General features: G+C 68.8%; 40 protein-coding genes and 1 tRNA gene. 18 read left to right on the plus strand and 23 right to left on the minus strand.

Translation table 11 applies throughout. The annotated features are described in order from the left end of the window. Window positions 1–77: 77 nt before the first annotated feature. Complete coding sequence (locus ASE78_RS08945) at window positions 78–1,655, minus strand: GMC family oxidoreductase (RefSeq protein ID WP_056495881.1); 1,578 nt, start codon at window positions 1,653–1,655, stop codon at window positions 78–80. Between the two features lie 204 nt (window positions 1,656–1,859). Then, entirely contained in the window at window positions 1,860–2,699 is an 840-nt protein-coding gene (gene panC, locus ASE78_RS08950; protein ID WP_056495883.1) for a pantoate--beta-alanine ligase, read from the minus strand. Between the two features lie 68 nt (window positions 2,700–2,767). On the opposite strand from panC, the gene ASE78_RS08955 reads away from it, so the two are divergent. The 5 genes from ASE78_RS08955 (at window position 2,768) to ASE78_RS08975 (ending at window position 6,723) form a co-directional block, all read left to right on the plus strand. Continuing rightward, window positions 2,768–3,580, plus strand: coding sequence for a division plane positioning ATPase MipZ (locus ASE78_RS08955; RefSeq protein ID WP_055760870.1), 813 nt, complete (start codon window positions 2,768–2,770; stop codon window positions 3,578–3,580). A 7-nt stretch (window positions 3,581–3,587) separates the two neighbouring features. Then, window positions 3,588–3,842, plus strand: coding sequence for a J domain-containing protein (locus tag ASE78_RS08960; RefSeq protein WP_056495886.1), 255 nt, complete (start codon window positions 3,588–3,590; stop codon window positions 3,840–3,842). Window positions 3,843–4,149: 307 nt separating this feature from the next. Next, the gene (pgmG, locus tag ASE78_RS08965) at window positions 4,150–5,517 is read left to right on the plus strand and encodes a phosphoglucomutase/phosphomannomutase PgmG (RefSeq protein WP_056495889.1); all 1,368 of its coding nucleotides are present in this window, start codon (window positions 4,150–4,152) and stop codon (window positions 5,515–5,517) included. 64 nt (window positions 5,518–5,581) lie between these two features. Next, window positions 5,582–6,337, plus strand: coding sequence for an exonuclease domain-containing protein (locus tag ASE78_RS08970; RefSeq protein ID WP_055760862.1), 756 nt, complete (start codon window positions 5,582–5,584; stop codon window positions 6,335–6,337). Further along, complete coding sequence (locus ASE78_RS08975; protein ID WP_156351376.1) at window positions 6,334–6,723, plus strand: hypothetical protein; 390 nt, start codon at window positions 6,334–6,336, stop codon at window positions 6,721–6,723. Before ASE78_RS08970 ends, ASE78_RS08975 begins: the two co-directional genes overlap by 4 nt. A gap of 62 nt (window positions 6,724–6,785) precedes the next feature. Here ASE78_RS08975 and ASE78_RS08980 read toward each other — a convergent pair whose 3' ends face one another. The 3 genes from ASE78_RS08980 to ASE78_RS08990 are packed head-to-tail and all read right to left on the minus strand — an operon-like array spanning window position 6,786 to window position 9,861. Next, window positions 6,786–7,424 (minus strand): 2-dehydro-3-deoxy-6-phosphogalactonate aldolase, encoded by a 639-nt coding sequence (locus ASE78_RS08980; RefSeq protein ID WP_056495894.1) that lies wholly within the window; start codon window positions 7,422–7,424, stop codon window positions 6,786–6,788. Continuing rightward, window positions 7,421–8,290, minus strand: a complete 870-nt coding sequence (locus tag ASE78_RS08985; protein WP_056495898.1) for a 2-dehydro-3-deoxygalactonokinase — start codon at window positions 8,288–8,290, stop codon at window positions 7,421–7,423. Before ASE78_RS08985 ends, ASE78_RS08980 begins: the two co-directional genes overlap by 4 nt. After that, entirely contained in the window at window positions 8,281–9,861 is a 1,581-nt protein-coding gene (locus ASE78_RS08990; protein WP_056495901.1) for a sodium/sugar symporter, read from the minus strand. Before ASE78_RS08990 ends, ASE78_RS08985 begins: the two co-directional genes overlap by 10 nt. A gap of 107 nt (window positions 9,862–9,968) precedes the next feature. Here ASE78_RS08990 and ASE78_RS08995 point away from each other — a divergent pair, with 107 nt between their 5' ends. Further along, window positions 9,969–10,679, plus strand: a complete 711-nt coding sequence (locus ASE78_RS08995; protein WP_056495904.1) for a FadR/GntR family transcriptional regulator — start codon at window positions 9,969–9,971, stop codon at window positions 10,677–10,679. Window positions 10,680–10,769: 90 nt separating this feature from the next. Here ASE78_RS08995 and ASE78_RS18660 read toward each other — a convergent pair whose 3' ends face one another. The 7 genes from ASE78_RS18660 to ASE78_RS09025 all read right to left on the minus strand — a co-directional run bounded on the left by ASE78_RS18660 (window position 10,770) and on the right by ASE78_RS09025 (window position 16,333). Next, window positions 10,770–11,036: a hypothetical protein gene (locus ASE78_RS18660; protein WP_156351377.1), complete on the minus strand. Its 267-nt coding sequence runs from the start codon at window positions 11,034–11,036 to the stop codon at window positions 10,770–10,772. A 65-nt stretch (window positions 11,037–11,101) separates the two neighbouring features. Beyond that, window positions 11,102–11,398, minus strand: a complete 297-nt coding sequence (locus tag ASE78_RS09000; protein ID WP_156351379.1) for a hypothetical protein — start codon at window positions 11,396–11,398, stop codon at window positions 11,102–11,104. An 85-nt stretch (window positions 11,399–11,483) separates the two neighbouring features. Next, complete coding sequence (gene fghA / locus ASE78_RS09005) at window positions 11,484–12,323, minus strand: S-formylglutathione hydrolase (RefSeq protein ID WP_056495910.1); 840 nt, start codon at window positions 12,321–12,323, stop codon at window positions 11,484–11,486. Then, window positions 12,323–14,524 (minus strand): aldehyde oxidoreductase molybdenum-binding subunit PaoC, encoded by a 2,202-nt coding sequence (gene paoC, locus ASE78_RS09010; protein ID WP_056495914.1) that lies wholly within the window; start codon window positions 14,522–14,524, stop codon window positions 12,323–12,325. The genes fghA and paoC overlap by 1 nt, the downstream gene beginning before the upstream one ends. Further along, window positions 14,521–15,480, minus strand: coding sequence for an FAD binding domain-containing protein (locus ASE78_RS09015; RefSeq protein WP_056495917.1), 960 nt, complete (start codon window positions 15,478–15,480; stop codon window positions 14,521–14,523). The genes paoC and ASE78_RS09015 overlap by 4 nt, the downstream gene beginning before the upstream one ends. Beyond that, window positions 15,477–16,109 carry an aldehyde dehydrogenase iron-sulfur subunit PaoA gene (gene paoA, locus ASE78_RS09020; RefSeq protein WP_055760835.1) on the minus strand — a complete coding sequence of 211 codons (633 nt, stop codon included), beginning with the start codon at window positions 16,107–16,109 and terminating at the stop codon, window positions 15,477–15,479. Before paoA ends, ASE78_RS09015 begins: the two co-directional genes overlap by 4 nt. Window positions 16,110–16,258: 149 nt before the next feature. Further along, window positions 16,259–16,333 (minus strand) — tRNA-Thr (locus ASE78_RS09025). Window positions 16,334–16,446: 113 nt separating this feature from the next. On the opposite strand from ASE78_RS09025, the gene ASE78_RS19770 reads away from it, so the two are divergent. Beyond that, entirely contained in the window at window positions 16,447–16,575 is a 129-nt protein-coding gene (locus tag ASE78_RS19770) for a hypothetical protein (RefSeq protein ID WP_268795705.1), read from the plus strand. 78 nt (window positions 16,576–16,653) lie between these two features. Further along, the gene (locus ASE78_RS09030; protein WP_200911019.1) at window positions 16,654–17,628 is read left to right on the plus strand and encodes a glycoside hydrolase family 5 protein; all 975 of its coding nucleotides are present in this window, start codon (window positions 16,654–16,656) and stop codon (window positions 17,626–17,628) included. Window positions 17,629–17,811: 183 nt separating this feature from the next. On the opposite strand, the gene ASE78_RS09035 is transcribed toward ASE78_RS09030, so the two are convergent. From ASE78_RS09035 to ASE78_RS09055, 5 genes are all read right to left on the minus strand, one after another. Continuing rightward, the gene (locus ASE78_RS09035) at window positions 17,812–20,859 is read right to left on the minus strand and encodes a TonB-dependent receptor plug domain-containing protein (protein WP_082467094.1); all 3,048 of its coding nucleotides are present in this window, start codon (window positions 20,857–20,859) and stop codon (window positions 17,812–17,814) included. A gap of 164 nt (window positions 20,860–21,023) precedes the next feature. Continuing rightward, on the minus strand, window positions 21,024–21,779 hold the full coding sequence (locus ASE78_RS09040; RefSeq protein ID WP_056495920.1) for an AcvB/VirJ family lysyl-phosphatidylglycerol hydrolase: 756 nt from the start codon (window positions 21,777–21,779) through the stop codon (window positions 21,024–21,026). Beyond that, a complete protein-coding gene (gene mprF, locus ASE78_RS09045) occupies window positions 21,776–24,379 on the minus strand; it encodes a bifunctional lysylphosphatidylglycerol flippase/synthetase MprF (RefSeq protein WP_056495923.1) in 2,604 nt (867 codons plus the stop codon). Before mprF ends, ASE78_RS09040 begins: the two co-directional genes overlap by 4 nt. Further along, window positions 24,372–24,791 carry a DUF2147 domain-containing protein gene (locus tag ASE78_RS09050; RefSeq protein ID WP_055761534.1) on the minus strand — a complete coding sequence of 140 codons (420 nt, stop codon included), beginning with the start codon at window positions 24,789–24,791 and terminating at the stop codon, window positions 24,372–24,374. The genes mprF and ASE78_RS09050 overlap by 8 nt, the downstream gene beginning before the upstream one ends. Before the next feature lie 255 nt (window positions 24,792–25,046). Further along, window positions 25,047–26,678 carry a peptide MFS transporter gene (locus ASE78_RS09055; RefSeq protein ID WP_056495926.1) on the minus strand — a complete coding sequence of 544 codons (1,632 nt, stop codon included), beginning with the start codon at window positions 26,676–26,678 and terminating at the stop codon, window positions 25,047–25,049. A 141-nt stretch (window positions 26,679–26,819) separates the two neighbouring features. Between ASE78_RS09055 and ASE78_RS09060 the strand changes: the two genes are divergently transcribed. The 3 genes from ASE78_RS09060 (at window position 26,820) to ASE78_RS09070 (ending at window position 28,146) form a co-directional block, all read left to right on the plus strand. Continuing rightward, entirely contained in the window at window positions 26,820–27,401 is a 582-nt protein-coding gene (locus tag ASE78_RS09060; RefSeq protein ID WP_056495929.1) for a nitroreductase, read from the plus strand. A 38-nt stretch (window positions 27,402–27,439) separates the two neighbouring features. Further along, complete coding sequence (locus ASE78_RS09065) at window positions 27,440–27,799, plus strand: GntR family transcriptional regulator (RefSeq protein ID WP_055760816.1); 360 nt, start codon at window positions 27,440–27,442, stop codon at window positions 27,797–27,799. A 149-nt stretch (window positions 27,800–27,948) separates the two neighbouring features. Continuing rightward, entirely contained in the window at window positions 27,949–28,146 is a 198-nt protein-coding gene (locus ASE78_RS09070; protein WP_055760813.1) for a hypothetical protein, read from the plus strand. 15 nt (window positions 28,147–28,161) lie between these two features. Here the strand turns inward: ASE78_RS09070 and ASE78_RS09075 are convergent, their stop codons facing one another. Further along, window positions 28,162–29,883, minus strand: a complete 1,722-nt coding sequence (locus ASE78_RS09075; RefSeq protein WP_056495932.1) for an acyl-CoA dehydrogenase — start codon at window positions 29,881–29,883, stop codon at window positions 28,162–28,164. A 68-nt stretch (window positions 29,884–29,951) separates the two neighbouring features. Here ASE78_RS09075 and ASE78_RS09080 point away from each other — a divergent pair, with 68 nt between their 5' ends. Then, window positions 29,952–30,881 carry an L-threonylcarbamoyladenylate synthase gene (locus ASE78_RS09080; protein WP_056496429.1) on the plus strand — a complete coding sequence of 310 codons (930 nt, stop codon included), beginning with the start codon at window positions 29,952–29,954 and terminating at the stop codon, window positions 30,879–30,881. 22 nt (window positions 30,882–30,903) lie between these two features. Here the strand turns inward: ASE78_RS09080 and ASE78_RS09085 are convergent, their stop codons facing one another. Continuing rightward, window positions 30,904–31,416 carry a hypothetical protein gene (locus ASE78_RS09085; protein ID WP_056495934.1) on the minus strand — a complete coding sequence of 171 codons (513 nt, stop codon included), beginning with the start codon at window positions 31,414–31,416 and terminating at the stop codon, window positions 30,904–30,906. Window positions 31,417–31,631: 215 nt separating this feature from the next. Between ASE78_RS09085 and ASE78_RS09090 the strand changes: the two genes are divergently transcribed. The 5 genes from ASE78_RS09090 (at window position 31,632) to ASE78_RS09110 (ending at window position 41,054) form a co-directional block, all read left to right on the plus strand. Next, the gene (locus ASE78_RS09090) at window positions 31,632–34,118 is read left to right on the plus strand and encodes a circularly permuted type 2 ATP-grasp protein (protein ID WP_056495937.1); all 2,487 of its coding nucleotides are present in this window, start codon (window positions 31,632–31,634) and stop codon (window positions 34,116–34,118) included. Then, window positions 34,118–35,002 carry a transglutaminase family protein gene (locus ASE78_RS09095; protein WP_056496443.1) on the plus strand — a complete coding sequence of 295 codons (885 nt, stop codon included), beginning with the start codon at window positions 34,118–34,120 and terminating at the stop codon, window positions 35,000–35,002. The genes ASE78_RS09090 and ASE78_RS09095 overlap by 1 nt, the downstream gene beginning before the upstream one ends. 372 nt (window positions 35,003–35,374) lie before the next feature. Then, a complete protein-coding gene (locus tag ASE78_RS18940) occupies window positions 35,375–36,154 on the plus strand; it encodes an ImuA family protein (RefSeq protein ID WP_056495940.1) in 780 nt (259 codons plus the stop codon). After that, window positions 36,048–37,598: a Y-family DNA polymerase gene (locus tag ASE78_RS09105; protein WP_056495943.1), complete on the plus strand. Its 1,551-nt coding sequence runs from the start codon at window positions 36,048–36,050 to the stop codon at window positions 37,596–37,598. The genes ASE78_RS18940 and ASE78_RS09105 overlap by 107 nt, the downstream gene beginning before the upstream one ends. A 240-nt stretch (window positions 37,599–37,838) precedes the next feature. After that, window positions 37,839–41,054, plus strand: a complete 3,216-nt coding sequence (locus tag ASE78_RS09110; RefSeq protein WP_056495945.1) for an error-prone DNA polymerase — start codon at window positions 37,839–37,841, stop codon at window positions 41,052–41,054. A 10-nt stretch (window positions 41,055–41,064) separates the two neighbouring features. Here ASE78_RS09110 and ASE78_RS09115 read toward each other — a convergent pair whose 3' ends face one another. The 3 genes from ASE78_RS09115 to ASE78_RS09125 form a co-directional block, all read right to left on the minus strand. Continuing rightward, complete coding sequence (locus ASE78_RS09115) at window positions 41,065–43,287, minus strand: GumC family protein (protein WP_082467095.1); 2,223 nt, start codon at window positions 43,285–43,287, stop codon at window positions 41,065–41,067. A gap of 23 nt (window positions 43,288–43,310) precedes the next feature. Next, window positions 43,311–44,021, minus strand: coding sequence for a polysaccharide biosynthesis/export family protein (locus tag ASE78_RS09120; RefSeq protein ID WP_162233472.1), 711 nt, complete (start codon window positions 44,019–44,021; stop codon window positions 43,311–43,313). A 105-nt stretch (window positions 44,022–44,126) separates the two neighbouring features. Further along, window positions 44,127–46,739, minus strand: a complete 2,613-nt coding sequence (locus tag ASE78_RS09125; protein ID WP_082467097.1) for an O-antigen ligase family protein — start codon at window positions 46,737–46,739, stop codon at window positions 44,127–44,129. Between ASE78_RS09125 and ASE78_RS09130 the strand changes: the two genes are divergently transcribed. Continuing rightward, complete coding sequence (locus tag ASE78_RS09130; protein WP_082467098.1) at window positions 46,738–47,697, plus strand: M48 family metalloprotease; 960 nt, start codon at window positions 46,738–46,740, stop codon at window positions 47,695–47,697. The two genes, ASE78_RS09125 and ASE78_RS09130, sit on opposite strands and share 2 nt — an antisense overlap. On the opposite strand, the gene ASE78_RS09135 is transcribed toward ASE78_RS09130, so the two are convergent. After that, window positions 47,650–47,990, minus strand: a 341-nt coding sequence (locus tag ASE78_RS09135) for a hypothetical protein (RefSeq protein ID WP_235514959.1), incomplete at its 5' end; no start/stop codon positions are given. The two genes, ASE78_RS09130 and ASE78_RS09135, sit on opposite strands and share 48 nt — an antisense overlap.

Here is a 47,990-nt window from a genome sequence, read left to right on the forward strand (position 1 = left end):
CAGGGAGGGGAGATGCAGGAGTCGCCGTCTGGCTGAATGTCGATCCGGCACCATACCCGCGTTGGCAAATCCAACCCCTACCGCAGAGCGCGCGCGATCCAGTCGGCGGCGCGTTCGCCGATCATGATCGTCGCGGCGTTGGTGTTGCCGCCGATGATGCGCGGCATGACCGAGGCGTCGGCGATCCACAGCCGCTCGACGCCGCGCACCGCAAGCTGCGGATTGCAGACGGCGGCGGCGTCCTCCCCCATGCGGGCGGTGCCGATCGGGTGATAGAGGGTGTCGGCGCGGGCGCGGATCAGCGCTTCGAGCGTCATGGCATCGTCGAACGGCCAGCGATCCTGCCCGCCCAGCGCGGCCAGCGCCGGGGCATGGAGGATGCGGTACATCGCGCGGACGCCGGCCATCAGCCGGGGGAGATCGGCCGGGGCGGAGAGATAGGCGGGATCGATCAGCGGCATCGTCGCCGCGTCGCGCGTCGCCAGCCGCACCGTGCCGCGACTGTCGGGACGCAGCAGGCAGGCACGACAGGCGAAGCCGTGCGAAGCGATCCGGGTACGGCCGTGATCCTCGACGGGCGCGACGACGAAATGGAGCTGGATGTCGGGGACGGCCGCGTCGGGGGCGGTGCGCAGGAATGCGCCGGCCTCGGCATAAGGGGTGGTGCCCGGACCGCGCCCGGTGGTCGCCCAGCGCAGCAGCGCATGGGCGGCGGCGATCCGGCCGGGCGGGGTGCCCCGGCGGAAATGCGGCGCGGCGGTGGTGAAGCAGGCGCTGTAGTCGAGATGGTCCTGAAGATCGCTGCCGATCGCGGGCCGGTCGCGCAGCAACGGGATGCCATGATCGGCGAGGTGCCGTGCCGGCCCCAGCCCGGAGAGCATCAGCAGTTGCGGCGTGGCGAAGGCCCCGCCGGCCAGCACCACCCCGCCGCGCGCGCGCAGGATCCGCCGCCGCCCGGCGTGGCGATAGGCGACACCCCATGCGCGACCGTCTTCGAACAGGATGCGTTCGACCAGTGCATCGGTGCCGATCGACAGGTTGGCGCGCGGCGTCAGATACGCGCGGGCGGCGGACCAGCGCTCGCCGCGCGCCTGCGTCACCTGATACAGACCGGCGCCGTCCTGATGCGGGCCGTTGAAGTCGGGGTTGGCGGGGAGGCCGGCCTGCGTAGCGGCGGCAAGGAAGGCGGCGGTGCCGCGGTCGGGGTCGCGCTGGTCGGCGACCGGCAGCGGGCCGGCGTCGCCGTGCCATGCGTCGCTCCCGCGCGTGTTGGCTTCGCCGGCGCGAAACCATGGCAGGACATCGTCATGGCTCCAGCCGGGGCAGCCGAGCGCGGCCCAGCCGTCGTAATCGCCGGCGTGGCCGCGGACATAGAGCATGGCGTTGACCGCCGACGATCCGCCGAGGCCCTTGCCCCGCGGCTGATAGCTGCGGCGGCCGTTCAGTCCGGGCTGTGGCACGCTGCGCCACGAATAGCGCGCGGCGCGCGGCGGGGCCGCGACCATCGATGGCATCCGCGTGCGCCAGTCGTCGTTGCGGCCCCCCGCTTCGAGCAGCGCGACGGTGAGGTCGGTGCGCTCGCTTAAGCGACCGGCGACGGCCGATCCGCCCGATCCCGCGCCGATGACCACAATGTCTGCTTCGTCGGGGATCATGGGGCTGCGGTGTAGGCGGTGGGGGACGGCCGGGCCAAGGGGGTGGGTACGCCGTGGGCGTCCCGCTTTTGGAATGTAGGCTTCCCCCGTCATTCCCGCGAAGGCGGGAATCCATAGACGCTGACGCTGCGATTCTGATCCGATCAGTGCGTTTATGGATTCCCGCCTGCGCGGGAATGACGATGAGGGTTTTCCGCTTCTCCCTCAGTCGAAATCCACCGCGATATTGTCGATCAGGCGGGTGGTGCCGAGCCGCGCTGCCGCCAGCAGCCGGGCGGGGCGGCCGCGCACCGGATCGCGCAAGGTTTCGGCATCGACCAGCGCGACGTAATCGGGATCGAAGCCCGCGCGGGTGAGCGCGGCGAGCGCGCCGGCCACCGCGCTGGCGGGATCGTCGCCGCGCGAGAGCGCGCGTTCGGCGACGCCCAGCGCGCGGGGGAGGGCGACGGCGCGGGCGCGCTCGGCGTCGTCGAGGTAGATGTTGCGCGAGGACAGGGCGAGGCCGTCGTCCTCGCGCTGGGTCGGCACGCCGACGACCTCGACGGGCAGGCTCAGGTCGGCGACCATGCGGCGGACCACCGCCAGTTGCTGGAAATCCTTTTCGCCGAAGAAGGCGGCGACCGGGCGCACCTGCCCGAACAGCCGGGCGACGACGGTGGCGACCCCGTCGAAATGGCCGGGGCGGTGTGCGCCGTCGAGGACCTCGCTCACCCCCGATACCGAAACGGTGGTGGCGAACCCGGCCGGGTACATCTCGTCCACCTCGGGCGCCCACAGGATGTCGACGCCGTGGTCGGCCAGCATCTGCGCATCGGCCGCCTCGCGCCGCGGATAGCGGGCGAGGTCCTCGCCCGGGCCGAACTGTTTGGGGTTCACGAAGATCGAGACGACGGTGCGCGGCGCGCGGCGGCGCGCGGCATCGACCAGCGCCATGTGCCCGGCATGGAGCGCGCCCATGGTGGGGACCAGCGCGACGCCCTCGCCGGCATGGGCATAAAGATCGAGGGCTTGGCGAAGCGCCTCCAACCGACGGATAATTTGCACGGCCGATGGCCCTTCGATATGGACGGGGGAGCGGCTTCTATGGGGCAAGTCGCCGGGTTTCAACAAGGATGGGCGTAAAGTTGGACGAGGGCACGGATCGGTTGCACGTCATCGTGTTCGCCAACGAGAAGGGCGGCACCGGCAAGTCGACGACGGCGGTCCATGTCGCGATCGCGCTGGCGGCGCGCGGCGCGCGGGTCGCGTGTTTCGATCTCGACCATCGCCAGCGCACGCTGGGGCGCTATCTCGACAACCGGCGCGACACGATGAAGCGCACCGGCCGCAACCTGCCGATGCCGGTGTACGAGACGCATGACGGCGAGAGTCTCGACAGGTTCAACGACGCGCTGGGACGGTTGACCGAACATGCCGATTTCCTGGTGATCGACACGCCGGGGCGCGACGACCGCTTCGCGCGGATCGCCGTCACCAACGCCGACACGCTGGTCACGCCGATGAACGACAGCTTCGTCGACTTCGACCTGATCGGCCATGTCGACCCCGACACGTTCAAGGTGACGCGGCCAAGCTTCTATTCCGAACTGATCTGGGAGACGCGCAAGCATCGCGCGCGGGCCGATGGATCGACGATCGACTGGATCGTGCTGCGCAACCGCCTGCAGCATATCGAGGCGCGCAACATGCGCCGCGTGTCGGAGGCGATCACGCAATTGTCGAAGCGGGTCGGCTTTCGCACCGTGCCGGGGCTGTCCGAACGGGTGGTCTATCGCGAGCTGTTTCCCTCGGGGCTCACCATGCTCGATCGCGGCGAATTCGGCGAGATGGGGCTGGCGCATGTCGCGGCACGGCAGGAACTGCGCGAGATGATGGGCGGGCTGCAACTGCCCGAAACCACCGCCTCGGCTCCGGCGGCGGCCTGAACCGCCCATGCTGAAACTGGTCCTGATCGTCGCGGCGATCCTCGCCTTCTGGCTGTGGCTGCGCGCCAAGCCCAAAAAGGTCGGCGGCGAGGCGGAGGCGCGGGCGATTCTCGGGCTCGGCAAGGACGCGAGCGTCGCCGACATCCGCGCGGCGCACCGGCGATTGATGCAGGCGGTCCATCCCGATCGCGGCGGATCGGCCGATCTGGCGCGGCGGATCAATGCGGCGCGCGATGTGCTGTTGGGACGGTTGCGGCACTAGATCGGTTTCGGGAAGTCGGGTTCACGCGGAGGCGCGGAGGAAGGAAGAACAGAAGATCTTTTCGCGCAGAGGCGCAGAGGCGCGGAGAGGTTGCGGGCGTGACGGCTGCACCGATCCGGCGAAGCCTCTCTTTCGCGGTGGTCGAAGATGGAGAGCCGCTATCGCGGCAGATGCAACGCCTCTCTGCGCCTCTGCGCCTCTGCGCGAAGAACCCTTCTCCTTCTTCCTCCGCGTCTCCGCGCCTCCGCGTGAACCAGACTTTCTTCTTACGGCTCGTCGATGAGCCGCCACTGCCGGGGAAACCAGCATGCGCCACCACTTCCACCCGACGTCGCTGCGCGAGTACGACATTCGCGGAGTCGTGGGAAAGACGCTGGGGACGGCGGATGCCCATGCGCTCGGGCGGAGTTTCGCGACGGTGGTACGCCGCGCCGGCGGCACGCGAGTCGTGGTAGGGCGCGACGGGCGGCTTTCCTCGCCCGATCTGGAGACGGCGCTGGTCGCGGGGCTGATCGCGAGCGGGGTCGATGTGGTGCGCATCGGACTGGGGCCGACGCCGATGCTATATTATGCCGAGGCAGTGCTGGAGGTGGATGGCGGCATCCAGATAACCGGCAGCCACAATCCCGCCGACCACAACGGCTTCAAGATGGTGGTGCAGCATCGCCCGTTCTTCGGCGAGAACATCCAGACGCTGGGCCGGATGGCGGCGGCGGGCAACTGGGAGGTAGGCGACGGCGCCGTTTCGGACCATGTCGTCGAGGACGACTATGTCGGTCGGTTGATGGCCGGCTATGCCGGGGGCAGTTACCGTATCGGCTGGGACGCGGGCAATGGTGCCGCCGGCCCGGTGATCGAGAAGCTGGTGCAGATCCTGCCGGGTGAGCATCATCTGTTGTTCACCCAGGTGGACGGCAATTTTCCCAACCATCATCCTGATCCTTCCGAAGAAGCGAACCTTGCCGATCTCCGGCAGCTTGTCGCCGACAAGCGGCTCGATTTCGGACTGGCGTTCGATGGCGATGGCGACCGGATCGGCGCGGTCGACGGGCTGGGCCGGGTGGTGTGGGCCGACCAGTTGCTCGCGATCCTCGCCGAACCGCTGCTGAAGGAATTGCCCGGTGCCACGATCATCGCCGATGTGAAGGCGGGGCAGGGGCTGTTCGACCGTATCGCCGAGCTGGGCGGGACCCCCTGCATGTGGAAGACCGGCCACAGCCATATCAAGCGCCGGATGCAGGAGACGAACTCGCCCTTGTCGGGCGAGATGTCGGGGCATCTCTTCTTCGGTCAGGACTATTACGGGTTCGACGATGCGCTCTATGCCGCGGTGCGGCTGATCCGCGCGATCCATCTGTCGGGCCGTTCGCTGACCGAGTTGCGCGGGGCGATGCCGGTGATGGTCGATACCCCCGACCTCCGCTTTCAGGTCGACGAGGCGCGCAAGTTCGCGGTGATCGATGAGGTGCTGGGCAGGCTGGATGCGGCGGGGGTCGCGGTGAACCGCACCGATGGCGCGCGGGTGACGACACCCGACGGCTGGTGGCTGCTGCGCGCGTCGAACACGCAGGACGTGCTGACCGCGCGCGCCGAGTCCGCCACGCCCGAGGGGTTGGCGCGGTTGCTGGCGCAGATCGACGGGCAACTGGCGCTGTCCGGCGTGACGCGGGGATAGCGGGCGGCGCACCGATCCGCCGCGCAGGCTGGCTTTTCGTGGCGGTAGTTGCCATCTGGGCGCCATGGCCCAGCCGCAGATCATTCGTGTCGTCGACCTCGAAACCACGGGGCAGGCCCCGCCCGCGCATGGCGTGTGCGAGGTCGGCTGGCAGGATGTGGCGCTGGGCGAGGATGGCCGCTGGGAATTGCATGGCGAGGGCGGGCAGCATTTCGTGAATCCCGGCCGGCCGATCCCGGCGGTGACGCAGGCGGTCCACCATATCCTCGACGAAGAGGTGGCCGATGCGCCGTGGTGGCAGGACATCGCGCGCCGCGTGCTCGATCCCTATCCGCGGCGCATCGCGCTGGCAGCGCATCGCGCGGATTTCGAACAGAAATTCTGCACGTCGCAACTGACGCATGGTGCCGACTGGATCTGCACGTGGAAATGCGCGCTGCGGCTGTGGCCCGATTCGCCGGGATTTTCCAACCAGATGCTGCGCTATTGGCGTAAGCCGCACGGCATGGTCCATGAACGCGGGCTGCCCGCGCACCGGGCGTTTCCCGATGCCTATGTCACCGCATTCCACCTGCGCGACATGCTGAACGAGGCGTCGCTTGCGCAGTTGATCGAATGGTCGCGGATTCCGGGGCTGTTGCCGCGCGTGCGCTATGGCCCCGATCGTGGGCGCGAATGGACCGAGATCGACGATGATTCGCTCGATTCGTTCCTGACCGACCGGGACGAGGACGTCCGCTATACCGCGCAGACCGAACTGGCGCGGCGGCAGGGCGGCGGCGAGGTGAAGCGCAAGCGTAACGACTGGTTGCTGCTGTGAGCCGGATGCGGGTGGTGCGGGTGCATTGCCCGGTATCGACGGTCGGCTTCGCGCGGTTGCAAGCCGGGGACGGCGCGGCGATCGCCGACGAACCGGCGCTGGCGGCGATCGTGGCGGTGGTGCGGGGCAGCGACGTGCTGGGCGCGATCGGCAGCTATCGCGGCGTGGTCGAACTGGGGTTCGGTCTGGAAAGCTTCGTGCCGGGTGAAGGCGCAGTGCCGACGACCGGGCGGGTCGGGCAGGCCGAGGTGGTGCCGTGCGTGGTCGTCAAAAGCTATGCCGCGATCGGGGCCGATCTGGGGCCGGTGCTGGCGGCGATGGCCGACGCGCATCCGTGGGAAGTCCCGGTGATCGAGGTGGGTGAGGTCGAGTTGTTCGGCGTCTGACAGGGTAGCGAGATTTGAGGCGGCTTTGCTCCCCTCCCTGGTCAGGGAGGGGAGTAGTCTGCTTACTGCTCCAGCGCCTTCCATGCCGCCACGAAGGCGCGGGCACGTTCGCCGACGGTCGCGGCGTCCATGCCGGGAACGTAGAGCGCCGAGCCGAGGCCGTAGCCCGCCGCGCCCGCCTTGTGCCAGTCGGCCAATACCGACGGCACGATGCCGCCGACCGGTAGCATCCGCACGTCGCGCGGCAGGACGGCGCGCATCGCCTTCATCACCGCCGGGCTGGCGGCTTCGGCGGGGAACAGTTTCAGCGCGGCGGCACCGGCTTCCAAGGCGGCGAATGCCTCGGTCGGGGTCGCGATGCCGGGCATCGCCACCAGTCCGCGGTCCGTTGCCGCCGCGATGACGGCGGGGTTGGCGTTGGGCGAGATGATGAGCGTGCCGCCCGCCGCCTCGACCTGCGCCACCTGATCGAACGTCAGCACCGTGCCCGCGCCGACCACGGCATAGCCGGCCAGCCGCTGCGACAGGCGGGTGATGCTCTCGTACGGGTCGGGCGAGTTGAGCGGTACTTCGACGATCGTGAAGCCGGCATCGAGCAGCGCGTCGCCGATCGCGTCTACCTCGTGCGGCTGGACGCCGCGCAGGATCGCGACCAGCGGGCAACGGGTGAAGGCGGCGTCGAAGGTGGCGAGGTGGCTCATGCGGACAACTTTCGGATTTCGGTGATACCGGCGATAAAGGCATCCTCGCAGCCGCTGACAATGGCGCGGCCGCCCAGCGTCTCGATCGCGGTGGCATACAGGGTGGCGAGATCGCCGTCGGCGACGAGGTGGACGTCGCGGCCGTCGCCGATCCGGGCGGCAACGTCGCTGCCGATCAGGACGCCGCTGGCGTAGGAGGCGGCCTGGTGCTCGGGGCGCAGGCCGAGGACGTGCGCGGCGCGGATGCCGAAGAGGCTGGCGGCGAGGTCGCGTCTGGCCCCTTCGCGCACACCGTCGCGAAAGGCGTCGTCCGCGCTCACCGGGGCGGCCAGTTGCGGGGCGAGGACGCCGCCGCCCTTGAGCAACGCGAAGAGTTCGCCGGTCATCGCGGTGGTGAAGCCGGTAACGCGATTGTCGGTCAGCTCGACCCATTTGCAATGGGTGCCGGGCTGGCAGAGCAGCGCGTCGGCCGGGACCTGTCCGGCGAGGGCGGCGCCGAGCAACTGCACTTCCTCGCCGCGCATCACGTCGCCGTGGGTGCCGTTGGTGAACGACAGGCCGGGGACGATCGCGGTGCGACCGTCGATAGGGTGGAGCTGCGCGGCGATGTCGGCGATTCCGGCAGGAACCGCGACATAAGGCGCGACCTGCCAGCCGATCGTCGAGCCGACCATGCCAGCCATCAGCACGTCGAGGTCGCCGAGTTCGGCGCGGATCGCGGCGAGTTCGGCTGGATAGTCGGCGGCGGCCATCGCCGAGACGCCCTTGGCCGAGCGGGCGACGGCGGCGATGCGGCCATCCTCGATCCGGTAGGCGCGCCGGTTGGTCGTGCCCCAGTCGAGGGCGAGGAATGGGCTCACCACCATGTCGCGTACAGCGCGATGAGGATCAGGATGACGCCGACGCCGGCGACGTTGAAGCCGGTGGAGGTCTGGAAGCGCACGCCTTCCATCGTGATCCGGTTGGCGTTGCCGCGCCCCTTCACCGCCAGCGACAGGACGACGGCGAGCGCGAGGCTGAGGAAGAACACCAGCGCCATCCGGTCCATGAACGGAATGCTCGGCGCGACGCTGCGCAGCAGCCACGACAGCAGCACCGACGCCACCGCCGCGCCGATCGCACCGGCTTCGGTCGCGCGCTTCCAGAAGAGTCCCAGCAGGAAGATGACGGTGATGCCCGGCGTGAAGAAGCCGGAGAATTCCTGGATGAACTGGAACGCCTGATCCGCGCCGCCGAGCAGCGGGCGGGCGGCGAAGATCGCGATGAGGATCGCGACGCTGGCGGCGATGCGGCCGACGCGGACCAGCTTGCGTTCCTGCGCCTTGTCCATCGCGCCGCTTTCGCTGGTGCGCTTGGCATAGAGGTCGAGGGTGAAGATCGTCGCGATCGAATTGATCTTGGACGCGGTCGACGCGATGATCGCGGCGATGAGTGCCGCGAAGACGAGGCCGAGCAGCCCGGAGGGCAGCAGCCGCATCATCGTCGGGTATGCCTCGTCGGGCTTGGCGAGATCGGGGGCGAGCACCACGGCGGCGATACCCGGCACCACGATCACCAGCGGCATCAGCAGTTTGAGGAAGGCGGCGAAGACGATGCCCTTCTGCGCCTCGGGCAGCGATTTGGCGGCCAGCGCGCGCTGGATGATATACTGGTTGAAGCCCCAGTAGCTGAGGTTCGCGATCCACATGCCGCCGATCAGCACCGACAGGCCGGGCAGGTCTTTGTAGAACGGATTGTCGCGCGACAGGATCATGTCGAACTTCTCGGGCGCGCGCCGGGTCAGTTCGTGGAAGCCGCCCAGCACGCCGGCGTCGCCGCCGATCTGCGACAGGGTGAGGTAGGAGATGGTCAGCCCGCCAAACACCAGCAGCGTGACCTGCACGATGTCGGTCAGCGCCACCGCCTTGAGGCCACCCTTCAACTGATAGAGCAGCGCGAAGAGGCCGAGGCCGACCAGCGCCACCGTCTGATCCACGCCCGCCACCTGCGTGACGGCGATCGAACCGAGCCAGATGATCGAGGTCAGGTTCACGAAGACGTACAGCGCCAGCCAGAACACCGCCATCAGCGTGCGGATCGACGGGCCGTACCGCTGTTCGAGGAACTGCGGCATCGTGTAGATTTCGTTGCGCAGGAAGATCGGCAGGAAGAATTTGCCGACGATCAACAGCGTCAGCGCCGCCATCCATTCATAGGACGCGATGGCAAGGCCGATGGCATAGCCCGATCCGGCCATGCCGACGATCTGTTCGGCCGAGATGTTGGCCGCGATCAGCGATGCGCCGATCGCCCACCAAGGGAGCGATTTGGACGCAAGGAAATAGTCCGAGCTGTCCTTTTCATGTCCCCCCTTGTCGCGGCTCACCCACTGCGCAAGACCGAAGATGCCGATCGCGTAGATGATGACCACGATCAGATCGATCGTCGACAGGCGCATGGTTCCTCCCCCTCTCCGCAACGCTGGCGGACTTGGAGCAGGACAATTATACGACGATTGGAGGTTGTCCAGTGCGAAGCAACGAAACACGGCGGGAGGAGAGTGGCATGGCGGCGCGGATGAGCGGAATGCCGGGGGGAAATCTGACGCGGGCGACGCTCGACCTGCTCGGGCGTGCGATCGTCACCGGCGAATATGACGCGCGGCCGTTCCCGACCGAGGCGGAGATCGCCAAGACGCACGGCATCAGCCGGTCGGTAACGCGCGAGGCTGTGAAGATGCTGACCGCCAAGGGGCTGGTCAGCGCCCGGCCGCGGCAGGGGACGATCGTGCGCCCAGCGGCGGCGTGGAACCTGTTCGATCCCGACGTGCTGCACTGGCTGCTCGACCGGCAGTTCTCGGTCGAGCTGCTGCGCCATTTCAACCAGTTGCGCGTCGCGATCGAGCCCGAGGCGGCGGCGCTGGCGGCAGTGATGGGCGACGAGGCCGATCATGCGCGGGTCGCGGCGGGGCTCGACCGGATGGTCGCGGCGGAGCGGGGGGACGATGATCCGCTCGACGCCGACATCGCGTTCCATGTCGCGGTGCTTCTGGCGGCGAAGAACCCGTTCTACGCCCAGTTCCGCGAGACGGTGGCGACGGCGCTGCGCACCTCGATCCGTTTCACCAACACCATCGTCGGGAGGTCGGCGAGCATCGAGCAGCATGCGGCGGTGGCCCAGGCGATCATCGCGCGGGATGCGGTGGCGGCACGGGGAGCGATGCGGGCAATCATCGGGGACGTGCTGGATCTGATCGATGCGCCGGGGGCGGGGTAGGTTGGAGAGTCGTGCGGATCGTCAGTTTGCGGGCGTTCGTTTTGGCGCGGCGGCTGAACGACTTGATCTGGGTGGATAGCGGACCGAAAGCTACTGGCGTGAAGCAACCCGGTCGAGAGTGGCGATCAGCCATCGCCGCAGACGCAACAGTCCCCATCCGGTTGCTCCGCCGGTTACCACCAGAAACACCAATCCCAACCACGCTGGCTGGTCCGGTGGAGGATCAGAGGTGAATCCGCCCGTTCCCTTGATCGCGATCAAGCTTCCGAATGCTACTACAGCGACCAAAATCAGATTGAAGATCACAAAGCCGATATGGATAGCGCCGCGCGCAAGTAGGTCGAGCAGGTCCCGCATTGATCTACAGATAACATTCTGGTGAATATCCGCAATTGGGAGGAAAGCGGACGTTCCTCGGCCCGTTAAGCGGTGGGCGCCTCGGTTGAGTAATCAGTCTCCGCTGGCTGCCCATTGATGTAGGCGGATGGCTGTCCGTCCCAAGCCGCGTAGATTTGAATTCCCCCATCATAGAAGTTCAGCGTGAACCCCTCGACGCGCGGAGCGTCTTCTGCATCGGCGATGAGCACCAACTTATCCTTGGGCCGCAACACATACCGCTCCGGCGTCATCTCCACCATCACTTCGATTGCGCGCGTGCCTTCGTTGCATATTTCGAGTTTCTGCTTCGATGCTGGCAACCGTTCGTGAGATGATATCATGCTGGCCTCTGACGCACAGTATGTCCAGGCAGACGAATGTCTGCAACTGGGCGTCCGCCGACGATCCGCCCTATGGATTCACGCCCTACCCCAACCGTTCTGCATGCCAAGCGATGTGATCGGGCATGAAGGTCGAGATGCAGTAATAGCTGTGGTCGTAGCCCGGCTGCATGCGGAGCGTGCAGCCGATGCCGGCCTTTTCGCAGGCGTCGACCAATAGCTGCGGGCGGAGCTGCTCTTCTAGGAACGGGTCGGCGTCACCCTGGTCGATCAGCAGGTCGTTGATCCGCGCTCCATCCTCGATCAGCGCGACCGCGTCGGCGCCGCGCCAAGTGCTGCGATCGGTGCCGAGATAGCCGGCCAAGGCCTTTTCGCCCCACGGCACCTGCGACGGGGCGACGATCGGGGCGAAGGCGCTGACCGAGGCGAAGCGGTCGGGGTTGCGCAAGGCGAGGGTGAGCGCGCCGTGACCGCCCATCGAATGGCCCATGATCGATTGCCGGCTGCAATCGAGCAGCGGAAATTCGGCGGCGATCAGCGCGGGCAGCTCGTCCTCTATATACGAGCGCATGCGGTAGTTGGCCGCCCATGGCTCCTCGGTCGCATCGACGTAGAAGCCCGCGCCGAGACCGAAGTCCCACGCACCCTCCGGGTCGTCGGGCACCCCCTCGCCACGCGGCGAGGTGTCGGGGGCGACGAAGGCGATGCCGTGCTGCGCGCATGCCCGCCGAAACTCGCCCTTGTCGGTGACGTTGGCGTGGGTGCAGGTGAGGCCCGAGAGATACCACAGCACCGGCGCGCGCTGTCCCTCCGCCAAGGGCGGGACATAGACCGAAAAGGTCATGGTCGTGCCGGTGGCGGTCGAGGCGTGGGCGTAGACGCCTTGGGTGCCGCCATGGGCGCGCGTGGTCGAGATGGTTTCCATCAGGCGGGTGATGGCAGCTTGTCGAGCATCTTGTCGAGGGTGATCGGATAGTCGCGTATCCGCACGCCGCAGGCATTGTAGATCGCGTTGGCCACCGCCGCGCCGACGCCGCAGATGCCGAGTTCGCCGACGCCCTTGGCCTTCATCGGCGTGGAATAGGGGTCGGCCCCGCCCAGGAACACCACTTCCTGATGCGGAATATCGGCATGGACCGGGACTTCATAGCCGGCCAGATCATGGTTGACGAAGAAGCCGAAGCGCTTGTCGACCGCGAGGTCCTCCATCAGCGCCGCCCCCGCGCCCATCACCATGCCGCCGATCACCTGGCTGCGCGCGGCCTTCGGGTTCAGGATGCGGCCGGCGTCACAGACCGCCAGCATCCGGCGGATACGGGTTTCGCCGGTGAAGCCGTGGACCGCGACCTCGACGAAATGGCCGGCGAAGGTCGCCTGCGCGGTGCGCTTGGCGATGTCGCCATAGTCGATGCCGTCCTCGGCGGTGATCGCGCCGCCGCGCGCGGCATCGGCCAGCGCCATGGCGCGCCCGCCGCCCGTCACCTGTCCGCCGGTGAAATCGACGTCGCCGGTCAGGCCGAGCTTCGCCGCGATCTGTTCGCGCAGCTTCATGCAGGCGGCATAGACACCCGCCGTCGAATTGGCCGCACCCCATTGCCCGCCCGATCCGGCCGAGACAGGAAAGCGGCTGTCGCCCAGCCGAACGTTGATCCGGTCGAGCCCGACGCCCATGGTTTCCGCCGCGGTCTGGGCGATGATGGTGTAGGTGCCGGTGCCGATGTCGGTCATGTCGGTTTCGACGGTGATCCGGCCATCGGTTTCCAACCGGACGCGCGCCGCCGACTTCATCAGCATATTGTTGCGAAAGCCGCTGGCTACGCCCATGCCGATGAACCACTGGCCCTCGCGCACCGACGCCGGGGTCGCCTGTCGCCGGTTCCAGCCGAAGCGTTCCGCCCCGGTGCGCAGGCATTCGATCAGCCGGCGTTGCGAATAGGGGCGGTCGGGCTTTTCGGGATCGACCTGCGTATCGTTTTTGATGCGGAACTCGATCGGGTCGAGCTTCAGCTTCTCGGCCATCTCGTCCATCGCGACTTCGAGCGCCATGAGGCCGGGGGCCTCGCCTGGCGCGCGCATTGCATTGCCTTCAGGCAGGTCGAGCACGGCGAGGCGCATCGCGGTCAGCCGGTTGGCCGCGGCATAGAGCAGCTTGGTCTGCGCGACCGCCGCTTCGGGGCCACCGCCGGGCAGGTCGCCCGATCCGCTTTCATGCGCGATCGCGGTGATCGTGCCGTCGGCGGTGCAGCCCATGCGGATGCGCTGGATCGTCGCCGGGCGGTGGGTGGTGTTGTTGATGATGAGCGGGCGTTGCAACGCGACCTTGACCGGTCGCCCCGCCGCCTTCGCGCCCAGCGCCGCCAGCACCGCATCGGCGCGCACGAACAGCTTTCCGCCGAAACCACCGCCGATATAGGGCGAATCGAGCCGGACCTTTTCCTTGGGGATGCCGAGCGTCTTGGCGACGTCGCCCTTGCCCCAGTTTATCATCTGGTTGGAGGTCCAGACGGTAAGCTCGTCGCCGTTCCATGCCGCGATCGAGGCGTGCGGCTCCATCATCGCATGGCTATGGTCCGGCGTGGTGTATTCGGCGTCGAGCTTGACCGGTGCGGCGGCATAGGCACCGTCGAAATCGCCGACGCGGTCGACCGGCGCGCCGCTGTCCGCACCTTCGAGCGGGGCCGATTTGAGTGCTTCGGCGAGATCGTAGCGGCCCTGCGCGCGGACATAATCGACCCGCAGCAGCTTGGCGGCGGCGCGCGCCTGTTCGAACGTCTCGGCGACGATCAGCGCCACTGCCTGATGATAATGTTCGATTTCCGGCCCGGCGAGCAGGCGGGCGGTGTTCATGTCGCCCTTGCCCAGCTTGCCCGCATTGGCGGCGGTGACGACCGCCAGCACGCCGGGCGCACGGCGCGCGTCGGCCATGTCGATGCCGCCGATCCGCCCCTTGGCGATCGCGCTGCCGACGACATAGCCATAGGCCTGATTGGCGGCGACATCGTGGCGTTCATAGGCATAGGGCGCGGTGCCGGTGGTCTTGAACTTGCCGTCGATCCGGTCGGTCGGCTTGCCGATGACCTGCATCCGGTCGATCGGATTCTGCCCTGCGGGTGAATCGAACTTCATGCGCGGGCTTCCTTCACTTCGGCGAGGACGGCGGCGAGCGTGCGCTCGACCAGCGGCAGTTTGAACGCATTGTCCTTCGTCGGGCGGGCGTCGGCGAGCAGGCGGGCGGTTACTGCCTTGGCACCCTGCGGCAGCGCGGCCTCGGCCGCCTCGATCCGCCACGGGCGCGGGGCGATGCCGCCGATCGCGACCTGCCCGGTGCCGTCGCGGCGGATAATCGCCGCGACCGAGACGAGCGCATAGGCATAGGAGGCGCGGTCGCGGACCTTGTGATAGACATGGGTGCCCGCCACCGGCCGCGGCAGGGTGACGGCGGTGATGAGCTCGCCGGGTTTCAGGACCGTGTCGAGGTGCGGTGTGTCGCCGGGCAGGCGGTGGAACTCGCCCAGGGAAATGGTGCGGGTCGCGCCACCGGCATCGACCGTCTCGACGTTGGCACCCAGCGCCCGCATCGCGACGGCCATGTCGCCGGGATAGGTGGCGATGCAATGCTGGCTGGTGCCGATGACGCCCAGTTGCCGGCTGTAGCCGCCGATCGCGGCGCAGCCTGATCCCGGCTTGCGCTTGTTGCACGCCTGATCGGTGTCGTAGAAATAGGGGCAACGGGTCCGCTGGAGCAGATTGCCTGCCGTCGTCGCCTTGTTGCGGAGCTGTCCGCTCGCCCCGGCGACGATCGCGCGGGTCAGCACGCCATAGTCGCGGCGGACGCGGTCGTGGCTCGCTAGATCGGTGTTGGTGACGAGCGCACCGATGCGCAGGCCGCCGTCCGACGTGCGTTCGATCTTGTTCAGTCCCAGATCGCGCAGATCGACCAGATGGGGCGGCGTCTCCACCTCCAGCTTCATCAGGTCGAGCAGGTTGGTGCCGCCGGCGATGAAACGCGCGCCGGGGGCTTTCGCGACGGCGGCGGCGGCCTGCGCCGGGCTGGTCGCACGTTCGTAGGTAAAGGCCCTCATGCGCGTCCTCCCGCGACGTCGGTCATCGCATCGACGATGTTGGAATAGGCACCGCAGCGGCAGATGTTGCCGCTCATCCGCTCGCGCATCTCGGTCGCGTCGACCGGGGAGCGGCGGGTGATGTCCTGCGTGGCGTGGCTCGGCACGCCCTTGCGGATTTCGTCCAGTACCGCGACCGCCGAGCAGATCTGCCCCGGCGTGCAATAGCCGCACTGATAACCGTCGTGTTTCACGAACGCCGCCTGCATCGGGTGCAGCGCGTCGGGCCGGCCCAGCCCCTCGATCGTCGTCACCTTGTCGCCCTGGTGCATCACCGCCAGCGTCAGGCAGCTATTGATGCGCGTGCCGTTGACCAGCACGGTGCAGGCACCACACTGACCGTGGTCGCAGCCCTTCTTGCTGCCGGTGAGCTTCAGATGTTCGCGCAGCGCGTCGAGCAGCGTGGTGCGCGTGTCGAGCGTCAGTTCGCGGCGCTGGCCGTTCACCTCCAGCGTGACGGGCAGCATCGTCGGCTGGGGCTGGGGCGCGCCCTGCGCCGAGGCGGCCGGCACGGCGGTGAGTGCCGCCGAGGCCGCGCCGGCGGCGAGCACGCCACGACGGGAAAGTTCGAGATCGCCGGGACCGGGCATGGGAGGTTCCTGAAAGACAGACGGACGACGGGATACGGCCGGCATGGCACCGGTCATCACGGGCGTAACGCATCGAAACCGCGCCGTATCCGGTACGCTATCGATCCGATCCGTCCGGGGTTCCCCTCGGGGAAAATATCAGGAAAAAATGGTGCTGCCGGTGAGGATTGAACTCACGACCTCAGCCTTACCAAGGATGCGCTCTACCACTGAGCTACGGCAGCACTGCAAGCCGGGGGGAAGCCCCTCGACTGCGGAGGCGCCTATGTGCAGGGGTGGGCGATATTGTCAAGCGATGCGTTGTCAGTTTGCCGGTAAAAAGCGTAAAGGGCGCTGCATGAGCGACGACGAACGCAAGGACCGGTTGGCACAGGCGCTGCGCCAGAACCTGCGCCGCCGCAAGGCGCAGGCACGCGGCGAGGAGGCCGTGCCGCCACCCGCCGCGCCGGAGCGCCCCGCCGACTGACGCCGGGCGGGGGTGCCATTGACAGCGTGGCCGACTGCCGACACCGCTGTCGTCAAACGACGGGTGGAGGAGGCTGGAATGCGCGGATGGTGGCTGTTGCTCGTCATGATGGTGCTGGGGCAGGGGGCATGCGCCGCCCCGGCGGCCGCGCCGGCCGGCTCCCCGGTCGCGCTGCACGGGCGGCTGGCGGTCAAGGGCAACCGCGTGGTCGACGCCAGGGGTAAACCCTATGCGGTGCGGGGCATGTCGCTGTTCTGGAGCCAGTGGCAGCCGCGCTATTATGATCCGGCGACGGTCGCGTGGCTGGTGCGCGACTGGCGGGTGAGCGCGGTGCGCGCGGCGATCGGCGCGCAGTCGGGCGGGTACGACGTGCAACCGGCGGCGGAGACGGCGCGCGCCGAGGCGGTGATCGACGCGGCGATCGCGCAAGGGGTCTATGTCGTGGTCGACTGGCACGCGCACCAGCCGCGCGCCGACGACGCGGTGCGGTTCTTCTCGCACATCGCCACCAAATATCGCGGCGTGCCGAACCTGATCTACGAGACGTATAACGAACCGCTGCCCGAACATGGCTGGGCGAGCGTGCTGAAACCCTATCATGTCAAAGTGATCGGCGCGATCCGCGCGATCGACCCGCAAGCCTTCGTGGTGGCGGGAACGCGAAGCTGGTCGCAGGACGTCGACGAGGCGGCGGCCGATCCGCTGCCCTTCGCCAATGTCGCCTATACGCTGCATTTCTATGCCGCGACGCACAAGGCGGAGCTGCGCGCCAAGGCGGATATGGCCTTGAAGCGTGGCATCGCGCTGTTCGTCACCGAATATGGCACCACCGCCGCCAATGGCGATGCTCCGATCGATGCGGCCGAGACGCGGACGTGGTGGAAATGGTGCGCGAGGAACGGTGTCAGCTATCTCAACTGGTCGGTCGCGAACAAGGACGAGGCGTCGGCGATCCTGAAGTCGACGACGCAAGGCGTGGCAGACTGGCGCGAGGATGAGCTGACCGAATCGGGCCGGTTGGTGCGGGCGCATCTGCGCGGCATCGCGCGGTAGTCTGCTCCCGTCCCTGACAAGGGAGGGGCCGGGGGTGGGTAGGTCTGTGGCGGGTGCCGGCGTTCCCTCGCGGGCCAACCCACCCCCAACCCCTCCCTTCCAGGGAGGGGAGAAGATGGACTGGAACGCAAAACGGCGGCCCCTTCGCAGGGACCGCCGTTTCTCGTTGCAACTGGCGTCCGATCAGAACCGGAAGCTGGCACCGGCGCGGAACTGGCGGCCGATCAGGCCGGCATAGTGCCACGTCGTCAGGAAGTTCGGCGCGCTGGCATAGGCCGCCGGGGCGATCGGAGCCTTCACGTCGAACAGGTTCTTCACGTTCAGGAAGAACGAGAAATTGTCGCTGACCTTGGCGGTGCCGTTCAGGTCGACGTTGATGAACCGCTTGACGTAGCAGAAGGTCTGATCCTGCGGCGACGAGCGGGTGTAGAGGTTGCCGGTATCGCAGATGCGCGGCAGCCCCTGATCCTCCGACACCGACTGGATGCGGCCGGTGTAATAGGTGGTCGCAGACAGCGCGAACTGGCCGAAGTCGATCGTGTTCTGCCAGTTGCCGCGCCAGTTGGGCGTGCCGTTGCCCGACGACAGGTCATACGGCCCAAGCGTGCCGGCATAATTCTGCACGTCGCCCGCACCGGTGCCGGTGACGAGGTTGTATTCGAAGATATGCGTCACTTCGACGCGGCTGGTGAACTTGATCGTGTCGGTGATTGGCGCGGTGATCGTGGCGGCCAGATCGATGCCCTCGGTGACGGCATAGTTGGCGTTCACATAGGGCACGTTGATGATGAGCACGCGCGGGAGGGCGTTGGGGAAGTTCGGATCGGTGCCGTCGACACTGTTGACCGAATAGCCCTGGCCGATCGCCGCGACCGCCGCCTGTGCCGCCGCGAGGTTCGCCGAGTTATAGTATGCCTCGACCGCCTTGCCGACCAGCGGGCCGGTGACGATCAGGTTCTTCTTCTTCACGTTGTAATAGTCGGCGGTGAAGCTGAACCACGGCACCGGCTGGAAGATCACGCCGGCGGTGAAGCTGCGCGAGGTTTCCGGTTCGAGCGCCGGGTTGCCGGCGACGCCGCGACCCAGCGAATATTGCAGGTTGTATGGATTGCCGTTGGCCGAGCAGGCCGACGCCGTACCGGTGCCGCCATGCTGGAGGATGAAATTGCACGGCGGGGTAGTGGTGACGAAACCGGCATACTGGCTGCGCGCACCCGATTCGGCGAAGGTGGGGGCGCGGAACCCCTGGCTATAGGTGCCGCGGAACGCCAGTTCGCGCACCGGGGTCAGCTTGAAACCGACCTTGGGCGAGAAGCGGCCGAAGCCTTCCGAATAATGATCGTAGCGGCCCGACACGTTCACATCGAGCTTTTCGAGGAGCGGCATGTCCGCTTCGAAATAGGCGGCCGACACGGTATGCGCGCCGAACGCCGAGGCGGTCGTCAGGCCATAGGTGTCGAGGTTCACGTTCTGGTTGTTGTTCTCCAGCGTCTCGCGCCGCACCTGGCCGCCGATCGCGACCTGGAGCGGGCCGCCGGGCAGGTCGAACAGCCTCGCGGTCAGCGAGGCGTCGACCGATGCCATCGTCGAGAACGACGGGGTAGTCTTGTCGGGGGCGATGGTGTCGCGCACCGCCTGGCTGTTCGACTGCGGATTGACGAAGTTGTACGAGCCGGTGTTGATCGCTCGCAGCGTCTGGGCGATGTTGAGCAGCCCGTGCTGGGTGATCTCCATCTCGTCGCGGGCATAGACGCCCTCGACCCGCCAGCCGAAACGGTCGTCGTCGAAGCTGCCGTTCAGGCCGGCGGCGGCGCGATAGACCTCGTTCTTGCGGTCGCTGCCCGCCGGAATATCGCCGAACAGATAATAGATGCGCGCGGCGCCGTTGTTCGGATCGTTGGCGTACGCCGTGGCGAACGGGTTGTTCGGGTTCAGGCGGCGGTCGCTGGCGGTCGCGCAGTTGGTGCCCGCCGAACAGATATAGACTGGCAGCACGATGCCCGGATTCGACGAGGCGACCGAGGGCGCGGCACCGAACGGCTGCGTCGCGCGGATCGCGGCCGGCGTACCCTTGATGCTCACGTCGCTGCGGCTGTACATCGCGGTGACATAGCCCTCGACGTTGTCGCCGAGGCGGACGCTCAGGCGGGCGTTCAGCGCATAGCGCTCCTGAAGCGGCTGGATCTGGCGATATTTGTCGACCAGGTCGTATTTGCAGCCGGTGCCCTGGACCGCCGTGGTGTTGACGGTGAAGGTATCGCGCGCGCAGTTGCCGAGGCCCAGCGCCTGATACTGGTTCGACAGCGGTGCGCCGGCCTGACCCGACAGCGGGTTGTTGAGGTCGCTCTGGCGGACGCGGGCGACATAGGCGGTCGGCACGTTGACCGTCATCGAGCTGTCGCTGGCGTTGTTGTCTAGCCCGCCGATCCGGGTCAGATCCTGCGTGTTGTACGGGAAGCCGCGGCTGGAGTTGGAGACGCGGCCGTCGCGCTGATATTCACCGTTGACGAAGACGTTCCAGCCATTGGCCTCATAGTCGCCGGTGCCGACCGTCAGGTGGACGCGCTGGTGCGAGGCGTCGCCACGCTCGGCGATGCCGCCTTCGACGAGGCCGTCGACGCCGGTGAACTGCTTCTTGAGGATGACGTTGACGACGCCGCCGATCGCATCCGCGCCATAGGTCGACGATGCGCCGTCCTTGAGCACTTCGACCCGGTCGACGAGGCTGAACGGAATCGAGTTCAGATCGACATAGGCGTTGTGGCCGTCGTCGTTCAGCGGGAAATTGGCCGAGCGCAGCCCGTCGATCACCACCAGCGTCGAGGAGACGCCGAGGCCGCGCAGCGACACGGCCGAGCCGCCCGCCGAGAAGCCGCTCTGGAATCCGGTGCCGATCGATCCGGCGCTGTCGGCCGAGATCGAGCGGATCGCGTCCGACACGTTGGTGATGCCGGCCTTGGCCAGCGTGTCCGACGTCAGCACCGTGACCGGCGAGGGGGTTTCGGTGTCAGTGCGGCGCAGCAGCGATCCGGTGACGACGATAGTGTCGCCCTCACCCTGATCGGCGGTGCCCTGAACGGTCGTCGGGTCGGTGGCCTGCGCCTGCGCTTCCAGCGCGCCGGGCGAGGCCGGGGTCGTCTGGGCAGCGGCGGGGCCGGCGATCAGCGCAACGGCAAGCGACAGGGTAGCGGTACCCGCGACGAGGCGCGAGCGACCGGTGATGGTCGTCATATCGTGAATTTCCTCCCGGCAACGATGGCGATACCCCCGTATCGCCCGGCCTTGGTGCAACTTGTGTGCAAGTGCAGCAGGCTCGTAAAGCGTTATGGAAACAATATGATACAATTCATATTGCGTGTTGCGCTTCCATCACACCGTCGAAAGGATGAGCAGGATCAACGCAGTATCGTCGGATCGGCGGAGCGCAGCGCCGCGAGGATGGTGGCGATGACCAGCTTGTCGTCGTTGCGCAGGAAATGTCCGCCGGGCAGGCCGATCACCTGTGCCTTCGTGCCGGCGAGCGTCGGGCACAGGCTCTCGCGCTCGTCGCGGCCATGGATGCAGATGACCGGTGCCCAGTCGAGCCGCCGCATTCCCGCCGAGGGCCATGCGTCGGGGGTGCCGTGATAGAGGATGCCGGTCGGGTCCGAGCGGAAGAACACGCTTTGCGCCGGCACGACGACGTTGATCGCGGCGATGTGCTGGCGCAGGTCGGCGGGCAGGTCGGGCGCGATGGCCGAGACGATGTCGGCACCGAACGACTGGCCCATCAGCAGTACGCGGGTCGCGCCGGTCCGCGCCATCGCGGTGCGGATGGCGTTGGCGACGATCGCGTCGGCCTCCGCCCGGCTGCGGCGCGTGCCGAAGGTGACGGGCGAACTGACGCCGACCACCGGGATGCCGTGCGCGGCGAGCGCGGGCACGACCTTCGCGCCGAGCCCGAAGCGCAGCCCCATGTCCCCCGACAGATAGACCGCCACGACCTTCGGGTTGCGCTCGCCGTTGCCGCGGAACAGGCGCAGCGCGCGATTGTCGATCAGGTGCAGCGCGGGGGCGGCGAGCGCCAGCAGCACCAGCAGCCCGGCGGCGAGCGCCGACCAGCCGAGGATACGACGGCGAGCGATGCGCCGCTGACGGGGGGAGCGGGTCATAGGGCCTCCTCAAGATCGAACCGGGCATCGGCGGGCGGGAACGGCGCGGCGGGCTGCGGCCGGCCGATCAGGCGCGAGAGGTCGCGCAATCCTTTCAGGAGCGCGACGCCGGTCGGCCCGGCGATATAGCGCGGCTCCCATGCGGGCGCGAACTTCTCCTTGTAGGTGCGCAGGCCGCGAAAGCCGTAGAAGCGCTCGCCATGCCGGAACACGAACGCCGCCGCCTTGGCCCATGCCGGGGCCAGCCGGCGGTCCTCGATCCCTGACAAGGGCGCCATGCCGATCGAGAAGCGGGCATAGTCCTGTCCTTTCGCCCACAGCATCAGGTTCACCATCAGGAAATCCATCGTCCCCCCCGGCGCATCCTCGCGGTGGCGCATCAGGTCGACCGAGGCTTCGTGGTGGCCGGCGGTGAGCCACAGATTGGCGAAGGCGACGATCCGCCCGTCGATCCGCACCAGCCCGATGTCGAAATGGGCGAGATAGGCGGGATCGAAATGGCCGAGGCTGAACCCCTTTTCCTGCTGGCCCTTGATCCGCAGCCATTCGTCGGAAACCTCGGTGATCTCGGTCAGGATCGTATCGAGCCGCGCGGCGGGGACGATCTCCAGCACCGCGCCCTTGCGTGCCACCGCGCGTTCGGATTTGCGCAGCGTGCGCAGACGCGGGGTGTCGAGCGTGAACTGCGTGAGGTCGACCACCGCATCCTCGCCGAACTTCACGATGGTCAGCCCCATGCCGATCGCGATGTCGAGCACCGGCGAGGAGACTTCGTAGAGCAGCAACCGGCCCTGTTCGCGGTCGGCGAGATCGCGCAGGTTCCACAACAGCTCGCCCCATGCCGCGCGCGGGCCGACGGGATCGCCCATCACGATCCAGCTCGCGCCCGATACCTGATACATCAGGAACGCATCGCCCTCCGCCGACAGCAGGAAGCGTTTGTCGCCGGTCAGCGCGAGCATCGCATCGGTGCGGACCGCCTGATCCAGAATGTCGCGGACGGTCTGCCGGTCGGCGATACTCGCCTGCATGGCCGGACGGACGCGCGACGGGGCCATCAGCCGCCACACGCACGCCGCCGCCAGCACCACCGCGACCCCCAGCAGCGCGCGCAGGAAGCGCGGCGCATCGCTGTAGAGCGCGAAGCGCCACCACAGGTCGCCCGAATAGGGGACGTGGCGATAGGCGAAGAACCCCGACCAGATCGTCAGGCCGATCACCGCCACCATCGATGCCAGCCACGGCAGCGCGATCGGCTGGCTGGTGAGCGTGGTGCGGCGGTAGAAGGCGCTGCGCGTCCACTGCAGCAGCGCGACGAGGACCAGGCAGACGCAGGCCTCTTCGTAATCGATCCCCTTGCCAAGCGAAAAGACCGCCCCTGCGATCAGCAGCGCGCGGGCGGCGACGAACGCGCCATCGAGGCGGCGGTAGAGCGCCGGAGCGAGCAGCAGCAAGGTGGTGCCGATCAGGCTGGCGGCGACGTTGCTCGCCTCGATCAGCGGCAATGGCAGCAGATCGGCGAGGTCGCCCATCCGCCCGTGGATCGAGGGGAGCGAGCCCGACAGCAGCAGCATCGCCCCGCCCAGAAACGTCGCCGCGCCGAGCGCCAGCGGGGCCACGCCGGTGGCGACCGCGCGCAGGCCGGTCAGCCACCGGCTATGCCGCCGCCGCGCGCCCTCATACACGGCGAGCAGCGCGACACCGATGCCGAGCGGCAGCAGATAATAGACGACGCGGTAGGCGATCAGCGCGGCGAACAGCGTGGCGCGATCGACCGGCACCACCGCCAGTACCACCGCTTCGAACACGCCGATGCCGCCGGGAACATGGGTGACGACCGCCGCGACCATGCCGAGGGTGAAGGCGAGGATGAACGCGGGCAGCAGCGCGGCCTGTCCACCCGGGATCAGCACGAACAGCGCGGTGCTGGCAAAGGCGATGTCGACGACGGCGATGCCGATCTGCGCCAGCGCTTGGGCGAGGCTGGGCAGTGGAACGGCCATGCCGAACAGGCGGAGCGGGCGGGGGGCGAAGGCGCAGCCGGCGAGGAGCGCGATGGTGAGCGCCAGAACGCCCATGCCCAGCGCCCGGGTCGCGCCTTGCCCCAGCGTCCACCCCGCCAGCGCCAGCGCGCCGTCGTGGAGCAGCAGGGCAACTCCGCCGACCGTCACTACCCCGGCCCAGAAGGTGCCGCTGGCCACCGCGACGACGCGGGCGACGTCCGGCCCGTCGAGCCCCGCGCCGCTGTAGATGCGGTAGCGCGCCGACCCGCCGGTCAGCAGCGACAGGCCGAGATTGTGGCTGAGCGTATAGCTGGTGAACGAGGCGAGCGCGGCGGTGCGCCACGGCAGCGGCCGGCCGATGACGCGAAGCGCCAGCACGTCGTAGAAGGTGAGCGCGAGATAGCTGCCCGCAGTACACAGCAGTGCGAGGACGACCCGCACCGGCGAGAGCGCATGGATCGCATGGGCCACGTCGTCGAAGCGGATTTCGCGGGTCAGCGTCTCCAGCGCGGTGAAGCCCAGCGCGACGAGCGCGGCGACCAGCAGGATGCCGATCGCAGTGCGGTGGCGGGCGAGGAAGGCGCGGGGGTCAGGCACCGGGCAGCCGATCGATCCGGTGCCACGTCTGGCTGCGGCAGATCAGCCCGCCGAACATGCAGCCCGCGATCCGCAGGCGATCGGGCGCGGGTTGCTCGATCCGCGAGGCGAAGCGGGTGCCAAGGTCGGGGACGAACACCGTGCCGCGCCAGCCATGCGTGCCGTCGCTGCGATAGTCTTCGAGCAGTTCGGTGCCGATCAGCCGGGTGATGCCACCATCGCCGGCATGCGCGCGCGCCGATGGACTGGCCCATACCACCCGGCCGCACAGCATCGTCCCGCACGGACCGGTCCGCACCGCGACATCGGCATGCGGCCCGATCCAGTCGCCCACCGGCACCGCATCGGCGGCCAGCGCCGGGCTGGCCAGCCCGAGCGTCAGCGATGCGCCCCACGCCATCCACCGTTTCATCGTCACACCCCCGTTGTTCATGGGAACGCTTCTGCCCGGGCGCAGCTTGCCGCAGGGTCAGCGCGCGCTGAACAATCGGTAATGTTTGGGGACCGCTGACCAAAGTTCGTCATTCCCGCGAAGGCGGGAATCCATACACGCTGACGTCCCGGCAGGAATGGAAACGGTAGCGTCTATGGATTCCCGCCTTCGCGGGAATGACGGTGCGGATCGGCCGGAGCGGGGTCTGCAACGGTCAGCCGGTCGGGGCCGGGATCAGCGTTGTTCCTTCCACACGTCGACGCCCGCCGCCTTGGGTTCGCCGATCTCCGCCTGTCCGGCGAGCGAATGGTCCACCTCGTCCGACAGTGAGCCGAGGTGCATCCAGCGGGTGACGAACCGCGACAGCAGCAGCACGACCACGCCGATGCCGATCGTCCACCAGCCGATCGTCGCATAGACCGACAGCGTGCCCTCCTTGGTCATCTCGCCGCCTTCGCCGCCGGTCGCCTCGCCGATCTTGCCCGCGACGAAATTGCCGACCGCCGTCATGTAGAACCATGCACCCATGATGAGGCTGGCGAGGTGCTTCGGTGCCAGCCGGTTCATCGCCGAGAGGCCGACGGGCGACAGGCACAGCTCGCCGGTTGTCTGGAAGAAGTAGATCAGGAACACGAACAGCACCGGCGTCGCGATTTCCGGCCCGACGCTCCGCGCACCCCAGACGAACACTAGGAACGAGAAGCCGACCTGGAGCAGCGCCAGCGCGAACTTGGCCGGGGCGGAGGGTTCGACCCGGCGCTTGCCCAGCGCCACCCAAAGTGCTGCGAAGATGGGACCGAAGATCACGATGTAGATCGAGTTGATCGACTGGAACAGCGATGCGGGCACCCCGCCGCGATCGACATAGCGGTCGGTATAGAGGTTGAGCGACCCACCCGCCTGTTCGAACAGGCCCCAGAACACCGGGTTGAGCGCGATCAGGAACAGGATGGCGAACATCCGTTCACGCGGTTCCTTGGGCAGCTTGAACGATTCGAACAGGACATAGCCGAGCAGCGCGACACCCGAGACGATCAGCAGCGTCTCGATGACCGAATTGTACTGGATCAGCGCCCAGATGACCCCGATCGAGGCGAGGCCGAGCGCGTACAGCGTCCATTCGGTGCTTTTGGCGAGCGGGCGGGGAGCCTCGCCCTGACCCTTCAGCAGCGGCTTGCCGAGCACGAACACCAGCAGCCCCAGCAGCATGCCGATGCCCGCCGCGCCGAAGCCGTAGGACCAGCCATAGGTTTCGCCGAGATAGCCCGCGAAGATGACGCCGAGCGCCGCGCCGACGTTAATCCCGACGTAGAAGATGGTGTAGGCGCCATCGCGGCGCACATCGGTGCGGCTGTAGAGCTGCCCGACGATCACCGAGATGTTCGCCTTCAGGAAGCCCGAACCGACGATGATGCAGGCGAGCGCCGCCCAGAAGATGTTGATCGCCGGATCGGCCTGCTTGACCAGCGGATCGGTGATGCCGCTCTGCCCCTCGAACGCCATCAGCAGGTGGCCGATGGTAAGGACGACCGCGCCGAACAGCACCGCCTTGCGCTGCCCGAGATAGCGGTCGGCGAGATAGCCGCCGAGCACCGGGGTAATGTAGACCAGCGAGGTATAGGCACCGTAGATCAGCGTGGATTGGCTGTCGCCGAACAGCCAGTGCTTGGTGAGATAGAAGATCAGCAGCGCACGCATGCCATAGTAGGAGAAGCGCTCCCACATTTCGGCAAAGAACAGGACGTAGAGCCCCTTGGGATGGCCGGCGAACTCTTCGCCCTTCGACGCAGCGGCGACACCGCCCAGCGCCAGCAGCAGGATCAGGAACCCCGCCGCGATCGATGGAATAATGGGTAGGCCAAACACGGTACTCGCATCCCCCGAAACAAATAGGCGCCCCTGCTGCCGGGTACGGCGCTGGGGTTCGCGGATGGCGCGAGCCTAACGGCGAAAACGGCAATGCCAAGCGCATTGTGCGTGGTGGCGTCAGTGCCTACCTGCCGCGCCATGACCTTCAACGATCGCTCGTCGCTGCTCGCCCACCTTCGCACCCGCCGGTCGGGCAAGCCGCGCGACATGGTGGCACCGGGGCCGGACGACGCCGAACTGGACCAGATGATCGCGCTCGCCGCGCGCACGCCCGACCATGGCAAGCTGGCGCCGTGGCGTTTCGTGATCGTGCCGAACGACCGGCGCGAGGCGCTGGCGCGGTTGCTGCGCGACGCCTTCACCGCCGCCAACCCGCAGGCGACCGGGGCGCAACTGGACGCCTGCGACCGGTTCGCGCACGAGGGCGAGGCGCTGGTCGTCATGCTGTCCGCGCCGGTCATCCCAAGCCACATCCCGCTTTGGGAACAGGAACTGTCGGCGGGGGCGGCGGCGATGAACCTGCTGCATGCCGGCCATGCGCTGGGCTATGTCGGTAGCTGGCTGACCGGCTGGGCGGCGGAGAACGAGACCGTGCGCGATGCCTTTGGCGGTGCGGGCGAGCGCATCGTCGGATTCTTCTATTTCGGGTCGCCCGGCCGCCCGCTCGACGAACGGCCGCGTCCCGATCCGGCGCGGATCGGTACTCGCTGGGCCGGATGAGCGATGGACTTCGGCGGTGGTTGCTGTATTAATCCAGCATGACAGCGATCGACCATGAAGACACGCCCGTCTATCTCCGCCTGCGCGCGCTGGTCGCGGCGGCGATCCTGCGCGGCGACTATCGCGCGGGCGACCAGTTGCCCTCGGTCCGGGCCTTCGCCGCCGAACATGGCGCGAACCCGCTGACCGTCGCCAAGGCCTATCAGACGTTCCAGGACGATGGCTATGTCGAGGTCCGGCGCGGCGTCGGCATGTTCGTGCTGCCCGGCGCGGTCGAGCGGCTGTGCGTGGCCGAGCGCGAACGCTTCCTGACCGGACACTGGCCGCGCATCCGCCAGCATATCGACCTGTTGGGGCTTGACCCCCGCGCGCTGCTGGAGGATCGGGCGATCGCCTGATCCGGCGCCGGTTTGCGGTCGGCCGTGGTCGGCAATCGGCCAACGACTTTGTACGAGCGGAACCCTTGTCCCCGATCCGGTTCTTCCGATGGCTTCGTTACGGAACCGTGACGCGCACGCGACGTTCCTCCCCGCTCAGGGAGAACGGCATGGACCGAACGGTCGTCATCGGCACGCGGGTGCCGGTCTTTGCGCTACATGGTCACAATAACTGCCCGACCTGCGGCGCGTCGCAGTGGAACGTCGGACGGGTGATCGCCGAATGCGCCTGTTGCGGCGACACGCTGCCGATCAACAACGCGGTGCGCCCGACGCACCTGCTAACCCGGCCGGGCATCGCCGCCTGACGCCGGCGGCGCGCCTCAGCGCGCCGCGAACTGCTCCGCCGTCAGGGTATAGAGGCCCGCCGCCCCGGCCATCGCCGCCATGCCGAGGCCGCGCGCTTCGGCCACGATCCGATCGAGGTAGAAGGCGACGGCCGCCCGCTTGCGGACCGCGAAGTCGGGATCGCCATGATCGTCCAGCGCACGCAACTGCCGTTCGAGCAGCCAGCCGCAGACCGTGGTCGAAACCATGGTGAGAAACGGATAGCTGCCCGCCAGCCGGTCGTCGGTATCCGCCTCCAGCATCCAGCGCGCCACCGCGCGGGTATCGCCCAGCAGGTCGGCGAGCGCGGCATGGCCGACCTCGCCCGCCATCTCGGCGAACAGCGCCTCCAGCCCCGCGCCACCGTCGCCGACCAGCTTGCGTCCGACCAGATCGGCGGCCTGAATGCCGTTGGTGCCCTCATAGATCGGGGTGATGCGCGCGTCGCGGAAATGCTGCGCGGCCCCCGTCTCCTCGATATAGCCCATGCCGCCATGGACCTGGATGCCGAGGCTCGCGACCTCGCAGCCGATGTCGGTGCCGTGCGCCTTGGCGAGCGGGGTGACGAGGTCGAGCCGCGCCTTGGCTCCCTCCATCCCCAGCGTCGCGCGATCGACCTGCCCGGCGGCGTAATAGACCAGCGCGCGCGCCGCCATCGTCTGCGCGGTCATCCGCAGCAGCATGCGGCGCACGTCGGGATGCTCGATGATCGCGACCGATGCGCCGGGCGCGGAGGCGCGCGCCGATTGTACCCGGTCGCGGGCATAGGCGACGGCGCGCTGCGTCGCCGCCTCGGCCACCTGCACGCCTTGCAGGCCGACGTTCAGCCTGGCGTTGTTCATCATCGTGAACATCGCGCGCATGCCGCCGCCCTCACCGCCGATCAGCTCGCCGATGCAGTTTCCGTTGTCGCCGAACGACAGGACGCAGGTGGGCGAGGCGTGCAGCCCCATCTTGTGTTCGATCGAGACGACGCGGATGTCGTTCGGCTCGCCCGGCGTCCCGTCCGCGTTCAGCCGGTATTTGGGAACGAGGAACAGCGAGATGCCTCTGGTCCCCTTGGGCGCCCCCGGCGTGCGGGCGAGGACGAGGTGGACGATGTTGTCGGCCATGTCGTGATCGCCGAACGAGATGTAGATCTTGGTGCCCGTAACCCGCCAGCCACCGTCGCCGACCGGTTCGGCGCGGGTGGTGAGCGCACCGACGTCCGATCCGGCCTGCGGCTCGGTCAGGTTCATCGTGCCGGTCCATGCCCCGGTGGCGAGGTGCGGCAGGTAGCGCGCCTGTTGCTCGGTGCTGCCGTGATGGACCAGCGCCTCGACCGCGCCGACCGTGAGGGTGGGGGCGAGCGCGAACCCCATGTTGGCGGTGCCGAGCGTTTCGAGGACGGCGGTGGCGACCGCGAACGGCATGCCCTGTCCACCATGGTCGACCGGCGACCCGATCGTGCCCCATCCGCCCGCGACATAGGCCTGATAGGCGGCGCGGTAGCCATCGGGCATCACCACCCCTTGCGGAGTCCAGCGCGCACCGACGCTATCGCCCGCGCGGTCGAGCGGCCGCCATTCGCCCGCCGCGAACTGGCCGATCCCGTCGAGGATGGCGTCGAGCATGTCGGGGGTCGCCTCGGCGAAGCGTTCGCTTTGCGCGAGCCCCTCGATACCGGCGGCATGGGTCAGCGCGAACCGCTGTTCGGCGGTGGCGGGGGTCAGGTCCATTTGCCCTCTCTCGTTTCTGTTTTGCGATAGGCTATAGCCCCCAAATCATGGCGCTTCCAAATCCCTCGATGACCACCCGGACCTTCCCTTACGGCAGCGCGGGGATCGCAGCGGCGGCGGCGGTGATCGCGGACGGGGGCTGCGTCGCGGTGCCGACCGAGACGGTCTATGGCCTCGCCGCCGACGCGACCGATTCGCGTGCCGTCGCCGGCATCTATGCGGCCAAGGGACGGCCGTCGTTCAATCCGCTGATCGTCCATGTGCCCGACCGTGCGGCGGCCGAGGCGCTGGCGGTGTTCGACGACCATGCCGCGCGGTTGGCCGATGCCTATTGGCCGGGGCCGCTGACATTGGTGCTGCCGCTGCGCGAGAATACGGGGATCGCCTCGCTGGTGACGGCGGGACTGGCGACGATCGCGATCCGCGTGCCGGCGCATGACGCGATGCAGGCGTTGCTGGCGGCGTGCGGAAAGCCTCTGGCCGCGCCATCGGCCAATTCCAGCGGATCGATCAGCCCGACCCGCGCCGGGCATGTCCTGCGCAGCCTCGACGGGCGGATACCGCTGGTGATCGACGGCGGGCCGACCGCGCGGGGGCTGGAGTCGACGATCATCGCCTGTGTCGGCGGAGCGGTGCGGCAACTGCGCCCCGGCCCGATCGCGCGCGAGGACGTCGCCGGGCTGTTGGGCGTGCCGGTCGGCGGCGCGGGCGCGGGGATCGAGGCACCGGGCCAGCTCGCCAGCCATTACGCACCGGGCAAGCCGCTGCGCCTGAACGCGACCGGGTGGCGCGCGGGCGAATGGCGGATCGGCTTCGGCGTGGTGACGGGCGACGCCACGCTGTCGGCAAGCGGCGATCTGACCGAGGCGGCGGCGGCGCTGTTCGACGCGCTGCATCGGGCGGACCGGAGCGACGCCCGGTCGATCGCGGTGGCCCCGGTGCCGGACGAGGGGCTGGGCGCGGCGATCAACGACCGGTTGCGGCGGGCGGCGGTGTAGCCGTTCAGGCTGTATATCGCCGCTATGCGGGATCACGATCGAACGGTCGCCGGGTGACGCGATGAAACACGTCCGCCTCGACCGAGGTTCGTCCGAAACATTCGACGAACTTCGTCTGAAGCCGTCGTAGTGCGTTGTCCGGCAGGGGGCTTGATGCGGGCCAGCCGTCCGCCCGTATCACCAGCTCTGCAAATTCTTCGGCGGTCAGTACACCCGCCGCAGGGATCAGATCGGTTACGGTAACGGGCTCGCCATCGACGACACCGCCGCAATAGCCAAGTTCCACGCAAATCGCCCACAGCAATCGGTCCGATGGCGACGGGGGAACGATGTCGACCTCATAGTCCCCTGCGTCGCACCAGACATCGATCCTGTGTTCGCCGATCGCGGCATGGTAACGATCCTCTGCATGTTCGGGCAGCGAATAGCGGATGGCGGCGCGCCCAAGCGGCGGAACCTCGATCCGATCACCTGTCGGTTCGATCGACAGGACAAGCGGACGTTGTTTGCGGTTCTCGAACTCGACGACGGGCATGGGTCCGTTCTGACGGACTCCCGCATTTTTGGGAACTGCCCGCGTCGTTTGGTCGAGCCATCCACAGGGCCTGCCGAACGCCGCGCTTCGGGCACCCTGCGTTGCACGACGATTGTGTGCCGCGTTTTTCGATCCTGCACCGGTACGCCGCATCCCCCAAAGCGGTTGCGCCGTTCCGCCGCCCATGCTTGGAGAGGCGGGGATTGGGGGAGCGCATGGCGATCCACGCGAACAACGGACTGCTGGACGCGGGCGTGACCGCCGAACGCTGGGTGCGCGACTATTGCGCCCGCGCGCCGCGCGGCGACATGCTGTGCGACGCGAGCGAGGGCGACCGCGCGGCATGGGCAATAGCGTTCGAGGAACTGGCGACGCTGTCGGGCGAGACGATGGCTCCGGCGCGCGAACGCGCGCAGCGCCATGCCGAGGACATCGGCACCGTCTACCGCGTGGCGGGCGAGAGCGAGGAGCGGCGCTGGCCGCTCTCGCCGGTCCCGCTGCTGATCGGCAAGGCCGAATGGCAGGGCATCGCCCACGGCGTCGCCGAGCGTGCCGGACTGTTCGAATCGATCGTCGCCGACATCCATGGCGACCAGCGGCTGGTGGCCGATGGCGTGCTGCCGGCGATGCTGGTGACGGGATCGCCGCTGTTCCTGCGTCCGATGGTCGGGCTGGTGCCGCCCGGCGGGCATCAACTGCACTTCATCGCGATGGATCTCGCGCGCGATCCGGGGGGGACGTGGCGGGTGCTGGCCGATCATGTCCGCATGCCGGTGGGGGCGGGCTATGCGCTGGAAAACCGGCTGGCGATGGGGCGGACGCTGGGCGCGCTGCCCGCGCGGCTGAACGTCGAGCGGCACGCGCCGTTCTTCGCCGGGGTGCGCGCAGGGATCGCCGCCGCCTGCCGCCGCGCCGAACCGCGCATCGGGCTGTTGACGCCGGGCAAGCTCAACCCCAGCTATGCCGAACAGGCGCATCTCGCGCGCTATCTGGGCTTCCTGCTGGTCGAGGGCGCCGATCTGGCGGTGCGCGACGACCAGTTGTACGTGCGCACCATCGCCGGCCTCAAGCGGATCGACGCGCTGTGGCGGCGGCTCGATCCGCGGCTCATCGATCCGCTGGCGTTCGATTCAACCTCGACGATCGGCGTGCCGGGCCTGGTCGATGCGATGGCGGCGGGCAATGTCGTCATCGCCAACGCGCCGGGGGTGGGCGTCCTCGAATCGCCCGCATTCGCCGCCTTCCTGCCCGCGATCGGCCGGCACCTGCTCGGCCGCGATCCGGCGCTGCCTTCCGTCCCGACATGGTGGTGCGGCGATGCCGCCGCCCGGTCGCGGGTGCTGGACAATCTCGACCAACTGGTCGTCGGCCCGGCGTTCGTGCCCGGCGTGCTGGGGCTGGATGGCGGTCCGGTGCTCGGCGCGACGCTGGATGCGGGCCAGCGCGAACGGCTGGCGGCGGCGATGGCGCTGCGGCCGCAGGATTATATCGGGCAGGAGGTCGCGCAACTCTCGACGATGCCGACCGGCTGCGGCGAGGGCCTCGAACCCCGCCCGTTCAGCTTGCGCGTGTTCGCCGCGCGCGACGCGGCGGGCGAATGGCAGGTGCTGCCCGGCGGATTCGTCCGCATCGGCGATCAGCCCGATCCGCGCGCGGCGGTGATGGGTGAGGGGTCGTGGTCGGCCGACGTCATCGTCCATGGTCCCGATCCGGTCGCGCCCGTCTCGCTGCTGCAACCGACCGACAGCGTCGAGTTGCGCCGCAACCCTGGCACGCTGCCCAGCCGGGTCGCCGACAATCTGTTCTGGCTGGGGCGGTATCTCGAACGCGGCGAGGCGCTGCTCGGCGTCATCCGCGTGCTGTTCGGCCATTCGATCTCGGCGGATACCGGCGCGGCGCTGGCCCCCGAGACGGTCGAGCGGCTGGTGACGATCATCGCCGATACCGGAGCGGCACCCCGCCCGCCCAGTCACCGCCGCCGCGACCTCGTCGATTTCGCGCGCGCGGCGATGGAGGCGGTCGACGGCTGGGGCAGCGTGCGCGCGGTCAACGCGCTGGCCGCCAGCATCGGCGCGGTGTCGCGCGACCGGTTGTCGGCGGACATGGTGCGGCTGCTCGATGCGCCGCATCCGGTCGGCGGCACGCTGCTCGACCGGGCAGGCACGTTGCAGCGCCGCTATGCCGCGCTGGCCGGGCTGTCGGCCGAACATATGGGGCGGACCGATGCGTGGCGGTTCCACGATCTGGGCCGTCGCATCGAACGCGCGCTGGCCACCACGCGCACCTTGCTCGCGGTCGACCTGCGCCGGGCGAGCGGCGAGGACCTGTCGACGCTGCTCGACCTGGCCGACAGCCAGATCAGCTATCGCCAGCGCTATCTGATCGGCTTCGCGCGGGTGCCGGTAATCGACCTGATCGCGCTCGACCCCGGCAATCCGCGCGGCCTCGCGTTTCAGGTGGAGACGATCGTCGGGCATCTGGCGAAGCTGCCGGTGCTGAACGATGCCGGGCTGGCCGAACCGCAACAGCGCATCGCCGCGCGGCTGACCGCCGGCATCGCCATGGGGGCGGCCGACCGGATCGATCGCGGCTGGGTGCTGGAGATCAACCAGCAGTTGCAGAAACTGTCCGACGCCATCGCCACCCGCTATTTCCTGCAAGGCGCGCAGGCGCTGCGCGAAGCCGGGCTGACCCTCGCATGATGCGCTATGCCATTCGCCATGTCACCCGCTTCGATTACGAGGAGGCGGCGGGCTATGCACGCTGTAACCTGCGGCTGCGCCCGATCCTGTGGTCGGGACAGGAGCTGGAGGACTATGCGCTGGTCGTCGAACCGGGCGGCCATACCGCCCCGGCGCGCGCGCAGGCGGGCCTCGCCAACGTCACCCGGCTGGTGGTCGAACGGCCCGAACGCACGCTGACGATCGAGAGCCGGGCGACCGTGCGGGTCGACCGGCCGATCCCGATGCCCTCGGCGGACGACCCGACGATCGCCGAGGTGCGCGATCTGGCGGCGGCGGTGCGCGACGCGGGGCCGGCCAGCCCGGCGAGCTATCTGTTTCCCTCGTCGCACGTGCCGCTCGATCCCGCGATCGCAGGCTGGTGCGCGGCCGAACTGGCCGATACGCGCGGGGTGCTCGACGCGGCGATCGCGTTGGCGCTGGCGATCCAGCGCGACTTCGCCTTCGATCCGACCGCAACGCTGGTCGACACGCCGATCGCCGAAGCCTTCGCCAAGCGCGGCGGGGTGTGTCAGGATTTCGCGCAGATCATGCTCTCCGGGCTGCGCGCGGCCGGGCTGCCGGCGGCCTATTGCTCGGGCTATCTGCGCACGCTGCCGCCGCCGGGGCAGGAGCGGCTGGTCGGGGCCGATGCGACGCATGCGTGGGTGCTGATCTGGGCCGGGCCGGTGCTCGGCTGGGTCGGGGTCGATCCGACCAACGGCATCTGGATGGCCGAGGACCATGTCGTGATGGCGATCGGCCGCGACTATGCCGACATCGCCCCGATCGACGGCGTGGTGCTGGGATCGGGCGCGCAGACGATGCACGTTTCGGTCGATGTGGAGCCGTTGCCGATCGGGTGAGGGTGGTTTCACGCGAAGGCCGCGAAGAAGAAAGCAGAAGGATTGTTCGCGCAGAGGCGCAGAGGCGCAGAGGCGCGGAGGGGGTGCGCTCGCGATGGTATCATTCGTCATTCCCGCGAAGGCGGGAATCCATAGCCGCTACCGTCGCAGTTCTTGCACAGGCGTCAGCGTTTATGGATTCCCGCCTTCGCGGGAATGACGAACATGGTGACGGACGCCATGTGCCAAAGCCGCACCCTCTCTGCGCCTCCGCGCCTCTGCGCGAAACTCACTTTATTCCTTCTTCGCGTCCATCGCGCCTCCACGTGAACCAACCTTCAGCCCGAACCCCGATTGACGAACCCCGGCGGGTCAGGCGATAAAGAACAAATCATGAACGAAGAGTCGCCCCTCCTGACCCTCAAGCGTCGCATCGCCACGATCGAGCGGCGCGTCGAGTCGGTACAGGCGGTGCAGGTGGCAACCGGTCATGCCGACATGGATGCGGCACTCGGCGGCGGGATCGCGCGCGGGCGGCTGCACGAGATCTTCGCACTCGAGTCGGGCGACGGCGGCAGCGCTACCGGATTTGCCGGCATGGTGTCGATCCGCCTCGGCGGCGGCATCGTCTGGCTGCGTGAGGAAGCGGCGGTGCGCGCCGGCGGGCATCTCCATGCGCCGGGGCTGGTCGAGATCGGCGTCGATCCCGCCCGGCTGCTGATCGTGCTGCTGCCCGGGCCGCTCGAACTGCTGCGCGCCGCCGCCGACGTGGTGCGCTGTAGCGGGGTCGGCGTCGCGGTGGTCGAACTGCACCGCGATCCCCGCGTGCTCGACCTGACCGCCAGTCGTCGCTTGGCACTCGCCGCCGAGGAGAGCGGGGTGACGACGCTGCTGTTGCGCATCGCCGCGACGCCGGTGGCGAGTGCCGCCGACACCCGCTGGGCGGTGCGATCCTGCGCGTCGCAGCCGCTCGCCGCCAATGCGCCGGGGCATCCGACGCTCGACCTGGAATTGTTGCGCCAGCGCGGCCGGGGGGCCGAGGGACGCTGGCAAGTGGAGTGGAACCGTGACCAGACCCTCTTCACCGCCCCGCAGACGCCATCTGGCGCTGTGGTGGCCGTTCCTGCCCACCGACCGGTTGCGGCGCCAATCGCACGCCGCCGCACCGGATGACACGCCGCTCGCCTGTGTCGAGGCGGTGCGCGGCGCGCTGCGCCTGTCCGCCGTCGATCCGGTCGCGGCCGACAGGGGGCTGGCACCGGGCATGACGCTGGCCGACGCCCGCGCGCTGTTGCCCGAGCTGGTCGTCGTCGATGCCGATCCCTTCGCCGACCATGGCTGGCTGGAGGCGCTGGCCGATGCGTGCGACCGCTATACGCCGATGGTGGCGCTCGACGGCGGCGACGGGGTGACGCTCGACATCACCGGCTGCGCGCATCTGTGGGGCGGGGAGGGCGCGCTGGTCGCCGAGGTCGAGGCGCGGTTCGCCTGGGCGGGCACGCTGCGCCATGCGCTGGCCGACACGCCCGATGCGGCGCAGGCGCTGGCGCGGTTCCAGCACACTCCGGCCGCCAGCGAGGCGGCGGCGATCCGCCGGCTGGGGGTGGCGGCGCTGCGGCTGGACGACGAGATCGCGGTGGCGCTGCGCCGGGCGGGGCTCAAGACCATCGGCGATCTGGCGAGCCGCCCGACCGCGCCGATCGCCGCGCGCTTCGGCGAGGAGACGGTCGGCGCGTTGCAACGCCTGCTAGGCGAGGCCGACCAGCGGCTGCGCCCGCGCCGCGCGCTGCCCGCGCTGTTCTTCGAGCGGCGCTTCGCCGAACCGATTGCGCGCGACGCCGATGTGCTGGCGGCGATCGGCGAACTGGCCAGCCAAGCGGAGGCCGAACTGGTCGCGCGCGACCGCGGCGGGCGGCGCTTCGCGGTGCGGCTGTACCGGGCCGATGGCGCGACGCGCGATCTGGCGGTCGACAGCGGCCTTCCGGTACGCGATCCGCCGACGATCCTGCGGCTGATGCGCGAGCGGATCGCGAGCCTCGCCGATCCGCTCGATCCCGGCTTCGGCTTCGACATGCTCCGCCTGAGCGTCCCCGCGCTCGAACCGCTTATTCCCACCCAGTTGCAACTGGAGGGCGGCACGGTGAGCGAGGAGGCGATGGCCGCGCTGGTCGATCGTCTCAGCACCCGGCTGGGCCGCGCGCGGGTGTCGCGGGTGCGGCCGGGCGACAGCCATCTGCCCGAACAGGGGATGCTGACGATCGTCGCGCAGGATGCCGCGCCGGCCCCGGTCGCATGGGACGTGCCCGAAGCGGGCGAGCCGCCGCTCCGCCCGATCCACCTGTTCGACCCGCCGCAACGGATCGAGGTGATGGCCGAGGTGCCCGACGGCCCGCCGCACCGCTTCCGCTGGCGTCGCGCGCAGCATGACGTGATCCGGTTCGAGGGGCCGGAACGGATCGCCGCGCAGTGGTGGCGGCGGGGGCAGGCCAAGGCGCGCACCCGCGACTATTACCGGGTCGAGGACGTGCGCGGGCGACGCTACTGGATTTTCCGCCACGGCCTGTACGAACGCGAGACGGTGGACCCGGCGTGGTATGTCCATGGGGTGTTCGCGTGATCGAATGGCCCGCCGCCCGCCGTCATTCCCGCGAAGACGGGAATCCATTCACGCCGACGCTGCGGACAGGGTCGAAACGTCGACGCATATGGATTCCCGCCTTCGCGGGAATGACGAAAGATGGTGTGGCGGGCGGGCGGGTAGAACGGCCTGATCCTCACGTCGTCACCTGTACCGCCGGCGCGCGCACCATCGCCACTAGTGTAAACTTTGTAAACTTTGGCCCGTCCCGCTGACGCCATGGCCCATGCCGAACTGATCGCCGCGACGAACTTCTCGTTCCTGCGCGGGGCGTCGCATCCCGCCGACATGGTGGGGCAGGCGATCACGCTCGGGCTGAGCGGACTCGGCATCGCCGATCGCAATACGGTGGCCGGCGTGGTGCAGGCGCATGTCGCCCTCAAGCAAGCGCGGGAGAAGATGGCGGCGGCGGGCCTACCCGACGTCGACTTCCGCCTCGTCTCCGGCGCGCGGCTGGTGTTCGACGACGGCACGCCCGACATCGTCGCCTATCCGGTCGACCGCGCCGCATGGGGCCGGCTGACCCGGTTGCTCAGCACCGGCAATCTGCGCGCGCGCAAAGGGGAGTGCCACCTGCGCCTCGCCGATCTCCTCGAATATCACGACGGGTTGTTGCTGATCGTCACGCACGCCGATCCGGTGCTGCTCGCCCGGCTGCGCGACACCTGCCCCGGCCGGGTGTGGCTGGCGGCGACGATGCTGCGCGGCGGCCGCGACCGGCGGCGGCTGGCGGCGCGGATCGCGCTGGCCGCGCGGCTGGGGGTGCCGCTGATCGCCACCAACGACGCGCTCTATGCCGAACCGGCCCAGCGTCCGCTGCACGACGTGCTGACCTGTATCCGCGAGGGCACGACGATCGCCGCCGCCGGCCGCCGCCTTGCCGCCAATGCCGAGCGCCATCTGAAAGGCCCCGCCGAAATGGCGCGGCTGTTCCGCGATTGCCCACAGGCGGTGACGGAAAGCATCGCCTTTCTCGCGCGGATCGCTTTCCGGCTCGACGACCTTCAATATGAATATCCCCACGAACCCGTGCCGCCGGGGTGGGAAGCGCAGGACTGGCTCGAACATCTGGTGCTGGCCGCCGCGCAGGAACGCTATGGCACCGACTTTCCCGACAGCGTGCGCTGCCGCCTCGACGAAGAATTCGCGCTGATCCGCAGCCAGAACTACGCCTATTATTTCCTGACCGTCCACGACCTCGTCCGCTTCGCGCGATCGTGCGATCCGCCGATCCTGTGCCAGGGGCGGGGCTCTGCCGCCAATTCGATCGTCTGCTTTCTGTTGGGCGTCACCTCGGTTGATCCCAGCAGCCACGACCTGCTGTTCTCGCGCTTCGTGTCCGAGGAACGCCGCGAGCCGCCCGACATCGACGTGGATTTCGAGCATGAACGCCGCGAGGAGGTGATCCAGTATATCTATCGCCGTTACGGCCGCGAGCGCGCCGGGATCGCCGCGACCGTCATTCATTATCGCCCGCGCAGCGCGGTGGGTGAGGTCGGCCGCGTACTGGGGCTGACCCGTGATGTGACCCAGCGGCTGGGCAGCACCGTCTGGGGCAGTTTCGCCGGGGAGATGGAGGTGCGGCGCTATGCCAGCGCGGGCTTCGACGTGGACGATCCGCAGATCGCGCAACTGCGCGGACTGGTCGACCAGATACTGAAATTCCCGCGCCACCTGTCGCAGCATGTCGGCGGTTTCGTGCTGACGCAGGGCCGGCTGGACGAGATGGTGCCGATCCACAATGGCGCGATGGAGGGGCGGACCTTCATCGAATGGGACAAGGACGATATTGACGCGCTGGGGCTGATGAAGGTTGATGTGCTGGCGCTCGGCATGCTGACCTGCATCCGCAAGGCGTTCGCGCTGCTGCGTGCCCACGACCTTGGCGACCATGACCTGACCGTCGATCTCGCCGCCGACGATTCCGCAGTGTACGCCATGCTCGAGCGCGGCGACAGCATCGGCGTGTTCCAGGTCGAGAGCCGCGCGCAGATCAACATGCTGCCGCGCCTGAAACCCAAAAACCTCTACGACCTGAGCGTGCAGGTGGCGATCGTCCGGCCGGGGCCGATCGAGGGCGACATGGTCCACCCCTATCTGCGGCGGCGCTCGGGCAGGGAGGCGATCACCTATCCCTCGCCCAAGCCGCCGCACGATCCGCGCGAACTGGAAGTCTTGCTCGGCAAGACGTTCGGCGTGCCGCTGTTTCAGGAACAGGCGATGAAGCTGGCGATCACCGCCGCCGCCTTTTCCCCGGCCGACGCGAACCGGCTGCGCCGGGCGATGGCGACGTTCCGCAACGTCGGCACGATCGACAGCTTTCGCCAGCAGATGATCGACGGCATGGTCGCGCGCGGTTACGAAGCCGACTTCGCCGCGCGCTGCTTCCGTCAGATCGAGGGGTTCGGCAGTTACGGCTTTCCCGAAAGCCATGCGCTGTCGTTCGCGCGGCTGGTCTATGTCTCGTCGTGGATCAAATGCCACCATCCCGCCGCCTTCGCCTGCGCGCTGCTCAATTCGCAGCCGATGGGTTTTTATGCTCCGGCGCAGATCGTGCGCGATGCGCGCGACCATGGCGTGGCGGTGCGCGACATCGACGTGAGCGCAAGCGACTGGGACAACACGCTGGAGGATGGCGGGCAGGCGCTGCGGCTGGGGTTTCGCCAGATCGACGGGTTTCGGGCAGGCTGGGCCGAGGCGATCGTCGCCGCGCGGCCGTTCGCGCAGGTCGAGGAACTGGCCCGGCGCGCCGGGCTGCCGCAACGCGCGTTACGTCTGCTCGCCGATGCCGATGCGTGCCGTTCGATCGGGCTCGACCGGCGCGAGGCGCTATGGGAGGCGCGGCGGACGCCCGATGCCGAACTGCCACTGTTCGCCCATGCCCGCGCTGCCGAGCTGGGGATCGAACCGGCGATGGCGTTGCCGGCGATGCCGCCGGTCGAACAGGTCGTGACCGATTACCAGACGCTGCGCCTGTCGCTCAAAGGGCATCCGCTCGCCTTCCTGCGCGACCGGCTGGAGCGGCGGCGGGTAGCGAGTTGCGCGCAAGTGGGGGCGGTGAAGGCCGGCACGCGCTGCACCACCGCCGGGCTGGTGCTGGTGCGCCAGCGTCCGGGCAAGGGCAATGCGATCTTCGTCACGCTGGAGGACGAGACCGGCATCGTCAACGTCGTGCTGTGGGCGCGACTGTTCGAGGCGTATCGCCGCGAGGTAATGGGCGCGCGGCTGATGCTGGTGGAGGGCGAGGTGCAGCGCAGCCCCGAAGGCGTCGTCCACCTGATGGGCGCGCGGGTGTGGGACGGCAGCGCCCTGCTCGATACGCTGGGCGAGGGGCCGGTGACGCCCCGGAGCGGCAGCGGCGATGGCGCCCGCCCGCCGGCGGCGCGCCATCCGCGCGACGTCCGGCTGGTGCCGAAGTCGCGCGATTTCCATTGAACCGTCCGCGCTATTCCTTCGCGCGGTAATCGTAGCGGTAATAATTGCCGGTCGCGGCATAGCCCGACTTGCGACGGTTGTACTTGGTGACGATGCAGCCGAGCACATGGCCCTGCGCGCGGACCAGCCGGGTGATGGCGTTGCGCACCTGCCCGTAATGCGCGCCACCCGCCTCGGCGATGATGACCGTCGCGGCGGCCGACGACGCGAGCGCGGTCGCATCGGCCAGCGCCAGCACCGGCGGCCCGTCGAGCACGATCAGATCGTACCGTTCGCCCAGCTTCGCCAGCAGGTCGGCCGGCACGGTGCCCGCGAACAGGTTGGCGGGATCGGGCGGCAAGGGTCCTGCGGGCAGGAACGACAGATTGTCGGTGTCGGTCGACACCACCGCATCCTCGACCGGGGTCATCCGGGCGAGCACGGTCGACAGGCCCTTGTCGGCCGCACTCATGTTCATCAGCCGGTGGAGCGACGGCCGCCGCAGATCGGCATCGATCAGCAGGACTTTATGCCCGATCGACGCGAAATCGCGGGCGAGGGCATAGGAGGTGGTCGACTTGCCTTCCGCCATCTGGCTGCTGGTGACGAGCAGCGAGCGCGGCAGCCCCTGGTTCGACGACAGTTCGAGCGAGGTGCGGATCGCGTAATAGGCCTCGGCGATCTCCGACTTGGTATCGCGCAGCGCGACCAGCGGATCGCCCTCCTCCTGCTCGGGCACGACACCCAGCAGCGGCAGGTGCAGCTTCGTCTCCACGTCGCGCGGATCGCGGATCGCATCGTCCAGCCGCTCGCGTCCAAAGGCATAGAGGCCGGCGAGGAAGACGCCCGCCACCAGCGCCAGCGCCATGTTGACGAGCGGGCGCGGCGAGGTCGGCCGGCGCGGCGCTTCGGCGCTATCGACCAGCGTGATGTTGTTGGTCGCGACGCCGGCCTCGGCGCTCACCTCCTTGAAACGCTGGAGCAGGCTTTCGTAGAGCTGGCGGTTGGTATCCACCTCGCGCTTGAAGATGTTGTACTGCACGCCGCGATCCTGTTCGGCGAGCGTCGCGCTCTTCAGCCCCGACACCTGCCGGTCGATCGCATCCTGCTGGCGCTGCGCGGTCAGATACTGGTTGCGGATCGACGCGAGGATGCTGCCGGCGAGCTGGTTCAACTGCGCGTTGAGCGCGTCGAGCTGTGCCGTCGCCTGGATGACGGTCGGGTGATCGGGCTTCAACCGTTCGCGAAGCTGGTTGAGCTGCCCGTTCAGTTCGGCGCGGCGTTGCAGCATCTCCTGCGCCGCCGGGTTCGACAAGACGTCGGGCAGCGAGAGCAGCGGCGTGGCGCGTGCCTGTTCGTAGCGCTGCTGCGCCTGCACCCGCGCGGCGGCGGCGGTCGCATAGCTTTCGTTCAACTGCACGAGGTTCGCCGTCACCAGCGACTGCGGACCATCGGGCTGGCCGGTCCGGCGCGCGCCGGTGCTGGCGTCGATCAACTGCGCCGACCGGGCATAGTTGATGAGCGAGCGCTCCGATGCTTCCAGCCGCCCCTTGGCCAGCCCGAGCTGATTCTGGAGGAACTCGCGCGAATAGGCCGAGGTCGAGAACTTGCGCTGGATGTTGCTCTCGATGAAATTGTTCGCATAGCTGTTGGCGATGCGCGCGGCGAGGGCCGGGTCGCGGCTCTTGAACTGGACGCCGACCACGCGCGAATTGCGGCGCAGGTCGACGTTTAGATTGTTCTGGAGCGTGTCGAGCACCTGATCGATGCGACGTTCGCCCGGCACAGGCAATTTGGCCCGGCCGCCCATCGATTCGAGGAAGGCGTCGTTCGCCGCCAGCCCAAGGCTGTCGGACACGCGCTTGGCCATTGCCCGGCTGTTGATGACGTCGACCTGCGTCTGGAGGAAACGGTCGGCATCGCCGCCGGCGGTGGCCGGTTCCGAATCCTCGGTGCCGAGCACCTTGGCGACCTGCTGATCGATCTGCACGCTGGAGCGCGCCTGATAGATGCGCGGCGTCACCATGATCGAGACGACGCCCAGCACCAGCGCCAGCGCGACGATCAGGATCATCACCAGCCGGTTGCGATAGAGCACCGCCCAGATGGCGCGCGGATCGAAACCCGCCTCGTCCTCCGCATCGGGCAGCAACGACGGATCGTCGCCGGCCGCGGCTGCGTGCCGGCCGGTGTCGCGCGGACCGATCGTCCGGTCGGGGGCGGTATCGAATCCGCCGGTCGCCTGTTGCATCATCGCCTGGTCCTGGTTCCCGAGCGTCAGAATTGGGTGAAGACGCCGAACAGCGGCGCGGCGCGCAGCGTGTCGTGCCAGATCTTCTTGAGGTTGCTGTTGCCGACGATCACCACGTCGCGCGCGAGGATCGCCGGATCGGGATCGTCGCCGCGACGGACGCGGGCAACGTTGAACACCGCCGCCATCCGCTTGCCCTCGACATAGCGGATCACCAGCACTTCGTTCAGCGCGGCATTCTCGGTTTCGCCCTTGGCGAGCGCCATCGCGTCGAGCAGCGTGGTCGCGCCCTGGATCGGGTAGATACCGGGTTCCGTCACCTGTCCCTGCACGGTGATGCGCTGCGACACCGAGCTGGAGACGACGACGCTGACCTGCGGATTGACGTAGAAGCGTGCGCCGAGACGCTGGCGGATCACCTCGGCGAGCTGCGTCGTGGTCAGCCCCCCGGCATGAATCCGTCCGATCAGCGGCATCGACAGATCGCCCGAGGCATCGACGACGACGCCCTTGCTGGAGATGTCGCCTTCCTGAAACACGGTGATGTCGACCGAATCGAGCGGCCCGATGCGATAGTCCTGCGCGGTCAGTTCGCCGACCGGTGCGGGTATCACCTCATAGGCCGCGCTGCCCGACCGCACGTTCGGCCCGATGTTCGGCCCCGAACACGCGCCGACCACCAGACATAGTACCGCCGTCAGCGACGCGCGTCGCCGAGAAGCTACCCCAAGCGTCATTCCATCATCCCGCTCAAACCCCGGTGCAGGCCGTATCATTCTTTTTGACGGCCGCCTACCGCAACCCACGCGATCATGCGCATCGGGTGGGTGTGGCGCGGTCGATCAGCCGGTCCGGGCGAGCGTCACGTCGTCGATCCACGCCGACACCGCCCGGTTCGTCTCGCCCAGCCGGACGCGCAGTTCGCCATCGTCGCACCGACCGGGCAGGCGGATGGTCCCGGCGTAGCGTTGCCAGCCACGATCCGCGACCGGTGCGGCCAGCGTCGCCGTGACCGGCGGCGCGTCGCCACACGCGACGATCCAGTCGAGCGCGGGGACCGGACCGTCGCTGCGCAGGACGAAGCCCAGCCGGTAGGTGCCGGGCAGCAACCGGGTCCGCTGCGCCAGCGGCGTGCCGGCGGACCCGGCATCGGCGGCGATCTCGACCGCCTGTCCGTTCCACGGCTGGTCGGGCTCGCCGATCGCGACGCGCACCCCGGCGGCGGGCGGCGCGCGCCAGTCGAACGGCGGTGCGGCGGGCGGCAATGCGCCGGCCGGACCATCGAACCCGCCGTTGCCGATCCGCCCGGTGCCGCCCGCCATCCGCCACAGCCGTTCGGCGGCAACCATGTCGCCGGCCTCGGCCAGTCGCCACAGCGTCAGCCGGACCTCGTCGGTGCGAACCGGCACGCCGGCCCGCGCCAGATCGCCATAGAAGGCGGCCAGCGCATCGACGCGGTCGGGCGCACCGCGTGCGAGCGTGTTGAGAAATCCCTGTCGCCAGCCGGGGCGTTCGGCCAGTCGCCGGGCAATCGCGCTGCGGCCTTCGGGCAGATCGAACAGCCGGCTCATCTGCGCATACAGGATCGGCGCCAGTTGCCGCTGGCGCAGCAGCGCGTCGATCCGTTCGAGCGCGAAGTCGAACGCGCCGGCGTTGATCGCCTCACGCACCAGCCACAATTGCGTCGGTGCGTCGCGCCAGCCGAGTTGGGCCGCCTGTCGCAGCAGCGTCTGTCCGGTCGCGGTATCGCCCCGCGCGATGGCGGCCAGCCCCGCGACCCGCACCGCGACCGCGTCCATCGGCCGGGTGGCAAGCGCGCGGCGGGCGGCGGCTTCCGCCGCCGCCGCCTGTCCGGGAAGCGGGTGCTGTGCAGCGACCATTGCCCACGCCCGGCCGGACCATGGCGCGACCTGCGAGGCGGCGGCCCCTTGCCGGCCGTGCATCAGTTGCTGCGACAATCCTTGCGCCAGCGCCTGCCATGCGGCGCCCAGCAGGACGACCGCGACGACAATCCGCCACGCGATGCCGCTGCGCCGGCGTGCCGGCACGACCGCCGGTGGCGCGAGCAGCGCGACCAGTGCCGCGAACAAGGTCAGCAGCGCGCTCATCCGCAGCGGGAAATCGACGATCGATCCCGCCAGCAGCATGACGATGCCGCCAGTGGCCCCGATCGCCACGCCGCGCCGGGTCGTGGCATCGGCCCCGCCCGCGCGCAACGCCGCGACCAGCCCGCAGCCGACCAGCACCAGTCCGGCCAGCGCCAGCGCCAGCGCGGGCACGCCCCCCTCCATCGCCAGTTCGAGATAATCGCTATGCGCGTGCGGCACAGTCAGGAACTGGATCTGGTCGAGCGGTTCGACGACGGGATAGACCGTCTGGAAACTGCCGAAGCCCGTGCCCCATGGCAGCGACTGGCGCAGCGCGAACAGGCTGTTGTCCCAGTAGTTGTAGCGATCCTCTTCCCCGACCGTCGCGAAGCGGGCGAGGACCCCCTGCACCAGCGGGGTGAACCACAGCGCGACCGCCGCGACCATGGCGACGCCGATCGTCGCGGGCAGCCAGCGACCGCGTCGCACCCGGCGGACGAAGGGCAGCAGCGCACCGGCCAGCGCCAGCGGCAGGAGCAGCAGCGCGGTCCGCGACGCGCTGGCCAGCACGCCCATCGCCAGCAGGGCGACGATCGCAAGGAGCGCGGGGAAGGGCAGGCGGCCGATGCCGCCCACGCCGCGCCGATCGGGAACCAGCACGCCGGGGACGGTCGATACGAGCATCGCGACCAGCAGGAACACCGCCTGATGGTTGCGGTTGACGAACAGCCCGACGCCATAGCCACGGTGTGCGGTGTCGTAGAGCAGCGGCGCGGCATCCGGCCCGGCCGCGATCTGGAGCGCGGCGACGAGTATGCCGAGCAGCGCGATTGCGACGACGATACGCAACGCAACAAGCCGTGCGGTCCATGACAGCCCCAGCACCGCCAGCAGCGCGGCCAGCGCCGGCAGTTGCGCGAGCAGCGTCGCCCGCGTGGCATCGGGGGAGAGGCTGAGCGGTCGCGATACGCCTTCCCAGCCGAGGATGCGGTAGATGGCGACGGCCTGTTCCTGCCCGCCCAGCGTGCTCCACACGCTCCATGGCAACGGGATCAGTTGCGCGAGCGGCAGCAGCAGCGCGAGCGCGGCGAGCGCCAGCAACGCCTTGCCGAACGGGCCGATCGCGGCATGGCGCAGCCGCAGCGTCGACCAGCCGATCACGCCGATCGCGGCCCATTCGATCGCCGTTTCGACCAGCGGATAATAGGTGCCGCCGCCACCCAGCAGCAGGACGAAGGCGAGATAGACGAGCGGCACGACCTCACCCCGCCACGCGCGGTCGTCCGCCCCGCCGGCATCCGGATAGGGAAGATTTGCGGATCGGCGCGGGGCGTGCGATCCGCCGGCGAAGGAGGCGCTGCGGGCCATGGTCATCCGTTCCAGATTGTTCGCGCCGTGGTGGCGATGGATCGCGCTCGTGCTGTGCATGATCGCGATGCCGGCATCGGCCGGACGCTCACCGGTCGACGACGATCTGGCACTGGAAACCCGCATCGCCACGATCGGCTATCGTCTGGCGCGCGGCGCACAGGCGCGCTGCGCGGTGCCCGAGAAGATGTCCGGCCTGATACTCCACGACATCGGCGGATATGCGCAAAGCGACCGTGCCGCAATCGCCAAGTCGCTGGGACTGGGCGATGGTTTCGGCGTCCGCGCGGTCGTGGCGAACGGCGCGGCGGCGCGGGCCGGGGTGCGGGCGGGCGATGAGATCGTCGCGATCGACGGCGGCGACCTGACCGGCTTCGCGCGCGATGCGATCGGCGCGGCGGCTTCGTTCGACCGGACCGAACGGATGGTCGACTATCTGGCCGGCGCACTGGCGCGGGGGCCGGTAACGATCGGTATCCGGCGCGACGGGCAGGCGTTGTCGCTGACGCTGGCCGGCGATGCGGGATGCGCGGCACGGTTCGCGGTCGCGATCGAGGACGGGGTCAACGCCCGCGCCGACGGGCGCTATATCGCGGTCACGTCCGGCCTCGCGCGGCTTGCGTCGCGGGACGATGCGCTCGCCTTTGCGATGGCGCACGAGATGGCGCACATCCTGCTCGGCCATGTCGCGGCGCGCCGGGCGGCACGCGACCGGGTGGACGTGCGGGCGCAGGAACTGGCGGCGGACCGGCTGGCGGTGGCGATCATGGCCGATGCCGGCTTTGCGCCCGCCGCCGCGATCCCGCTGCTGGAGGCGGTGTCGCGCGGGCGGATCGACTGGCTCGATCGCGACCATCCCGCCACCGCCGTCCGTATCGCCGCGTTGCGCGCAGTGCTGGCCGGGGACGGGTCAGGCGTTCAGCACATAGGTGATGATGAAACAGGCCGCCGTCAGTAACAGCATCGCGGTGATGAACGTCGCATCTGCGATCCGTTCCAGCCGGTGGAGCCGCCGTGCCGACTGGGTCCGCATCGCGAAATAGGAACTGAGCGTCGCGATCAGGAACGTCAGCGCATCGATCGAGAGCAGGTCGTCGGCGAAGCTGTGCTGGCGGTGCAGCGACAAGGTGACGTGAAGCAGCCCGATCCCGGTCAGGCAGACCCCGACCATCGCCGCGGCGATCGGGCAGATCATGTGGCAGATGCGCTCGTCGAGCGGCCTGGCGCGCCGGCGGTGGCTGGTCCGGGGGG

Origin of the sequence: Sphingomonas sp. Leaf25 (genome assembly GCF_001421635.1) — a bacterium.
Lineage (GTDB): Bacteria > Pseudomonadota > Alphaproteobacteria > Sphingomonadales > Sphingomonadaceae > Sphingomonas.

Bases quoted from the DNA above. Each gene is read 5' to 3' on its own strand.
- ASE78_RS08945 (WP_056495881.1), bottom strand. From the start codon at position 1,655: ATGATCCCCGACGAAGCAGACATTGTGGTCATCGGCGCGGGATCGGGC.
- ASE78_RS08955 (WP_055760870.1), top strand. From the start codon at position 2,768: ATGGGCGTAAAGTTGGACGAGGGCACGGATCGGTTGCACGTCATCGTG.
- ASE78_RS08960 (WP_056495886.1), top strand. From the start codon at position 3,588: ATGCTGAAACTGGTCCTGATCGTCGCGGCGATCCTCGCCTTCTGGCTG.
- pgmG (WP_056495889.1), top strand. From the start codon at position 4,150: ATGCGCCACCACTTCCACCCGACGTCGCTGCGCGAGTACGACATTCGC.
- ASE78_RS08970 (WP_055760862.1), top strand. From the start codon at position 5,582: ATGGCCCAGCCGCAGATCATTCGTGTCGTCGACCTCGAAACCACGGGG.
- ASE78_RS08980 (WP_056495894.1), bottom strand. From the start codon at position 7,424: ATGAGCCACCTCGCCACCTTCGACGCCGCCTTCACCCGTTGCCCGCTG.
- ASE78_RS08985 (WP_056495898.1), bottom strand. From the start codon at position 8,290: ATGGTGGTGAGCCCATTCCTCGCCCTCGACTGGGGCACGACCAACCGG.
- ASE78_RS08990 (WP_056495901.1), bottom strand. From the start codon at position 9,861: ATGCGCCTGTCGACGATCGATCTGATCGTGGTCATCATCTACGCGATC.
- ASE78_RS08995 (WP_056495904.1), top strand. From the start codon at position 9,969: ATGGCGGCGCGGATGAGCGGAATGCCGGGGGGAAATCTGACGCGGGCG.
- ASE78_RS18660 (WP_156351377.1), bottom strand. From the start codon at position 11,036: ATGCGGGACCTGCTCGACCTACTTGCGCGCGGCGCTATCCATATCGGC.
- ASE78_RS09000 (WP_156351379.1), bottom strand. From the start codon at position 11,398: ATGATATCATCTCACGAACGGTTGCCAGCATCGAAGCAGAAACTCGAA.
- fghA (WP_056495910.1), bottom strand. From the start codon at position 12,323: ATGGAAACCATCTCGACCACGCGCGCCCATGGCGGCACCCAAGGCGTC.
- paoC (WP_056495914.1), bottom strand. From the start codon at position 14,524: ATGAAGTTCGATTCACCCGCAGGGCAGAATCCGATCGACCGGATGCAG.
- ASE78_RS09015 (WP_056495917.1), bottom strand. From the start codon at position 15,480: ATGAGGGCCTTTACCTACGAACGTGCGACCAGCCCGGCGCAGGCCGCC.
- paoA (WP_055760835.1), bottom strand. From the start codon at position 16,109: ATGCCCGGTCCCGGCGATCTCGAACTTTCCCGTCGTGGCGTGCTCGCC.
- ASE78_RS19770 (WP_268795705.1), top strand. From the start codon at position 16,447: ATGAGCGACGACGAACGCAAGGACCGGTTGGCACAGGCGCTGCGCCAG.
- ASE78_RS09030 (WP_200911019.1), top strand. From the start codon at position 16,654: ATGCGCGGATGGTGGCTGTTGCTCGTCATGATGGTGCTGGGGCAGGGG.
- ASE78_RS09035 (WP_082467094.1), bottom strand. From the start codon at position 20,859: ATGACGACCATCACCGGTCGCTCGCGCCTCGTCGCGGGTACCGCTACC.
- ASE78_RS09040 (WP_056495920.1), bottom strand. From the start codon at position 21,779: ATGACCCGCTCCCCCCGTCAGCGGCGCATCGCTCGCCGTCGTATCCTC.
- ASE78_RS09050 (WP_055761534.1), bottom strand. From the start codon at position 24,791: ATGAAACGGTGGATGGCGTGGGGCGCATCGCTGACGCTCGGGCTGGCC.
- ASE78_RS09060 (WP_056495929.1), top strand. From the start codon at position 26,820: ATGACCTTCAACGATCGCTCGTCGCTGCTCGCCCACCTTCGCACCCGC.
- ASE78_RS09065 (WP_055760816.1), top strand. From the start codon at position 27,440: ATGACAGCGATCGACCATGAAGACACGCCCGTCTATCTCCGCCTGCGC.
- ASE78_RS09070 (WP_055760813.1), top strand. From the start codon at position 27,949: ATGGACCGAACGGTCGTCATCGGCACGCGGGTGCCGGTCTTTGCGCTA.
- ASE78_RS09075 (WP_056495932.1), bottom strand. From the start codon at position 29,883: ATGGACCTGACCCCCGCCACCGCCGAACAGCGGTTCGCGCTGACCCAT.
- ASE78_RS09080 (WP_056496429.1), top strand. From the start codon at position 29,952: ATGACCACCCGGACCTTCCCTTACGGCAGCGCGGGGATCGCAGCGGCG.
- ASE78_RS09085 (WP_056495934.1), bottom strand. From the start codon at position 31,416: ATGCCCGTCGTCGAGTTCGAGAACCGCAAACAACGTCCGCTTGTCCTG.
- ASE78_RS09090 (WP_056495937.1), top strand. From the start codon at position 31,632: ATGGCGATCCACGCGAACAACGGACTGCTGGACGCGGGCGTGACCGCC.
- ASE78_RS09095 (WP_056496443.1), top strand. From the start codon at position 34,118: ATGCGCTATGCCATTCGCCATGTCACCCGCTTCGATTACGAGGAGGCG.
- ASE78_RS18940 (WP_056495940.1), top strand. From the start codon at position 35,375: ATGAACGAAGAGTCGCCCCTCCTGACCCTCAAGCGTCGCATCGCCACG.
- ASE78_RS09110 (WP_056495945.1), top strand. From the start codon at position 37,839: ATGGCCCATGCCGAACTGATCGCCGCGACGAACTTCTCGTTCCTGCGC.
- ASE78_RS09115 (WP_082467095.1), bottom strand. From the start codon at position 43,287: ATGATGCAACAGGCGACCGGCGGATTCGATACCGCCCCCGACCGGACG.
- ASE78_RS09120 (WP_162233472.1), bottom strand. From the start codon at position 44,021: ATGACGCTTGGGGTAGCTTCTCGGCGACGCGCGTCGCTGACGGCGGTA.
- ASE78_RS09130 (WP_082467098.1), top strand. From the start codon at position 46,738: ATGGTCATCCGTTCCAGATTGTTCGCGCCGTGGTGGCGATGGATCGCG.
- ASE78_RS09125 (WP_082467097.1), bottom strand. From the start codon at position 46,739: ATGGCCCGCAGCGCCTCCTTCGCCGGCGGATCGCACGCCCCGCGCCGA.